The organism is Pseudomonas sp. GW821-FHT09C08, assembly GCF_059418125.1.
On record NZ_JBWKPG010000003.1, the window covers coordinates 338,608 to 393,522 of the forward strand.

At 61.6% G+C, this 54,915-nt stretch carries 53 protein-coding genes and 1 pseudogene (2 of these 54 cut by a window edge); 32 read left to right on the forward strand and 22 right to left on the reverse strand.

From position 1 onward, the window contains the following. The 3 genes in view from dapF to lptM are tightly spaced (at most 9 nt apart) and all read right to left on the reverse strand, a layout consistent with a single transcriptional unit that may run on beyond the window. Positions 1-707, reverse strand: partial view of a diaminopimelate epimerase gene (gene dapF, locus AC07OJ_RS12555; protein ID WP_495094603.1) — the 5' portion only. The gene continues 124 nt to the left of window position 1, outside the view; the window shows 707 of its 831 coding nt (coding positions 1-707); its start codon is at positions 705-707; the stop codon falls past the left edge of the window. 3 nt (positions 708-710) lie between these two features. Continuing rightward, positions 711-1,958, reverse strand: a complete 1,248-nt coding sequence (lysA, locus tag AC07OJ_RS12560) for a diaminopimelate decarboxylase (protein WP_106802309.1) — start codon at positions 1,956-1,958, stop codon at positions 711-713. 9 nt (positions 1,959-1,967) lie between these two features. Further along, positions 1,968-2,135: an LPS translocon maturation chaperone LptM gene (lptM, locus tag AC07OJ_RS12565; protein WP_017845169.1), complete on the reverse strand. Its 168-nt coding sequence runs from the start codon at positions 2,133-2,135 to the stop codon at positions 1,968-1,970. Between the two features lie 238 nt (positions 2,136-2,373). On the opposite strand from lptM, the gene cyaY reads away from it, so the two are divergent. The 3 genes from cyaY (at position 2,374) to rnk (ending at position 3,472) form a co-directional block, all read left to right on the forward strand. Beyond that, positions 2,374-2,706, forward strand: a complete 333-nt coding sequence (gene cyaY / locus AC07OJ_RS12570) for an iron donor protein CyaY (RefSeq protein ID WP_065902433.1) — start codon at positions 2,374-2,376, stop codon at positions 2,704-2,706. Between the two features lie 2 nt (positions 2,707-2,708). Beyond that, on the forward strand, positions 2,709-2,927 hold the full coding sequence (locus tag AC07OJ_RS12575) for a DUF1289 domain-containing protein (protein WP_120450485.1): 219 nt from the start codon (positions 2,709-2,711) through the stop codon (positions 2,925-2,927). A 131-nt stretch (positions 2,928-3,058) separates the two neighbouring features. Further along, positions 3,059-3,472 carry a nucleoside diphosphate kinase regulator gene (gene rnk / locus AC07OJ_RS12580; RefSeq protein ID WP_010207444.1) on the forward strand — a complete coding sequence of 138 codons (414 nt, stop codon included), beginning with the start codon at positions 3,059-3,061 and terminating at the stop codon, positions 3,470-3,472. Here rnk and AC07OJ_RS12585 read toward each other — a convergent pair. The 3 genes from AC07OJ_RS12585 to AC07OJ_RS12595 form a co-directional block, all read right to left on the reverse strand. After that, the gene (locus AC07OJ_RS12585; RefSeq protein WP_495094604.1) at positions 3,469-6,309 is read right to left on the reverse strand and encodes a class I adenylate cyclase; all 2,841 of its coding nucleotides are present in this window, start codon (positions 6,307-6,309) and stop codon (positions 3,469-3,471) included. The genes rnk and AC07OJ_RS12585 overlap by 4 nt on opposite strands. Positions 6,310-6,477: 168 nt before the next feature. Next, on the reverse strand, positions 6,478-6,732 hold the full coding sequence (locus tag AC07OJ_RS12590; protein WP_010207442.1) for a TIGR02647 family protein: 255 nt from the start codon (positions 6,730-6,732) through the stop codon (positions 6,478-6,480). Between the two features lie 185 nt (positions 6,733-6,917). Beyond that, positions 6,918-7,202 (reverse strand): hypothetical protein, encoded by a 285-nt coding sequence (locus AC07OJ_RS12595; protein WP_106802312.1) that lies wholly within the window; start codon positions 7,200-7,202, stop codon positions 6,918-6,920. Positions 7,203-7,328: 126 nt separating this feature from the next. Here AC07OJ_RS12595 and AC07OJ_RS12600 point away from each other — a divergent pair, with 126 nt between their 5' ends. Next, positions 7,329-7,988, forward strand: coding sequence for a glutathione S-transferase family protein (locus tag AC07OJ_RS12600; protein WP_120450476.1), 660 nt, complete (start codon positions 7,329-7,331; stop codon positions 7,986-7,988). A gap of 92 nt (positions 7,989-8,080) precedes the next feature. Here AC07OJ_RS12600 and argH read toward each other — a convergent pair whose 3' ends face one another. Beyond that, positions 8,081-9,475, reverse strand: a complete 1,395-nt coding sequence (argH, locus tag AC07OJ_RS12605) for an argininosuccinate lyase (protein ID WP_034110688.1) — start codon at positions 9,473-9,475, stop codon at positions 8,081-8,083. A gap of 389 nt (positions 9,476-9,864) precedes the next feature. On the opposite strand from argH, the pseudogene AC07OJ_RS12610 reads away from it, so the two are divergent. The 8 genes and pseudogenes from AC07OJ_RS12610 to AC07OJ_RS12645 all read left to right on the forward strand — a co-directional run. Next, positions 9,865-9,981: pseudogene (locus tag AC07OJ_RS12610) on the forward strand (sensor histidine kinase); the annotation flags it as partial. Beyond that, the gene (locus AC07OJ_RS12615) at positions 9,978-10,724 is read left to right on the forward strand and encodes a LytR/AlgR family response regulator transcription factor (RefSeq protein ID WP_065902423.1); all 747 of its coding nucleotides are present in this window, start codon (positions 9,978-9,980) and stop codon (positions 10,722-10,724) included. The pseudogene AC07OJ_RS12610 and the gene AC07OJ_RS12615, both read left to right, overlap by 4 nt. Before the next feature lie 138 nt (positions 10,725-10,862). Beyond that, entirely contained in the window at positions 10,863-11,804 is a 942-nt protein-coding gene (hemC, locus tag AC07OJ_RS12620; protein ID WP_262133662.1) for a hydroxymethylbilane synthase, read from the forward strand. Then, on the forward strand, positions 11,801-12,550 hold the full coding sequence (locus AC07OJ_RS12625) for a uroporphyrinogen-III synthase (protein ID WP_065902419.1): 750 nt from the start codon (positions 11,801-11,803) through the stop codon (positions 12,548-12,550). Before hemC ends, AC07OJ_RS12625 begins: the two co-directional genes overlap by 4 nt. A gap of 38 nt (positions 12,551-12,588) precedes the next feature. Next, positions 12,589-13,704: a uroporphyrinogen-III C-methyltransferase gene (locus AC07OJ_RS12630; protein WP_065902417.1), complete on the forward strand. Its 1,116-nt coding sequence runs from the start codon at positions 12,589-12,591 to the stop codon at positions 13,702-13,704. 5 nt (positions 13,705-13,709) lie between these two features. Continuing rightward, the gene (locus AC07OJ_RS12635) at positions 13,710-14,951 is read left to right on the forward strand and encodes a heme biosynthesis protein HemY (protein ID WP_213551300.1); all 1,242 of its coding nucleotides are present in this window, start codon (positions 13,710-13,712) and stop codon (positions 14,949-14,951) included. A 237-nt stretch (positions 14,952-15,188) separates the two neighbouring features. Beyond that, positions 15,189-15,710 (forward strand): disulfide bond formation protein B, encoded by a 522-nt coding sequence (locus tag AC07OJ_RS12640; RefSeq protein ID WP_065902411.1) that lies wholly within the window; start codon positions 15,189-15,191, stop codon positions 15,708-15,710. A gap of 210 nt (positions 15,711-15,920) precedes the next feature. Then, a complete protein-coding gene (locus tag AC07OJ_RS12645) occupies positions 15,921-16,379 on the forward strand; it encodes an Rsd/AlgQ family anti-sigma factor (RefSeq protein WP_065902409.1) in 459 nt (152 codons plus the stop codon). Between the two features lie 54 nt (positions 16,380-16,433). On the opposite strand, the gene AC07OJ_RS12650 is transcribed toward AC07OJ_RS12645, so the two are convergent. Then, entirely contained in the window at positions 16,434-17,111 is a 678-nt protein-coding gene (locus AC07OJ_RS12650; RefSeq protein ID WP_120450466.1) for an FKBP-type peptidyl-prolyl cis-trans isomerase, read from the reverse strand. A 193-nt stretch (positions 17,112-17,304) separates the two neighbouring features. Here AC07OJ_RS12650 and AC07OJ_RS12655 point away from each other — a divergent pair, with 193 nt between their 5' ends. After that, the gene (locus AC07OJ_RS12655) at positions 17,305-18,444 is read left to right on the forward strand and encodes an AlgP family protein (protein ID WP_495094605.1); all 1,140 of its coding nucleotides are present in this window, start codon (positions 17,305-17,307) and stop codon (positions 18,442-18,444) included. Here the strand turns inward: AC07OJ_RS12655 and AC07OJ_RS12660 are convergent. Further along, entirely contained in the window at positions 18,441-18,908 is a 468-nt protein-coding gene (locus AC07OJ_RS12660) for a TIGR02444 family protein (RefSeq protein WP_495094606.1), read from the reverse strand. The genes AC07OJ_RS12655 and AC07OJ_RS12660 overlap by 4 nt on opposite strands. Positions 18,909-18,958: 50 nt before the next feature. Here AC07OJ_RS12660 and AC07OJ_RS12665 point away from each other — a divergent pair, with 50 nt between their 5' ends. From AC07OJ_RS12665 to AC07OJ_RS12675, 3 genes are all read left to right on the forward strand, one after another. Then, on the forward strand, positions 18,959-20,869 hold the full coding sequence (locus AC07OJ_RS12665) for an ATP-binding cassette domain-containing protein (protein WP_065902402.1): 1,911 nt from the start codon (positions 18,959-18,961) through the stop codon (positions 20,867-20,869). Next, on the forward strand, positions 20,869-21,441 hold the full coding sequence (locus AC07OJ_RS12670; RefSeq protein ID WP_065902400.1) for a mechanosensitive ion channel family protein: 573 nt from the start codon (positions 20,869-20,871) through the stop codon (positions 21,439-21,441). The genes AC07OJ_RS12665 and AC07OJ_RS12670 overlap by 1 nt, the downstream gene beginning before the upstream one ends. Positions 21,442-21,531: 90 nt before the next feature. Continuing rightward, on the forward strand, positions 21,532-22,164 hold the full coding sequence (locus AC07OJ_RS12675; RefSeq protein WP_065902398.1) for a LysE family transporter: 633 nt from the start codon (positions 21,532-21,534) through the stop codon (positions 22,162-22,164). Between the two features lie 141 nt (positions 22,165-22,305). Here the strand turns inward: AC07OJ_RS12675 and AC07OJ_RS12680 are convergent, their stop codons facing one another. The 4 genes from AC07OJ_RS12680 to AC07OJ_RS12695 are packed head-to-tail and all read right to left on the reverse strand — an operon-like array spanning position 22,306 to position 25,449. Then, on the reverse strand, positions 22,306-23,049 hold the full coding sequence (locus AC07OJ_RS12680) for a penicillin-binding protein activator LpoB (RefSeq protein WP_495094607.1): 744 nt from the start codon (positions 23,047-23,049) through the stop codon (positions 22,306-22,308). Between the two features lie 3 nt (positions 23,050-23,052). Next, positions 23,053-23,640, reverse strand: coding sequence for a penicillin-binding protein activator LpoB (lpoB, locus tag AC07OJ_RS12685; RefSeq protein ID WP_015886479.1), 588 nt, complete (start codon positions 23,638-23,640; stop codon positions 23,053-23,055). 29 nt (positions 23,641-23,669) lie between these two features. Further along, positions 23,670-24,041 carry a YcfL family putative periplasmic lipoprotein gene (locus tag AC07OJ_RS12690; RefSeq protein ID WP_008439304.1) on the reverse strand — a complete coding sequence of 124 codons (372 nt, stop codon included), beginning with the start codon at positions 24,039-24,041 and terminating at the stop codon, positions 23,670-23,672. Positions 24,042-24,051: 10 nt separating this feature from the next. Next, the gene (locus tag AC07OJ_RS12695; RefSeq protein ID WP_065902394.1) at positions 24,052-25,449 is read right to left on the reverse strand and encodes a COG3014 family protein; all 1,398 of its coding nucleotides are present in this window, start codon (positions 25,447-25,449) and stop codon (positions 24,052-24,054) included. A gap of 268 nt (positions 25,450-25,717) precedes the next feature. On the opposite strand from AC07OJ_RS12695, the gene AC07OJ_RS12700 reads away from it, so the two are divergent. Next, positions 25,718-27,613 (forward strand): FTR1 family protein, encoded by a 1,896-nt coding sequence (locus AC07OJ_RS12700; RefSeq protein WP_106802321.1) that lies wholly within the window; start codon positions 25,718-25,720, stop codon positions 27,611-27,613. Positions 27,614-27,615: 2 nt separating this feature from the next. Continuing rightward, the gene (locus AC07OJ_RS12705; RefSeq protein WP_065902390.1) at positions 27,616-28,071 is read left to right on the forward strand and encodes a YaiI/YqxD family protein; all 456 of its coding nucleotides are present in this window, start codon (positions 27,616-27,618) and stop codon (positions 28,069-28,071) included. Between the two features lie 191 nt (positions 28,072-28,262). Here the strand turns inward: AC07OJ_RS12705 and elbB are convergent, their stop codons facing one another. After that, the gene (gene elbB, locus AC07OJ_RS12710; protein WP_495094608.1) at positions 28,263-28,928 is read right to left on the reverse strand and encodes an isoprenoid biosynthesis glyoxalase ElbB; all 666 of its coding nucleotides are present in this window, start codon (positions 28,926-28,928) and stop codon (positions 28,263-28,265) included. Between the two features lie 116 nt (positions 28,929-29,044). On the opposite strand from elbB, the gene AC07OJ_RS12715 reads away from it, so the two are divergent. Continuing rightward, the gene (locus AC07OJ_RS12715) at positions 29,045-30,280 is read left to right on the forward strand and encodes a sterol desaturase family protein (protein WP_106802323.1); all 1,236 of its coding nucleotides are present in this window, start codon (positions 29,045-29,047) and stop codon (positions 30,278-30,280) included. On the opposite strand, the gene AC07OJ_RS12720 is transcribed toward AC07OJ_RS12715, so the two are convergent. Continuing rightward, entirely contained in the window at positions 30,261-30,896 is a 636-nt protein-coding gene (locus AC07OJ_RS12720; protein ID WP_106802324.1) for a DedA family protein, read from the reverse strand. The genes AC07OJ_RS12715 and AC07OJ_RS12720 overlap by 20 nt on opposite strands. Positions 30,897-31,103: 207 nt before the next feature. Here AC07OJ_RS12720 and hemB point away from each other — a divergent pair, with 207 nt between their 5' ends. Continuing rightward, the gene (gene hemB, locus AC07OJ_RS12725) at positions 31,104-32,117 is read left to right on the forward strand and encodes a porphobilinogen synthase (RefSeq protein ID WP_065902384.1); all 1,014 of its coding nucleotides are present in this window, start codon (positions 31,104-31,106) and stop codon (positions 32,115-32,117) included. A gap of 18 nt (positions 32,118-32,135) precedes the next feature. Further along, a complete protein-coding gene (ppk1, locus tag AC07OJ_RS12730; RefSeq protein ID WP_065902381.1) occupies positions 32,136-34,358 on the forward strand; it encodes a polyphosphate kinase 1 in 2,223 nt (740 codons plus the stop codon). 438 nt (positions 34,359-34,796) lie between these two features. On the opposite strand, the gene ppx is transcribed toward ppk1, so the two are convergent. After that, on the reverse strand, positions 34,797-36,299 hold the full coding sequence (gene ppx, locus AC07OJ_RS12735; protein WP_213551290.1) for an exopolyphosphatase: 1,503 nt from the start codon (positions 36,297-36,299) through the stop codon (positions 34,797-34,799). A 447-nt stretch (positions 36,300-36,746) separates the two neighbouring features. On the opposite strand from ppx, the gene AC07OJ_RS12740 reads away from it, so the two are divergent. From AC07OJ_RS12740 to AC07OJ_RS12755, 4 genes are all read left to right on the forward strand, one after another. After that, positions 36,747-37,403, forward strand: coding sequence for a DUF1120 domain-containing protein (locus AC07OJ_RS12740; RefSeq protein ID WP_065902377.1), 657 nt, complete (start codon positions 36,747-36,749; stop codon positions 37,401-37,403). A 100-nt stretch (positions 37,404-37,503) separates the two neighbouring features. Beyond that, positions 37,504-38,220, forward strand: coding sequence for a fimbria/pilus chaperone family protein (locus tag AC07OJ_RS12745; protein WP_495094609.1), 717 nt, complete (start codon positions 37,504-37,506; stop codon positions 38,218-38,220). Between the two features lie 70 nt (positions 38,221-38,290). Then, positions 38,291-40,729: a fimbria/pilus outer membrane usher protein gene (locus tag AC07OJ_RS12750; protein WP_495094713.1), complete on the forward strand. Its 2,439-nt coding sequence runs from the start codon at positions 38,291-38,293 to the stop codon at positions 40,727-40,729. Next, on the forward strand, positions 40,719-41,252 hold the full coding sequence (locus tag AC07OJ_RS12755) for a DUF1120 domain-containing protein (RefSeq protein ID WP_495094610.1): 534 nt from the start codon (positions 40,719-40,721) through the stop codon (positions 41,250-41,252). Before AC07OJ_RS12750 ends, AC07OJ_RS12755 begins: the two co-directional genes overlap by 11 nt. Here AC07OJ_RS12755 and AC07OJ_RS12760 read toward each other — a convergent pair. Genes AC07OJ_RS12760 through AC07OJ_RS12775 form a run of 4 tightly spaced genes read right to left on the reverse strand, consistent with a single transcriptional unit; the run spans position 41,224 to position 44,063 of the window. Then, entirely contained in the window at positions 41,224-41,961 is a 738-nt protein-coding gene (locus AC07OJ_RS12760; protein WP_065938032.1) for an amino acid ABC transporter ATP-binding protein, read from the reverse strand. The two genes, AC07OJ_RS12755 and AC07OJ_RS12760, sit on opposite strands and share 29 nt — an antisense overlap. Further along, a complete protein-coding gene (locus AC07OJ_RS12765) occupies positions 41,948-42,598 on the reverse strand; it encodes an amino acid ABC transporter permease (protein ID WP_065902373.1) in 651 nt (216 codons plus the stop codon). Before AC07OJ_RS12765 ends, AC07OJ_RS12760 begins: the two co-directional genes overlap by 14 nt. Further along, positions 42,595-43,263, reverse strand: coding sequence for an amino acid ABC transporter permease (locus AC07OJ_RS12770; protein ID WP_495094611.1), 669 nt, complete (start codon positions 43,261-43,263; stop codon positions 42,595-42,597). Before AC07OJ_RS12770 ends, AC07OJ_RS12765 begins: the two co-directional genes overlap by 4 nt. Before the next feature lie 14 nt (positions 43,264-43,277). Next, positions 43,278-44,063 carry a transporter substrate-binding domain-containing protein gene (locus tag AC07OJ_RS12775; RefSeq protein ID WP_048729333.1) on the reverse strand — a complete coding sequence of 262 codons (786 nt, stop codon included), beginning with the start codon at positions 44,061-44,063 and terminating at the stop codon, positions 43,278-43,280. A 255-nt stretch (positions 44,064-44,318) separates the two neighbouring features. Between AC07OJ_RS12775 and AC07OJ_RS12780 the strand changes: the two genes are divergently transcribed. The 5 genes from AC07OJ_RS12780 (at position 44,319) to AC07OJ_RS12800 (ending at position 49,550) form a co-directional block, all read left to right on the forward strand. Beyond that, a complete protein-coding gene (locus AC07OJ_RS12780; RefSeq protein WP_065902368.1) occupies positions 44,319-45,014 on the forward strand; it encodes a FadR/GntR family transcriptional regulator in 696 nt (231 codons plus the stop codon). A gap of 121 nt (positions 45,015-45,135) precedes the next feature. Beyond that, positions 45,136-45,465, forward strand: coding sequence for a thioredoxin TrxA (gene trxA, locus AC07OJ_RS12785; RefSeq protein WP_015886460.1), 330 nt, complete (start codon positions 45,136-45,138; stop codon positions 45,463-45,465). Between the two features lie 234 nt (positions 45,466-45,699). After that, entirely contained in the window at positions 45,700-46,959 is a 1,260-nt protein-coding gene (rho, locus tag AC07OJ_RS12790; RefSeq protein ID WP_003176825.1) for a transcription termination factor Rho, read from the forward strand. Between the two features lie 156 nt (positions 46,960-47,115). Further along, entirely contained in the window at positions 47,116-48,582 is a 1,467-nt protein-coding gene (ubiD, locus tag AC07OJ_RS12795; RefSeq protein ID WP_065902367.1) for a 4-hydroxy-3-polyprenylbenzoate decarboxylase, read from the forward strand. Beyond that, the gene (locus AC07OJ_RS12800) at positions 48,582-49,550 is read left to right on the forward strand and encodes a CDP-6-deoxy-delta-3,4-glucoseen reductase (RefSeq protein WP_106802330.1); all 969 of its coding nucleotides are present in this window, start codon (positions 48,582-48,584) and stop codon (positions 49,548-49,550) included. Before ubiD ends, AC07OJ_RS12800 begins: the two co-directional genes overlap by 1 nt. A 499-nt stretch (positions 49,551-50,049) precedes the next feature. On the opposite strand, the gene AC07OJ_RS12805 is transcribed toward AC07OJ_RS12800, so the two are convergent. Next, positions 50,050-50,532, reverse strand: a complete 483-nt coding sequence (locus AC07OJ_RS12805) for a sn-glycerol-3-phosphate transporter (protein ID WP_065902364.1) — start codon at positions 50,530-50,532, stop codon at positions 50,050-50,052. A 328-nt stretch (positions 50,533-50,860) separates the two neighbouring features. On the opposite strand from AC07OJ_RS12805, the gene AC07OJ_RS12810 reads away from it, so the two are divergent. Both AC07OJ_RS12810 and AC07OJ_RS12815 read left to right on the forward strand, forming a co-directional pair. Further along, on the forward strand, positions 50,861-53,248 hold the full coding sequence (locus AC07OJ_RS12810) for a TonB-dependent receptor plug domain-containing protein (protein WP_495094612.1): 2,388 nt from the start codon (positions 50,861-50,863) through the stop codon (positions 53,246-53,248). A 27-nt stretch (positions 53,249-53,275) separates the two neighbouring features. Continuing rightward, complete coding sequence (locus tag AC07OJ_RS12815; RefSeq protein ID WP_065902362.1) at positions 53,276-53,929, forward strand: gamma-glutamylcyclotransferase; 654 nt, start codon at positions 53,276-53,278, stop codon at positions 53,927-53,929. Here AC07OJ_RS12815 and glpT read toward each other — a convergent pair. Beyond that, on the reverse strand, positions 53,926-54,915 hold the 3' portion of the coding sequence (gene glpT / locus AC07OJ_RS12820) for a glycerol-3-phosphate transporter (RefSeq protein ID WP_065902361.1). The gene runs 348 nt beyond the window's last position; only the last 990 of its 1,338 coding nucleotides appear in the window; its start codon lies off the right edge, out of view; it ends in the stop codon at positions 53,926-53,928. The two genes, AC07OJ_RS12815 and glpT, sit on opposite strands and share 4 nt — an antisense overlap.

Consider the following 54,915-nt stretch of genomic DNA (forward strand, 5'->3'; position numbering starts at 1 on the left):
ATCCACCCCTGGCTGATCGCGGCCACGGCAGCGGCGCAAGCACCGGTACCGCAGGCCTGGGTTTCGCCGGCGCCGCGTTCCCACACACGCAATTGCGCGCGGGTACGGTCGATCACCTGCAGGAAGCCCACGTTGACCCGTGCCGGAAAGCGCGGGTGGTGTTCGATCTTCGGCCCCAATTCATGCACGGGCGCGTTGTTGATATCGTTGACCCGCAGTACGGCATGGGGGTTGCCCATGGACACCGCGGCGATCTCGACAGTCTTGCCTTCCACGTCCAGCGCATAGCTGGTGGCCTGCTCGGTGGCCTGGAACGGAATGTCCGCCGGCACCAGGCGAGGGGCGCCCATGTTGACGCTGATCTGGCCGTCGCTGCGGATATCCAGCTCGATCACGCCGCTCTTGGTCTCGACGCGAATCTGCCGCTTGGCGGTCAGGCGCTTGTCCAGCACAAAGCGGGCGAAGCAGCGCGCACCGTTGCCGCACTGTTCCACTTCGGAACCGTCGGAGTTGAAGATCCGGTAACGGAAGTCCACCTCCGGGTTGCTCGGTGCCTCGACGATCAGCAATTGGTCGAAGCCAATCCCGGTATGCCGGTCGCCCCACTGTTTAGCGTGCTTGGGCAGGATGTGCGCGTGCTGGCTGACCAGGTCGAGGACCATGAAATCATTGCCCAGCCCGTGCATCTTGGTAAAACGCAGCAGCATGGCTTACTCCGGCAGCAGGCTTTCGCCAGCATACAACTCGGCTACCGTCTCGCGGCGACGCACTTCGAACGCTTGATCACCGTCCACCAGCACCTCGGCGGCACGGCCGCGGGTGTTGTAGTTGGAACTCATGACAAACCCGTAGGCACCGGCCGAATGCACGGCCAGCAAGTCGCCTTCCTCCAGTGCGAGCTGGCGGTCCTTGGCCAGGAAGTCGCCGGTCTCGCAGATCGGGCCGACGATGTCGTAGGTGCGCGGGGCGCTGTCGCGAGGTTTCACGGCAGTGACGTCCATCCAGGCCTGGTACAGCGCCGGGCGGATCAGGTCGTTCATCGCCGCGTCGACGATGGCGAAATCCTTGTGCTCGGTGTGCTTGAGGTACTCGACCTGGGTCAGCAGCACGCTGGCGTTGGCGACGATGTAGCGGCCCGGCTCGAACATCAGCGTCAGGTCGCGGCCTTCGGTGCGCTCGCGCACGGCCTGGATGTAGTCGGCAATCAGCGGCGGTTCTTCGTCGCGATAACGTACGCCGACACCACCACCCAGATCGATGTGGTGCAGGTAGATGCCGCACTCGCCCAGGCGATCGATCAACGCCAGCAGGCGGTCGAGGGCATCCAGGAACGGTGGCAGGGTGGTCAGTTGCGAACCGATGTGGCAATCGACACCCAATACTTCCAGGTTCGGCAGCTGGGCGGCGCGGATGTACACGTCCTCGGCGTCGGCAATGGCGATGCCGAACTTGTTCTCTTTGAGACCGGTGGAAATGTACGGGTGGGTGCCGGCGTCGACGTCCGGGTTGACGCGCAGGGAAATCGGCGCGCGAACGCCCATCTCGGCGGCCACGGTCTGCAGGCGCTCCAGCTCATCGGTGGATTCGACGTTGAAGCAGTGCACGCCCACTTCCAGGGCGCGGCGCATGTCTTCGCGGCTCTTGCCGACGCCGGAGAACACGATCTTGTCAGCCTGGCCGCCAGCGGCCAGTACTCGTTCCAGCTCGCCACGCGACACGATGTCGAAACCAGCACCCAGGCGCGCCAGGACATTCAGTACGCCGAGGTTGGAGTTGGCTTTCACCGCGTAGCACACCAGGTGCGGCACGCCGTTCAGCGGGTCGGTGAACGAGCGGTACTGCGCTTCGATGTGCGCGCGCGAGTACACGTAGGTCGGGGTACCAAAGCGCTCGGCAATCGCGGACAACGCCACGCCTTCCGCGAACAGCTCGCCGTCCCGGTAGTTAAAAGCGTCCATGATCTTCCCTTAGTAGGTGTCGTGCTTATGCGCTTTAGCGGGTTTTTGCGACGATTGCGCCTGTTCATTCGGATCTTTGCTGTCATCGGGCAGGTACAGCGGGCCTTTTTGACCACAGGCACTAACGAGGCAGGCGACCGCGACGAGCGCAGCAAGGGAAGAGATCAGGCGCTTCATGGCGAAATCCTTGAATATGCATTAATTGCGCCCGAGTATACCGACCACCCGCCAGCTTGCCTATGCGCTGGAATACCCGTCCAGCGGGGGTTTGCCGAGATAGTCGGGAAACGTCCTACGCTCTATGGGGATATTTCATTCCGTCGATCGTGATGAAATCGGTATCCTTTGCAATCGGCGAGGCTCGCCCGTATCGTGCGGCGCTTGAGCAAAACCAGACACTTTTGAGGTTGCCACAATGAGTTTGACCGAAGCCCGTTTTCACGACCTGGTGGATTCGACCCAGCAGGCACTGGAAGATATTTTCGACGACAGCGGCCTGGACGTGGACCTGGAAAACTCGGCCGGCGTGCTGACCGTCAAGTTCGAGAGCGGCCAGCAGTTGATCTTCAGCCGCCAGGAGCCGCTGCGTCAGCTGTGGCTGGCGGCGCGCTCCGGTGGCGTGCACTTCGACTACGAAGAAGAAAGCGGCAAATGGCAGTGTGACAAGAGTGAAGAGCTGTTGGGCGAGATGGTCGCGCGCCTGGTCCACGAATATACCGGCGCCGAGCTGGATTTCGACGAGATCTGACCGTGACCCAGCCTGCACCTGTCCGCCCGCCGAAGCCGCTGTTCAGTAATGTCAGCCCGGCGGTGCCGTCACCTTGTATCAGTTTGTGTCGTCTGGACGAGCATAAAGTCTGCCTTGGTTGCTTTCGCCACGTGGAAGACATCCGTGAATGGCGCTCCGCCGATGATGCCCGGCGCCGGGTGATCTGCTTGGATGCCGAGCAGCGCAGGGCGCGCGCCTGAGGTCGTCTTGTTTATTTGTGACGCTGTGGTAGTGTCCGGGTACGCCTCAACTCATCGAGGCCCGTGAGAACCCCGCCTTTTCCTGGCGGGGTTTTGCTTTTTTGTGCAGAAAAAAGGAGTCTGCCTGAATCATGACCACCGCACCGTCCATCATTCTTACCCGTCTTGACGTGCAGCGTCTGGAGCAACTGATCGACCGCTTGGGCGACGAGTCTCCCGGCGTCGAAGCGTTGCAAGCCGAACTCGACCGCGCCGAAGACGTGGTCGGTCACGATGAAGTGCCTGCGGGTGTCGTGACCATGAACTCCAGCGTGCATTGCCGTGAGCAAGGCAGCGGCAAGGACTACCACCTGACCCTGGTCTACCCCAAGGACGCCAACGCCGACGAAGGCAAGATCTCGATCCTGGCGCCGGTCGGCAGCGCGTTGCTCGGCCTGCAGGTGGGCCAGCATATCGACTGGCCAGCACCAGGCGGCAAGACGCTCAAGCTCGAATTGCTCAGCGTTGAAGGCCAGCCCAAGGATGGCGGCGCCTTTCCTCTCTAAATCTGGCTCAGCGCCGCATTGAGCGACAGCTCCAGCTCGGCCTTGTAGCGCAGGTACAAATTGCTCGGGCTCTGTACATCACCGAGCAGGCCCGACAGGTCCAGGTCGGTGATGTAGCAGCGGTAACGTTCGGCTTCCCGACGTTGCCCGACAATCTCCTGGGCGACCACTGCAAACAGCTGGTCGCCAAACTCCAGTTCGCAAAACTCCCGCTGATTGCAGTACAGGGTAATGCCCACTTGGCCGGGCGCCGCCTTGCCAATAATCGCCTGCACGTCATAAAACGGTTTGTTTGTCGGGTTTTGCGGTGCCGGCCGCGGCTCGATGCCGCGTGCGCGACTGCTGCCCGACGGCAACAGCTGGTAATAAAAGATTTGCACCTCGCCCAGCGGTTGTTGCGGGTCCAGCGGTGACAGCGCATCCCGGCGATAAATGATCGATTGCAGGAAGCGCTGCAACGGCGCCAACAAGCTCTGCTCATCATGGAACGGCAAGCGTTGCTGCCAGAGCGCGTTGAACTCATCCAGCACATACAGCTCGGCGAAACCTTCGTTGACCCGGTAGAACACCTGCACGCAATCGGCCATGCCCATCGGCAGCAACAAGGCCAGGTCGTGGTCTTCCAGGGCCATGGCGTCCAGGTGCAGCGGGCTGTAGCTGGCCAATTCTTCGCTGAGGTAGGCAATCAGCGCGTCCTGGGTCGCCAGCGACACATGGGTGGCCTGGCCCGGCGTCAATTCCATCACGTGATAGTGCTGCTGTACCTGGAGCAGGTAGCGGTGATTGCCCTGGCCGAGCAGCAGGTTCTGCGCGGTGTCGAAGATTTCTTCGACGCGCTGGGCAATGAACTGCGCACGGTTGTGACAGAAACAGCGCACCCGCAGCCGCGGCAGATGGTCGGCCGGCAGTTGGTTGAGGTAGTCGCGCAGGCAGTCGAGCAGCGCATGGGGGCCGTCGTAACGACTGACCATCACCTCGTTCCAGCTATTGAGCGTGACCTGGTCCAGGGTCAGCACCAGGTTGTCGCGCACCCCGGCATAACTCAGCGAGTCGGTACGCTCGGTGGTCATCAGGATATTCAGGTCGCGGTGATGCTTGAGCGGGTCGACGCCGACGTTGATCAGCAACAACACCTCCTCGGGCACCGCCGAGCGCAGCAGGCGTTCCTCATCGACGCTGGCCAGCGGCAGGGCGATGGTCTGTTGCAGGCTGCCGAGCAGGTTGAACAACTCGAACTCGGTCATGTCGCTGACGCCTGGATGCAGCGCCAGCCGGGTGCTGCTGTCGATCACGCCGTTGCGGTGACACCAGGTGAGCATTTCCAGCAGGTCACGGCTGCGCTTGATCGGCGCGAAGTGTTCCCATTCCAAGGCCGTGAGGTTGCCGTTGTACAAGCCCCAATGGTGCTGGCCCGGCTCCTTGCGATTGGGCGATTGCACCAGGGTGAGGGTATCTTCGGCCAGGTCCGGGGCGATGCCGGGGTTGATGAATTCGACCTTGCCGGCCTTGCGTTCGAAGGCGGCATACAGGCGCCGGCCCAGCACATTGAGGTCGCGCTTGTTGATCAGGCTGACGGTCTGTTCGGTGCGGGCGAACTGGGTCAGGAAGCGATAGCTGTAGTTCAGCTCGTTGACCAGGGCGCGGCGCTCGGACGCCACCTGGCGTACTTTCCACTGGCTGCGGCTGTCCAGCAGCGCCAGCTGGCGTTGGTCCCAGCCCCACTCATGCGCCAGGCGCTCCAGCAACAGCCGCTGCCAACTGGTCGCGCGCTGGCCGACGGTCAGCTTGCGGTTGACCTTCAGGTACAGCGCCCGCCGTACCAGTTCCAGGCGTTCCGGCTCATGACGAGCCTTGAGGTATTCCTCGATGCGACGGTAGACCACGATGTACGGGTCGAGCTCATCCAGGTCCATCTGGTTGGCGAACACCGCGCGCTTGAAGCGCAGGCTCAGGCACTGCACGTTCGGGTGCTCGCTGGCGTAAACCTCGGTCAGCAGCAGCTTGAGCACCGACTTGTAGGGTGACTCGATGCCCTTGAACAGCTGCCACAGCCCGGCGCCGATGAATTCGCCCGGGGGAATGTGCGCCAGGTGGCCGAGGTCGAGGGTTTCATCGGCGCGGATAAAGCGCTTGGAAATCAGCGTATGGGTGAACTCGGCATAGCGGGTTTCTTCGTACACCGGCACCAGCCACCAGATCGGCGTGCGCCCGGCCAGCCAGATGGCGGTACGGTAGAACTCGTCCAGCAACAGGTAATGCTGGGTGGTGCCGCAGTCGTCGGAGCTCAGTTGCGTGTCGCGCTCGCCGAGCATAAAGCGCGTCGGCTCGATCAGGAAGAAGTGCGCTTCGGCGCCCATGCTCAGGGCCCAGGCTTCCAGCAGCTGGCATTTTTTGCGCAGTTCGGCCAGCTCGGCTTCGCCGAGGTCCGGCGCATGGCACACCCACACGTCCATATCGCTCTGATCCGCCTGGGCCAGGGTGCCGAGGCTGCCCATCAGGAACAATCCATGAATCGGCCGTGGCGGGTTGCCATGGCGTGGCTTGTAGGAGAACGAGCGAGTCAGACGCTGGGCTTCGGTCAGGGCTTGGGCGTCGGGTTCGAAATTTGAGAGCCCCGCAGGCGTGCTGCCCGAGACATAGCCTGGCAGCAGCGGGTGATTGACGTGAAAGAACAGCGGCAACAGGGTCAACACGCTTTGCTGGCGTGGCGTCAGCCCCTCGACGGCGCGGGCCATGCGGCCTTCATTGAGGGCCATGAAACGCGCGCGCAGTTGGGCCAGTACCTTGCGGTCAATGCCTTCGTCCAGGTCGGGGCGGATTTCGTGGGTGCGGGTCATGTCGAATTCGTTGGCTCGCAGGGCCCAACGTGGGCGGCCGTGTCGGAGTTTACAGCCAGTAGCGTAGGAGGTTTAGAGGGAAATTGTTTTTGGCGCCAGAATTTTGTGGCGTCCACAGCAACGCCCCCGGAATCCGCAGAGCGCGGACTCCATGGGCGGTCTCAGGGATCAGGCAGCTTCTTTGGTGGTGGCAGTGGTGAGGATGGTCAGCAGCGTTTGAGCCTGCTCTGCAGCGTCCCGGCCAAGGCTGGTCAGGTAGCCCCCGTCTGGCTGGTCGATAAGTCCTTTCGCATGAAGGCGTTTGGCAGCGGCGATGGCAGTGGGAGCGGCGGTCTGGTGGACTTTCAGACCTTCCTTGGTGCTGTCCAAGGGGAAGAGTACAAGGATTTCCAGTTCGGCAACCAACTCAGGGGTATACGACATAAGGACTCCAGACTTTCTAAAATTTATTAGAGGCTAGCAGGGCATAAGGTGAACGCACTTTGCCGGGCTGTCCAGTAGGAGCAAGCGCGCTCGCGAAAAACCTGAGAGCGCCGCGTGTATTCACGCTGCTCGCGTTGGCGTTGACGATTTTCGCGCGCAGGCTGGCTCCTGCCAGGTCTGTGGACTTAGTTGTTTTCCGGAGGCAGCTCTGGGAGTGCCCGCAGCGCTGTTTCGTACCATTCGGTATCGAATGCGCGGTCTTCTTCGAGCATCTTGTCGATTTCCACGGCCAGCACATGGGCCATGAGATTCAGAATGTCGTCGCGCTCATAGCCCACCAGCGTCAGTTTGTTGAAGGTGGCTTTGGCGGCAGGCGGGTTGTCGCTTTCGATCTGGTTTTCGATGGCCTGGGTCAGCGTACTTTCGGTGAACTCTTCTTCGTCGCTGTCGATATCGGTCGGCTCGCTCATGGCAGGCTCCTGTAGGAAAGGGCGCCAGTCTACCCCCATTCAAGCGGTTGATGCTGCTGGCAAGGCCAGGCCCGGGGAGCTATAACGCTTGCAGCCAACCCCATTCCCGGCCTGGAGGCAATCGCAATGCTCAAGCTCTACGGATTCTCGGTCAGCAACTACTACAACATGGTCAAGCTGGCGTTGCTGGAGAAGGGGCTGCCTTTCGAAGAGGTGCCTTTTTACGCCGGGCAAACCCCTGAAGCCCTGGCGGTCAGCCCGCGCGGCAAGGTCCCGGTGCTGGGCGTCAAGCAGGGCTTTATCAACGAAACCAGCGTGATCCTCGAATACATCGAGCAAACCCAGGAAGGGCCTTCCCTGCTCCCGGCCGAGCCGTTCCAGCGCGCCCAAGTGCTGGCGCTGTGCCGAGAAATCGAGCTGTATATCGAATTGCCGGCTCGCGCCTGTTTCGCCGAAGCCTTTTTCGGCATGCCGGTGCCGGAGGCGATCAAGGAAAAATCCAAGGCGGAGTTGTTGCTCGGGGTTGGCTCATTAGGCCGGCACGGTAAATTCGCGCCGTTTGTGGCGGGGGAGAGCTTCACGATTGCGGATCTGTATTTCATGTACAGCGTGAACCTCGCCTGCGCGGTGGGCGAGAAGCTGTTTGGCCTGGATCTGCTGGCTGAGATGCCGAAAGCTAAAGCGTTGCTGGAACGTTTGCACGGGATGCCCAACGCGCAGAAGGTGGCGGCGGACAGGGAAGCGGCGATGCCGGCGTTCATGGCCATGGTGGCGGCGAAGAAATAGCGATTCTCACACTTGTAGGAGCCGGCTTGCCGGCGATGGCGGCCTCAAGATCAACTGCGATCTCAAGGACCTCATCGCCGGCAAGCGAGTGCTTAGCGGCTGGCGAGCAGGGCCTGGCCGCGCGCGACGGCAGCCTTCACCTGCGCCGGTGCAGTGCCGCCCACGTGGTTACGGGCATTCACCGACCCTTCCAGGGTCAGTACCGCGAACACGTCCTGCTCGATCTGGTCGCTGAATTGACGCAGCTCTTCCAGGCTCATTTCCGCCAGGTCCTTGCCGGTGTCCACGCCGTATTTCACGGCGTGGCCGACGATTTCGTGGCAGTCACGGAACGGCAGGCCACGGCGCACCAGGTAGTCCGCGAGGTCAGTCGCGGTGGAGAACCCGCGCAACGCCGCTTCACGCATGATCGCGTGCTTGGGCTTGATCGCCGGGATCATGTCGGCAAACGCGCGCAACGAGTCGCGCAGTGTATCGGCGGCGTCGAACAGCGGTTCCTTGTCTTCCTGGTTGTCCTTGTTGTAGGCCAGCGGCTGGCCTTTCATCAGGGTCAGCAGGCCCATCAGCGCGCCGAACACGCGGCCGCTTTTGCCGCGTACCAGCTCGGGCACGTCGGGGTTTTTCTTTTGCGGCATGATCGAGCTGCCGGTGCAGAAGCGGTCCGGCAGGTCGATGAACTGGAATTGCGCACTGGTCCACAGCACCAGCTCTTCGGAGAAGCGCGACAGGTGCATCATCGCGATGCTCGCGGCGGCGCAGAATTCGATGGCGAAGTCACGGTCCGACACACCGTCCAGGGAGTTGCCGCCCACGGCGTCAAAACCCAGCAGTTGCGCGGTGTATTCGCGGTCGATCGGGTAGGTGGTGCCGGCCAGTGCGGCGCTGCCCAACGGCATGCGGTTGGCGCGCTTGCGGCAATCCACCAGGCGCTCGTAGTCGCGGCTGAGCATCTCGAACCAGGCCAGCAGGTGATGGCCGAAGGTCACGGGCTGTGCGGTCTGCAGGTGGGTGAAGCCGGGCATGATGGTGTCCGATTCACGCTCGGCCTGCTCCAGCAGACCTTTTTGCAAGCGGGTGATTTCGGACAGGATCAGGTCGATTTCGTCACGCAGCCACAGGCGAATATCGGTAGCCACCTGATCGTTGCGGCTGCGGCCGGTGTGCAGCTTCTTGCCGGTCACACCGATGCGGTCGGTGAGGCGGGCCTCGATGTTCATGTGCACGTCTTCCAGGTCGACGCGCCAGTCGAACGTACCGGCTTCGATCTCGCCGCGAATCGTGGTCAGGCCGTCGATGATGCTGTCGCGCTCGGCGTCGGTCAGCACGCCGACCTTGGCCAGCATCGTCGCGTGGGCGATGGAGCCCATGATGTCGTGGCGGTACAGGCGCTGGTCGAAGGTGACGGAGGCGGTGAAGCGGGCGACGAAGGCGTCGACGGGTTCACTGAAGCGGCCGCCCCAGGACTGGTTGGTCTTGTCGGTGCTCATGGATTCGCTCGTGATCTGCTTAATAAAGAGGCATGGAAGTGTGCCAGCGATAATAACAGGGTTGCCCGTTGAGGCGGTGCTGCGGGTCGTCGGCATTTTTATTTGTTCAAAGCTGGCTAAGTGCCTTGCCGTCGAACGCGTCCGGGAAGAGACTGGGACAAGGCTTTATTGAAACGATATTTGACGATTGAGCAATGTCGTCTCAGTGAGCGTCTACAGTTGGACTGATAGTGTGTGAATGCACCAAAGTCGGGTGATGCGGTCATAGCCCAGACTAACCATTAAAAAGGGGGGTATTCGGATTGTGTATCAGCAAACCCTACGACAGTGCCCGCAGGCAGCAGGTCTTGGGCGCTATTGAACAGGTCCGGGTAAATATGGGTGCCGCTGTCGGGGCACTTTTTGCCGCTCGCGCTAGTCTTAGCGTGGATCGCTGTGACGCAAGTCACCGCACCTGTCTACGCTATCCTTGTGCGAGACTCACGCAGGAATCCAGCGCAATATGAATGTCCTGATCGTTGATGACGAACCCCAAGCCCGCGAGCGACTGAGCCGTTTGGTCAGTGAACTCGAGGGTTATACAGTCCTTGAGCCGAGCGCCACCAACGGGGAGGAGGCGTTGGCGTTGATCGACAGCCTCAAGCCCGATGTGGTGCTGCTCGATATCCGCCTGCCGGGCCTTGATGGCCTGCAAGTTGCCGCCCGCCTGAGTGAGCGAGAATCGCCACCTGCCGTGGTGCTGTGCGCGGCCCAGGAAGAGTTTTCCGCCGACACGCTCGAAGCCAGCGGTGTCAGCTTTCTCACCAAACCCGTGGCTGGCGAGGCGTTGCTCAAGGCGCTGAAAAAGGCCGAGCGGCCTAATCGTGTCCAGCTCGCCGCACTGACCCAGCCCGCCGCCCAAAGTGGTAACGGGCCACGCAGCCACATCAGCGCCCGTACACGCAAAGGCATCGAGCTGATTCCGCTGGGCGAGGTGGTCTATTTTATTGCCGATCACAAGTACGTGACCCTGCGCCACCAGGGCGGCGAAGTGCTGCTCGATGAACCGCTCAAGGCGCTCGAGGATGAATTCGGCGACCGCTTCGTGCGAATCCACCGCAACGCGCTGGTGGCCCGCGAGCGAATCGAACGCTTGCAGCGCACACCCCTGGGGCATTTCCAGTTGTTCCTCAAAGGGCTGAATGGCGATGCATTGATCGTCAGCCGACGCCATGTCGCCGGTGTGCGCAAGATGATGCAACAGCTTTAGCCTGGGGCCTGCGGCGATGCCTGTACCTCTTATCCCGGTGCGACGCGGCCAGGGAGGCCCCGCACTTGCTGATTCAAATCAAAGCGTATTTGCCTGAGCTGTTATTATCTGCCGTATCTATTCAGTACGGATTGATCCATGTCCTCTCGCGAAATCCGCATCGCCACCCGTAAAAGCGCCTTGGCCTTGTGGCAGGCCGAATACGTCAAAGCACGCCTTGAGCAGGCCCATGCCGGCCTCAAGGTGACCCTGGTGCCCATGGTCAGTCGCGGCGACAAGCTGCTGGACTCGCCGCTGTCGAAGATCGGCGGCAAGGGTCTGTTCGTCAAGGAACTGGAAACCGCGCTGCTGGAAAACGAAGCCGACATCGCCGTGCATTCGATGAAAGATGTGCCCATGGATTTCCCTGAAGGCCTGGGCCTGTTTTGCATCTGCGAGCGTGAAGACCCGCGCGACGCCTTTGTTTCCAACACCTACGCGTCGTTGGATGAGCTGCCGCTGGGCAGCATCGTCGGCACGTCCAGCCTGCGTCGCCAGGCACAGTTGCTCACTCGCCGCCCGGACCTGCAGATTCGTTTCCTGCGCGGCAACGTCAACACCCGCCTGGCCAAGCTGGATGCCGGCGAATATGACGCTATCATCCTCGCCGCGGCCGGCTTGATCCGCTTGGGTTTCGAAGACCGCATCACCTCGGCCATCAGTGTCGAGGACAGCCTGCCGGCCGGTGGGCAAGGCGCAGTGGGCATCGAATGCCGCACCGCCGATGCTGAAATTCACGCCTTGCTCAAACCCCTGGACCACCACGACACCGAAGTGCGCGTCACGGCCGAACGCGCCCTGAACAAGCACCTCAACGGCGGCTGCCAGGTGCCGATTGCCTGCTACGCCGTGCTCGAAGGCGACAATCTGTGGCTGCGTGGCCTGGTAGGCGATCCGGATGGCGGCACCCTGCTGACTGCCGAGGTGCGTGGTCCGCAGCGTGATGCCACGGCCCTGGGGATCCAGGTGGCGGAGGAGCTGCTGGACAAGGGCGCTGGCGCCATCCTGCAAAAAGTCTATGGCGAGGCCGGCCCGCAGTGACCGGATGGCGACTGCTGCTGACGCGGCCTGCCGAGGAATCAGCAGCCCTGGCTTCGGCATTATCAGACGCCGGAATCTTCAGCAGCAGCTTACCCTTGCTGGACATCGAGCCCTTTGCTGTTACCCCCGAGCAGCAGGCCGTGTTCCGCCATCTCGACCGTTACTGCGCAGTGATCGTGGTAAGCAAACCGGCCGCGCGCCTTGCCGTGCAACAGCTGACCCAAGCCTGGCCGCAGCTGCCATGGTTCAGCGTCGGCGGCGCCACCGCGCAGGTGTTGGCCGAGCACGGCCTAAACGTTGACTACCCCCAGTCTGGCGATGACAGCGAGGCCTTGCTTCAATTGCCTGCGTTGCGCGAGGCTATCGCGCGCCCGGATGCGCGGGTGTTGATCCTGCGCGGCGAGGGGGGGCGGGAGTTGCTGGCTGAGCGTTTGCGTGAGCAAGGTGCTAGTGTCGACTATCTGGAGTTGTATCGTCGTTTCTTGCCGGACTATCAGGCGGGAGTACTGATGCAACGCATCCAGTTGGAACGCCTGAACGGCCTGGTGGTCAGCAGTGGGCAGGGTTTCTTGCACTTGCAGGCCCTGGCTGGCGCCGATTGGTCTCAGGTGGCCCGGCTTCCGTTGTTCGTGCCCAGTCCGCGAGTCCAGGAGATGGCGCGGGCCGCAGGCGCAGAAAAAGTGGTGGATTGTCGCGGCGCGAGTGCCGCGGCTTTGTTAGTGGCGTTGGGCAGCTGTGTCTTGTGACGGCCGCCCCCACTCTCTGATACGCAAAGGACGGATACGTGAGCGAAACAGCCTTGCCTAAAGATGAAACCCAGCCCGCACTCGATGCGCCGGCTGAGTCACCGGTCACCGCGCCGCGCCGTGGCAATGGCCTGGCAATCGTCGCCCTGCTGCTGGGTGCTGCCGGCGTTGCCGCAGGCGGTTGGGGGATCGTGCAGGTCCGCGCCTTGCAAGCCAGCAGCCAGCAACAGCTGGGGCAGGTGCAGACCCTCGACGACCAGTCCCAGACCCTCAAGCAAAGCCAGCAGCAACTGGCGGCGCGCCTGGCCCAGTTGCCAGGTGCCGATGAGCTGGAGGAGCGTCGCCGTCTGGTCGCGCAACTGCAGGGTGACCAGCAACGCTTGAGTCAGCGGCTGGAAACCGTGCTGGGTGCCAGCCGCCAGGATTGGCGTTTGGCTGAGGCCGAGCATTTGATCCGCCTGGCGAGCCTGCGCCTGTCGGCCTTGCAGGACATCAACAGTGCCCAGTCGCTGGTGCAGGGCGCCGACGAGATCCTTCGCGAGCAAAGCGATCCGGGCTCGTATGCCGCTCGCGAGCAATTGGCCAAGAGCCTGGCCGCGCTGCGCAGCACTGAGCAGCCGGACCGCACCGGGCTGTACCTGCAATTGGCGGCCTTGCGTGACCAGGTCGTGCAACTGGCGGCCATCGCCCCTGAATATCAACTGACCGATCCCGCTTCCCAAGGACGCCCGACCACCGATACCGAGAGTCGTTGGAGCCAGTGGTGGGAGCAGATTTCGCGGTACTTCCGCATCGACTTCAACCCTGACGACAACATCCGTCCGTTGCTGGCCGGCCAAGGCCTGAACCAGGTACGCCTGGCCCTGAGCCTGGCCCTGGAGCAAGCACAGTGGGCCGCGCTCAATGGCGAGTCGGCGGTCTACAGCCGCTCGCTGGGCGAGGCGCGCAGCGTGCTGCAGGACAACTTCAACCAGGACAACCCGCAAAGCAAGGCGATGCTGGCACGTATCGCCGAGCTTGAGCCCAAGGCCGTCTCGGTGGTGACCCCGGACCTGGCCGCGAGCCTGGCCGCCGTGCAGGCGTACCTTGACCGTCGTCATCTGTCTGCCGACGAAGCCAAGGCGGCCGCGGGCACGCCGGCAACCCAGGAGTAGAGCCGATGAAGCGTTTCTATGTGATCCTGGTGCTGGCGATTGCGATCGCCCTGGCACTGGCCGTGGGCATTTCCAAGCACACCGGCTACGTGCTGATTACCTACCCGCATGTGCTGCATTACGAGTCGAGCCTGTGGGCCACCTTGGTGGCCGTATTTGCCATCGGCCTGGCGATCTACCTGATCCGCGTGTTGTTGAGCCTGGTGACCACCTCCGGTGGTCTGGTTAACCCGTGGTCGCGGCGTAACCGCAGCCGCCGCGTGCAGATTGCCATCGAACAAGGCCAGATGGACCTCGCCGAGGGCCGCTGGGCCAGCGCCGAGCGCCATTTGCACCGTGCCGCCGAAGCCGAGCGCCAGCCATTGCTGTATTACCTCGGCGCCGCTCGTGCCGCCAATGAGCAAGGCCGCTACGAAGAGGCTGACGGCTTGCTCGAACGTGCCCTGGAGCGTCAGCCCCAGGCCGAGCTGGCGGTTGCCTTGAGCCACGCGCAGCTGCAGCTGGACCGAGGCGATACGGAAGGCGCGTTGACCACCTTGCAAGCGATGCACGAACGTCACCCGCACAACGCGCAGGTATTGCGTCAATTGCAGCGCCTGCATCAGCAGCGGGGCGACTGGTCATCAGTGATCCGCCTGCTGCCGGAACTGCGCAAGGACAAGGTGCTGCCTGCCAGCGAGTTGGCCGAACTCGAGCGCCGCGCCTGGGGTGAAAACCTGAGCCTGGCTGCACAGCGCGAAGACCAGGGTGAAGCGGGCTTGCAGTCACTTGAGCGGGCCTGGCAACAACTCACCTCTGCGCAGCGGCAGGAGCCGCAATTGGTCCTGGCCTATGCCGAGCAGTTGCGTCAGTTGGGTGCCGACGCGAAGGCCGAAGAAGCGCTGCGTGGCGCGATCAAGCGCGGCTACGACAGTCACCTGATCCGCCTCTACGGCCTGTTGCGTGGCAGTGATCCCGCCCGCCAGTTGAAGTTTGCCGAAGGTTGGCTCAAGGACCATCCCGGCGATGCCAGCCTGCTGTTGACACTGGGCCGCTTGTGCCTGCAAAACAGCCTGTGGGGCAAGGCGCGTGACTACCTGGAGAGCAGCCTGCAGGTACAGCGCAATCCGGAAGCCTGTGCCGAACTGGCGCGGTTGCTGGCCCAACTGGGCGACACCGAGCGCAGCAACCAGCTGTTCCAGGAGGGGCTGGGCCTGCTGGATAGCCGGTTGCTGGCGTCACCGCTGCCGGTACCTGCGCGAGTTTGAAGTAGGATGTTATCCAAGGGTTGGCTCAGACAAATCTGATAGCCAACCCTTCAATGTCTCGCAAACGCGTTGGCTAGAGCCTTTATAGGCATGCTCCTACGTTCAATAGTTTGAAGTCTTCCATCCTCTGACGGGTTGTCCTTATCCTCTTGCGGAATCGTCTGCTCTAGCATGTATTGAAAGGGGTCGGGCCTTTCCTCTACCGTATTGACCTATATTTCGCGGTGCGGATAAAGCATGTCTTTGGCCCCTTCACGTTCCTTGTTTTTCCTTGCATTCCTGGCAGGTGGGCTGACGTTGGGTGCGTCCTTCTACCTGGAATTTGGCGCGTCGTTGCGGCCTTGTTTCCTGTGCCAGTTGCAAAGGGTCTTCCTGGCGGCCTTCACGCTGATCAACCTGGCCGCCGCGCTCTACAGCCCCAAGCGTTCTGCCATCTACCTGTACGGTCTGGCGAGCATGGGCTGCGCGTTACTCGGCGCCATCACTGCCGTGCGCCAGGTACTGTTGCAAAATGCCGCACCCGACCAGGCTGGCGACTGTTGGCCGAGCCTGCAATACATGATCGAAAACCTGTCGCTGTGGCAGGCATTGCAATCGGCCGTCAAAGGCACGGTTGATTGCGTTGATATCAACTGGACGTTGTTCGACCTGAGCCTCCCCGAGTGGAGCCTGCTGTTCTTCCTGGGCATGCTGATCCTGGGCGCTACGCAGTTTTCGCGGCTGATTTCGAGCCAGCGTTTGCGTCCTGCTCGGCACTGAAAGGCCGTCACACTTTGCAGAAGGGGATTAAACACTTGTATGAACTTTCTCTCCTGCGTACCTTGAAGCCACAGTCATGCGGGCATAATCTGGCCCGCACGCGTTAATGAAACCGTTTGTCAGATGTGGCCTTGTCCGGCTGCCGCTTTAATCCTTGAAGTGTTGCGCGGGCACCAGGCAGCAGCGCCCCTATAGGGAAGAGAGATCATCATGCTGGAAAGTTGTCAGAATGCTCAGGAACGCTGGGGTGGGGTGCACAAGCTGATCGACAGCTGGTTGAAGGCACGTCACGAACTGGTTCGGGCCTTTGATGCTCTCGGCGCCAAGCCCGAGGCACTGGCTGAGAACCGCGAACCGTTGCAGGATTTCTGCGCTGTGTTGGTGGACTACGTATCGGCTGGACATTTCGGTGTCTACGAGCAACTGACCAAAGAAGCGGAAGCTTTTGATGATCAGCGTGGTCTGGAATTAGCCGAGACCCTTTACCCACGTATCGATGTGATCACCGAAAAATTGCTCGCGTTCACCGACCTGTGTGATGCCGGTAATTGTGTCGCCGAAAAATTCAAGGAGCTGGGTGGCCTGCTCCATGAGCGTTTCGAATTGGAAGATTGCCTGATCGAAGTGCTGCACAACGCCCACAAGGAAGAGGCGGCCACCCAGGCCTGACCTTTGCTGGCGGGATAAAAAAACGGTGCGCATTGCGCACCGTTTTTTATTGGGTCAGTGACGAGTACCGAGCAATTCGATCTCGAACACCAGCGGCGTATACGGCGGGATCAACTCGCCGGCGCCGTCGGCGCCATAAGCCTGGGCTGACGGAATCACCAGGCGCCATTTCGCGCCCACTGGCATCTGTTGCAGCGCGCTGCTCCAGCCGCTGATCACGCTGTCGAGGCGAAACCATTGGGGCTGCGTGCTCTGATCGAACACAGTGCCGTCGGGAAGGCGTCCCACGTATTTCACTTGCACCTGATCACTGGCCAATGGCTTGTTGCCCGTGCCGGCAGTGAGCTCGGTAAGCAGGATGCCATCCGCCAGTTCGCGCACACCTTTTGCGGATTTTTCCTTGGCTAAAAATTGCTGTTCGGCGGCCATTGCTTTTTCACTCTGGGGTGCCTGCGCGTCGGCTTCGGTTTGCGCTTCGTGCTGGGCCAGAAGCTGCTCGATGCGCGCGTTATCCAGCGCCAGCGGTTTGCCTTGATAGGCCTGCTTGAGGCCGTCGATCAAGGCCTGGATCTGCAAGTCCGGAACCTCCTGGCGCAGGCGTTCGCCGAGGCTGGCACCCAGGCTGTAGGCGAGGTCGTGTTGATCCTGCGCGGTGGTTTTCGCCGGTGATTGCTCGCCCGCATTGGCCATCGAGATTGCCAGGCCAAGCACAAGAAAAAGGTAACGCGACATGAGCATTTCTCCCGCCGAAAGTGCGACGGATTATGCCAGTGTGGGAGCGTAAAAAGTGCCGCGCATTTTCGTTATATCGATAAGAATTTTCGTACGTTGCAACGCAAGGCAAACGATACTGTCAACATGCCCTAGCGGCGGTAAGAGCAGAGGGCTAGTATGAGCCGCACCCACGTCAGCCAGGAGGTAAACCATGTCGGCCAAACAGAAGCCTGTTAATACCCCGTTGCATTTACTCCAACAACTTTCGGGCAGCTTGCTCGAACACCTGGAAAGCGCCTGTTCCCAAGCGTTGGCCGATGCAGAAAAGCTGCTCGCCAAGCTGGAAAAACAACGCGGTAAAGCGCAAGAAAAGCTGCACAAATCCCGCACCAAACTGCAAGACGCCGCGACTGCCGGCAAGGCCAAGGCACAAGCCAAGGCCAAAGACGCTGTCAAAGAACTTGAGGACTTGCTGGACGCCCTCAAGGATCGCCAAGCTGAAACCCGCACTTACATTTCCCAACTCAAAAAAGATGCTCAGGAAAGCCTGAAACTGGCCCAGGGCGTTGGTCGTGTGAAGGAAGCCGTGGCTAAAGTGCTGGGCGCTCGTACCCCTGCAAAAGCCGTTGCCGCCAGCTCGGCGAAAAAGCCGGCAAGCAAGGCTGTTGCTGCGAAAGCACCTGCCAAGCCAGCTGCTAAAACTGCTGCTGCAAAACCAGCCGCCAAGCCAGCTGCTAAAACCGCTGCCGCGAAACCAGCCGCCAAGCCAGCTGCTAAAACCGCTGCTGCAAAACCAGCCGCCAAACCAGCTGCTAAAACCGCTGCTGCGAAACCAGCCGCCAAGCCAGCTGCTAAAACCGCTGCTGCAAAACCAGCCGCCAAGCCAGCTGCTAAAACCGCTGCTGCGAAACCAGCCGCCAAGCCAGCTGCCAAACCTGCTGCTGCAAAACCAGCCGCCAAGCCAGCTGCTAAAACCGCTGCTGCGAAACCAGCCGCCAAGCCAGCTGCCAAAACTGCTGCTGCAAAGCCAGCCGCTAAGCCAGCTGCTAAAACCGCTGCTGCAAAACCAGCCGCCAAGCCAGCTGCCAAACCTGCTGTTGCAAAACCGGCCGCCAAGCCAGTTGCCAAACCTGCTGCTGCAAAACCAGCGGCCAAGCCAGCCGCTAAACCTGCTGCTGCAAAGCCAGCCGCTAAGCCAGTTGCAAAACCCGCTGCAGCCAAGCCAGCTCCGGCAAAGCCAGCGACCCCGGCTGCACCTGCTGCTACCGCAGCGTCCAGCGCTCCAACCGCACCGACCAGCAGCACTCCTGCACCGGTAGCGCCAAGCACCACCCCAACCAGCGCTTCCTAAGCGCCGGTGGCCGCGACGCGCAGCTGCTGCAGCGCGTTGTGGTCAAGGTTGGCGGCATCCTCAGCCGCCAGTCCTTCAAGCCATCGCGGTTGCCCCGCCACGTCATCACCCGGCCATGCTTGCGCCAGCGCTTCCAGGCGCTTGAGCAGCGTGCGTTCGGCATCCAGTTCCAGGGCCTTGACCCTTTCGCGTAACGCCGCCACTGCCTCATCCTGCCGCGCCATGGCCCGCCATTGTGTGCGCACGTGCCTTAACGGTCCGACCACCTGTGCCTGCCAGGGCCCGGCAATCTGTTTCAGCGCCAGGATGCGTTCGGGTGTCGGCGCTACAGCGCGCCGTTCCAGCCACGCGCCGCAGAGCAACAGGCACACATCTGCACCTTGCGCCTGCATGCGCAGGCAAGCGGCTTCGCACCCTGGGCGGGCGTAAGTCGAGAGGGCAAAGCTCCACAGGTCAGCGCACATATTCACACCCAAGCCAGCGGCCAACGAAGCTGGTAGACTCCGCCGCCATTATGATCCGACTTCAAAGCCTAACATTACAGCGTGGCCCGCAACGTCTTCTTGAAGACGCCGAGCTGACCCTGCACGCCGGTCACAAAGCCGGCCTGATCGGTGCCAACGGCGCCGGCAAATCCACGTTGTTCGCCTTGTTGCTGGGTGAGCTGACCCCGGATTCCGGGGACTGCCTGCTGCCGGCTGACTGGCGCATCGCCCACATGCGCCAGGAGATCGACACCCTGGACCGCATCGCGATCGACTACGTGCTCGATGGCGACCTGCGCCTGCGCCAGGTGCAACATGACCTGGCCGAGGCCGAGAAAGCCCAGGACGGCGCGGCCCAGGCCCGCCTGCACTCGGAACTCGACAGCGCCGACGGCTACACGGCCGACGCCCGCGCCCGCAAGATGCTCGCCGGGCTGGGTTTCACCAACGAACAGATGGACCGCCCGGTCGCCGACTTCTCCGGCGGCTGGCGCATGCGCCTGAACCTGGCCCAGGCGCTGATGTGCCCCTCGGACCTGTTGCTGCTCGATGAACCGACCAACCACTTGGACCTCGATGCGATCCTGTGGCTGGAAGACTTCCTCAAGAGCTACCCAGGCACCTTGCTGCTGATTTCCCACGACCGGGATTTCCTCGATGCCGTGGTCGACAATATCGCCCACGTCGAACAGAAGAAAATCACCCTCTACCGGGGCGGCTACACTGCGTTTGAACGCGCGCGTGCCGAGCGCCTGGCCCAGCAGCAACAGGCCTACGAGAAGCAACAGGCGCAACGTGCGCACATGGAAAGCTACATCGCCCGGTTCAAGGCCCAGGCCACCAAGGCCCGCCAGGCCCAGAGCCGGATCAAGGCCCTGGAGCGCATGGAAGAGCTGTCGGCGGCCCACGTCGATTCGCCGTTCGATTTCGTGTTCCGTGAGTCGGTGAAAATCTCCAGCCCGCTGCTCGACCTTTCGGATGCACGCCTGGGTTATGGCGACAAAACCATCCTGGAGAAGGTCAAGCTGCAGCTCACGCCGGGTGCACGCATCGGTTTGCTCGGGCCTAACGGTGCGGGCAAGTCGACGCTGATCAAGAACCTGTCCGGCGAGTTGCAACCCCTGGCCGGGCGCCTGACCCGTGGCGAGAACCTGGTAGTGGGCTATTTCGCCCAGCATCAGTTGGACTCCCTCGACTCCAAGGCCAGCCCGTTGCTGCACCTGCAGCGCCTGGCGCCGACCGAGCGCGAGCAGACCCTGCGCGACTTCCTCGGCGGTTTCGACTTCCGTGGCGCGCGCATCGATGAGCCGGTGCTGAATTTCTCCGGCGGCGAAAAAGCCCGCCTGGCCCTGGCCTTGATCGCCTGGGATCGCCCGAACCTGCTGCTGCTCGACGAACCGACCAACCACCTGGACCTGGAAATGCGCCTGGCGCTGACCATGGCCTTGCAGGAGTTCAGCGGTGCGGTATTGGTGGTGTCTCACGATCGCCACTTGCTCAAGAGCACCACCGACAACTTCCTGCTGGTGGCGGATGGCAAAGTCGAAGAGTTCGACGGCGACCTGGACGACTACGCGCGCTGGCTGACGGATTACCGCCTGCGCAACGCGCCGGTCAGCAACACCCCGGTCAACCCGGACAAGACCGACAAGAAAGCCCAACGCCAGGCCGCTGCTGCGTTGCGCCAACAGTTGGCGCCGCACAAGCGTGAAGCCGACAAGCTGGAAGCCGAGTTGGGCAAGGTGCACGAGCGCCTGGCCAAGATCGAGACCAGCCTGGGCGACAGCGCCGTGTATGAGGCTGCGCGCAAGGATGAGCTGCGCGACCTGCTTGCCGAACAGGCCAAGCTCAAGGTGCGTGAAGGGCAGCTGGAGGAAACCTGGATGGAAGCCCTCGAGTTGCTGGAAACCCTGCAGGCGGAGCTGGAGGCGCTGTCCTGATGGAAGCGTTGCAGCTGCCGATACCGACGCAATGGGTCGAGCCCGTGTGGATCGGTGTGCAAATCCTGTTGATCCTGCTGGCCGGCTACCTCGCCCAGCGCTTTGTCGCCAAGGGGCTGACGCGCCTGGGCGAGCGCTACCCGCTGCCGCCGCAATTGCTGATGCCGCTGCGCGGCGGCTTGCGCTGGCTGATCATGGGCAGTGCGCTGATCTTCGTGCTGGGCCGCCTGGGAGTGTCTGCCACGGTGTTGTGGACCGCGCTGTCGGGGTTCGTGGCGGTGGCGGCGGTGGCGTTCTTCGCCATGTGGTCGGTGCTCTCCAACCTGCTGTGCGCGATTCTGATCTTCACCGTCGGGCCGTTTCGCCTCGGTGATATCGTCGAGCTGGTGGATACCGTCGACAAACCCGGCGTGAAGGGCCGGGTGGTGGCGATCAACCTGCTCTACACCACGCTGGTCGAAGTGGCAGAAGCCGGCACTGACAGCGCGATGGTGCAGGTCCCCAACAGCCTGTTCTTCCAGCGCTCGGTGCGGCGTTGGCCAGGGACTCACGTGTTCCCCGGCGATCGCTAGTATTCACATCTTGAAAAAAAATCTATAGCCAGCCTTTGGTCGGCGGAGTTAGCTTTAGGCATAACCGCTAACTCTTCCCTGAGGTGTGTAATGGCACTCGACACATGGCTGGCCTTTTTCGTGGCCAGTTGGATCATCTCCCTTTCCCCCGGCGCCGGTGCCATCGCGTCGATGTCCAGCGGCCTGCAATACGGTTTCCTGCGCGGCTATTGGAACGCCATCGGCCTGCAACTGGGCCTGGCGATGCAGATTGCCGTGGTAGCGGGTGGCCTGGGCGCGATTCTGGCGGCATCGTCTACCGCGTTTTATGCGATCAAATGGTTCGGCGTGGCCTACCTGGTGTACCTGGCCATCAAGCAATGGCGTGCCTTGCCCATGGACATGAGCGAGGACGCGACGATACGCCCGATCGGCAAGCCGATGGCGATGATGTTCCGTGGTTTCCTGGTCAACGCCAGCAACCCCAAGGCCTTGGTGTTCATGCTGGCGGTGCTGCCGCAGTTCGTGAACCCGCAGGCGCCGCTGCTGATCCAGTACCTGATCCTCGGCGCGACGATGATCAGCGTCGACATGATCGTGATGGCGGGCTACACCGGGTTGGCCTCGAAAGTGTTGCGTCTGTTGCGTACACCGAAGCAGCAGAAACGCATGAACCGCACGTTTGCCGGGTTGTTCGTGGGAGCGGCGGGTTTCCTCGCCAGCTTGCATCGCGCGACGGCGTAACTGACGAAACCGGTTAAAAAATGTGGGAGCGGGCTTGCTCGCGAATGCGCAGTGTCAGTCACCAGATGTATTGACTGATCCACCGCATTCGCGAGCAAGCCCGCTCCCACATTGGTTTTATGTCGGTAGCGGGATTTTCATTCAGCGCAGGATCTTCGGCGCTTCATCCCGTGGCAGGTTATTGCGCAATGCCGGCTGCCCAGGTTGTTCCTGATAACCACTACCCAGTTGTTCGGCCAGCTGCCGCGCAACATCCTCACCCAAGGCTTTCGACACCTCTTTAACCACGCGTGGTCGGTTCAGGCTGACGCGTACGTCACGGTTGTTGACCAGCTTGGTGTCCTGGCCTTCGCCCATGGCGGTGAACGCCGAGGTGATCTCGTAGGTGCGCGTGTTGATCAGGCTGAAATCCGCCACCAGCGTCAGGCCCAGCACCGCCGAGTAACTGTTGGTGTGGTCCAGGGCGTTGATGTCCTGGGTAAAGTCGATGTCCGACAGCGTGCCGAACAGCACATAGTCCGCGCCCTTGAAGTGACCGGCCTTGATGCGCTTGATCACGTCGTAGACGTCACCCTTGGCGTCAGCGGTGTAGGGCGTGCCCTGCACTAACTGGAACTGCCGGGACTTGAGGATCTCGCCCTTGATATCACCGCTGAACTTGCGCAGCTCGGTCTGCTCGATGTAGCTGGTACGGCTTTCGTACTCGCTGTAGTTCGAGGACCCGCTGGCGTGGTAAGCGCTGGCCTGGAAGTTGTTATTGGCCGACACCTGGTGAATGTATTCCTCGACCCGCGCCTCATAGGCCAGGTCGGTCACCGCGATCTTCGGGGCGGCCGAGGCGCCAAAGGCGCACAGCAGGCCGATCATGCCGATCCATGCACGCATTGCTTAGCGCTCCGTAGTCTTGCGGATTTCTTTTTCGTCCATCCATTCGGCCAGGCCGCTCTCGACGTCGATCAGCTGCAGGCTGAACTTGTAGAACACGTCCTTGTAGTCCGAGCTGCGCTTGACGATGGAGCTGATCGAGCCTTCCAGGCGGTACTTGGCGGCGACCATGTTGCCGGTCTTGCTCACGGTGGACTTCTTGTACAGGCCGCTCTGGTTCTGCAGCTTGAGCTGGTCGACCTGGCTTTGCATGTCGGTGTTGTCGCTGGCGAAGCGCGCGGTGCCGGTTTTCATCAGCTGGGTCTTGATCGACGTGGTGATCTCGCGGGTGTCGATGTATTCGCTGGTCTTGTTCTTCACGTCATACACCTGCACCACCGGGCGGCCCTGCAGGATGCCGGACTGGGCCAGGGAGCGAGTCATGCTTTCGGCGATCATCTGCAGGTCGGTGGAGCCGAACTCGTTGGTCACCAGTTCCACGGCCTTGGTGTCGCCGTAGCTGATGTTCTTGCCGCCCAGTACCGGCGAGGTGTTGGCGCAACCGCTGGCCAGGACGGCCACCACGGCGAGGATCGAGAAGCGTGCAAACATGGGGAAATCTCTCAAAAAGGGTGGACGGCTCAAGGGGTTTTGACTTCGAGACGGAAGTCAGCGGCCTGGGGCAAATTGGCGATGGCCGGCAGGAAGGTTGCCTGGTTGGCGTACAGGTTCAGCACTTTCCAGGTTTCTTCGTCGCCCACCGGGAAGCCATCGGCGCCCAGCCAGGCGAAGCGGTAATACATCATCTGGTTGCTGCTGGTGATGTTGCTCAACTGCACCTTGGCGGTGAGGAAGCCATTCTCGCGCGCGACGCGAATGGCGCCGACGGCGATGCCCTTGAACTTGCCCATCACCACGATTTTGCTCGCGGCGCTGCCAGGCTCCGGCGGCGGCGGGGTGGCGCAGCCGGCGAGCAGGACCAGCGCCAGGGCGCCGAGGATGAAATGACGCATAGCGTGCTCCTTAAGGTTGTTTGAGGGTGGCAATGGCCTGGGGCGGCGTGCTCGGCACCACATGGGCCGCAAGCCCGCCGGCGAACACCTGGTTGCCGACCACGCGCAGCGTGATCACCTGGTAACGCTGGTCGGCCTTGACCGTCACCAGCGTGCCGCCCAGGGCGTTGGGCAGGCTGACCTGGTGTTCGCCATGCTTGAGGCGCAGGCGAGTGACTTGGGTCATGTCCGGCAGGGTGCGCCAGGTGCGGGTATCGGCGCCTTCGGTCACGGCCGAGGCGATACCCAGCACCAGGCCCGCCATCGGGTTGGTCTTGTTCAGGTTGTTTTGCGCCACGCCACGGGTGACTGCCCGCACGGTGGTGCGCAGGATAATGCCGGGCATGTCATCGCGCAGCGCACGGCGGGACATGGCCGTGGTGCTGTTGAGCGCGGTGAGGTTCTGCTGCTGGCCGTCGATGCCGATCTGGGCGAAGGTGGCCGTGGAGGTGTCGGCCTTGATCACCGGGAACGACAGCGGGGTGATCACCAGGTTGCCATTGATCGGGATCGGCAGCGGCAAGCGAATCGAGTCGCGCGCGGGGGCCAGGCCGCTCTGGACCACGATCAGCACGTCGGTTTCGTCGGCGCCGACCTTGGATTTGTCCAGGTCCAGCAGGGCTTGTTCCAGCAGCTTGGTGTTGGGGCGCAGCTCGGCGGCCTTGCGATAGCCGGGCGCGGCCAGGTCTTTTTCACCCAGGGCTTCGTAGACGAAACCGGCCAGGTAATGGCTGAACGCACTCTGGTAGCTGTTTTTCAGGCCGACCACTTCCGGCGCGTCGAGGGACTCCACCGGGTAGCCGCGCAGGTCTTTCATCTGGGTGGTCACGCCTTCGCGCTGGGCTTCGTCCTCACGCTTGAGGTATTCCTTGTCGCGCAGGTCGGCGATCACGGCTTCGCGCTCGTGGGTCTTCTTGATTTCGGTGCGTGCGCCGTCGAAGTCGTTCAGGGCCAGCAGGTTCAGAGCCATCTGCGTGGTCAGCATGACCTTTTCGTAGTCATAGCCTTCGTAGCGACGCACCTTGTCGTTGACCAGGAAGCTGCCGAACTGGGAGAGGTACTTTTCGCTGTCGAACTTGACCGACTCTTCCCACTTGTAGACTTGCAGGTCGGCGCTGCGCCAGGCGGTCTGGCTGCCGGTGATGTCGCCCTTGGCCCGCAGCAACTCGCCTTTCTCGAAGAAATACAGCAGGTCCTTGTCGTCGCCGCTGTTGTTCTTTTCCAGCAGTGTCAGGGCGCCGTCGACGTTGCCAGTGGCCAATTGCTGGTTGGTGGCTTGCAGCTCGGTGTCGTAGCTGCGGAACATCGAACAACCGGACAGCAAGGTAACCGCCACGAGCGCGAGCGGAGGTAAGGCGCGAAATGCCATGCAACTTCTTCCCTGAAAGTCTTCAGCTGATGTGATGATTCCTCATAAAAACGAGGAACGAAATTCCCTTTCGCACTAACAGGGCGCGGCATTATAAGCGCCATTACTGGCAAAACAATGGCTTTTTGCTTTGAATGAGTCGACGCGGATGCCACTACTGCGCCGCTGAAATTTCCCGCCCTCGCAAACGACAAATCACTAACGCCTTGAGTCAAATCCTTTAAGGCTTAACAATGTGTTACTTCGTATTTCCCTTTGAGATTCATTCATGACTGCCCCCTTCCGTTTTCTCGCCTGGCTGCTGTTGCCGGCGTTGATGTCGTGCAGCTTCAACCTGTTGGCCGCGACTGCCGAGGGCGCCCCCCAGGCCCTGCATTTGCTGGACTACATTGGCGCCGACTACCCACCGACGGTGGAGGCGGGCAAGGTCATCGATGAGTCCGAATACAGTGAGCAGCTGGAATTTCTCGGCGTGTTGCAGGGCCTGGTCGCAGAGCTGCCGCAGCGCCCGGAACGCGCGGCGCTGGTAAAGGGTGTCGATGAACTCCTGGCCGCGGTAACCGCCCGCCAGGATGGCGGCGCAGTTGCACGCCAGGCGCGCCAGCTCGGTGCCCAGTTGGCGGTGGCGTATGAAGTCAGCCAGGCGCCGGCGATCACGCCCGACCCCACGCGCGGCGCACCGCTGTACGCGCAGCATTGCTCGGTGTGCCATGGCACGGCCGGCGCCGGTGATGGCCCGGCCAGCGTGGGCATGACGCCACCGCCGGCCAACCTGCGCGATGCCGCGCGCCTGGATCGCCTGAGCCTCTACGCGATCTACAACACCCTCGGCCTGGGCGTCGAAGGCACGGATATGCCGTCTTTCGCCGACCAATTGGATGATCGCCAGCGCTGGGACCTTGCGACCTACATCGCCGGCTTCACCGCCGATCCGGCTGCGGCGAAAACCGAGCAACCGTTCAACCTCGCCGACCTGGCCCGCCAGACCCCCAATGAAGTGCTGGCCGCCAACGGCCCAGCCGCTGCCGCGACCTTCCGCGCCCAGCGTGCACAGCCGCCGCAAGTCAAGCGGGGCCCGGCGCAGTTGCTCGACTACACCGCCGCGACCCTGGACAAGAGCCTCGCTGCCTTCCGCAACGGCGACCATGACCAGGCCTACGACCTGTCGGTAGCCGCGTACCTGGAAGGCTTCGAGCTGGTGGAGAGTTCGCTGGATAACGTCGACGCCAACGTGCGCAAGGACACCGAGAAGGCCCTGATGGCCTATCGGCAGTCGCTGCAGGACGGTTTGCCGATCGAGCAGGTGCAACAGCGCCTGGACGTGGCCAAGGGCAAGCTCACGGAGTCTGCCGGTCTGCTCGGCAGCGATGGCCTGAGTTGGTCGTTGAGCTACATCTCCGGTTTGCTGATCCTGCTGCGTGAAGGGCTGGAAGCGATTCTGGTGCTGGCCGCGATCCTCGCGTTCCTGCGTAACACCGGCCAGCAATCGGCGGTGCGCAGCGTCAACGTCGGTTGGGGCCTGGCGCTGTTGGCTGGCTTGGCCACCTGGGCGCTGGCCGCGTATGTGATTGACGTGAGCGGCGCCCAGCGTGAATTGCTTGAAGGCTGCACGGCGCTGTTTGCCAGCGTGATGGTGCTGTGGCTCGGCGTGTGGATGCACGACCGGCGCCACGCAGCGGCCTGGCAGGACTACATCAAGAGCAGCCTGGTCGGCGGTGGCGGGCGTTTCGGCTTCGCGATGCTGGCGTTCTTCTCGGTGTACCGCGAGCTGTTCGAAGTGATCCTGTTCTACGAAACCCTGTGGCTGCAGGCCGGCCCGGCTGGGCACAACGCCGTGCTGGCGGGTGGCGCCACGGCGCTGGTGCTGTTGGTGGGCCTGGCCTGGGTGATCCTGCGCGGCTCGGCCAAGTTGCCGCTGGCGCTGTTCTTCGGTATCAACGCGGCGCTGCTGTGCGCGCTGTCGGTGGTGTTTGCCGGGCACGGCGTGAAGGCGTTGCAGGAAGCGGGCATCTTCGGCACGCGGCCGGTGGCGTTCTTTGACTTTGACTGGCTGGGCATCCACGCCGATGCGTACTCGCTGGGTGCGCAGGCCGTGGCAATCCTGGCGATTGCGGTGCTGTACGGCCGCAGCCGCCTGGCCGAAAAGCGCCGAGTGGTGGCATAGGCATGCGCGTCTGGATCGATGCAGATGCCTGCCCGCGGGCGGCCAAGGACCAGGTGGTGAAGTTCGCTTTAAAGCGTCAGTTCGAGGTGGTGCTGGTGGCCGGGCAGAGCCAGATCAAGCCAAGCTTTGCTTGCGTGAAATTGATCGTGGTGCCCAGCGGCCCGGACGCGGCCGATGACTACCTGGTGGAGCACGCGGTGCCCGGTGAACTGGTGATCTGCAGCGACGTGCCCCTGGCCGACCGGTTGGTGAAAAAGGGCGTCACGGCTCTGGACCCGCGCGGCAAGGAGTTCAGCCCGGCAAACATGAGTGAACGCTTGGCGGTGCGGAACCTGTTCACTGATCTGCGCGAGCAAGGCCAGATGGGCGGCGGTCCACCGCCCCACGGGGAGAAGGACAAGCAGGCGTTTGCCAATGCGCTGGATCGCCTCCTGACGCGGCTGATGCGCCAGGCCTGACCTCCCTTGTGGGGAGCGGGCTTGTTTTCTGTGGCGAGCGGGCTTGCCCCGCGTTGGGTGGCGAAGCCGCCCTGAAACCAGTCACCCCGTTGTGTCTGAATGACCGCGGTGCCCCACTGGGGCCGCTGCGCGCCCCAACGCGGGGCAAGCCCGCTCGCCACGGACAACGAGCTGCTTGCCACAATCAACGGTCAGTCGTTCTCGTGCGTCAGCTCCAGCACGCGATCCACCAGTTTGTTGATGCCTGACGCCACTTCGCTGATGTTTTTGCCCAGCATGTACGCCGGTGTGCTCACCAGCTTGCGCGCCTTGTCCTCGACGATGTCTTCCACCGTGCATTCGTGATGGGTGGCGCCCATCTTGTCGAGGGCGGCGGCGGTGTCGGCGTCGTTACCGATGGTGCAGGTCACGCCAGGGCCGTAGATCTTCGCGGCCAGGGCAGGCGAGATGCAGATCAGCCCCACCGGCTTGCCCGCTTCGGCAAAGGCTTCGGCCAGCTCCAGCACCTGTGGGTTGACGCTGCAACCGGCGCCTTCGACGGCAAAGTTCGACAGGTTTTTCGCCGCGCCAAATCCGCCGGGCACGATCAACGCGTCGAACTCGTCGGCGTTGGCGTCGCGAATGTCCTTCACCTGGCCCCGGGCTATTCGGGCAGATTCCACCAGTACATTGCGTGATTCGGGCATCTCTTCACCGGTGAGGTGGTTGATCACATGCAGTTGCGCAATATCCGGGGCAAAACATTGGACCTGAGCGCCGCGCTGGTCCAGGCGCAGCAGGGTGATCACGCTTTCGTGGATCTCTGCGCCGTCATACACGCCGCAGCCGGAAAGGATCACTGCAATCTTTTTGCTCATGGGCATTTCTCCTGGGGTCTTGGCGTTAAATGTCTACTAATTTGTCATCTGTTGCCAATGGGATCTCGCGCCGCTGCACCTAATCTTGATGTAACAAAAATAGACCGGACCAGACCATGGACTTCGTGCCTTACGCGGTACCGTTTTTCATTGCCTTGATCGTGGTGGAGCTGCTCGCCGATCGTTGGCGCGGGCAGCGCAACTACCGTGTGGCAGATGCCATCAACAGCCTCAGCACCGGCGTGCTGTCCACCACCACGGGCCTGCTCACCAAGGGCGTAGGGCTGTTGACCTACGCGTTTGCACTCAAGCACCTGGCCGTGATCGAGCTGTCGGCCCACAGCGTCTGGACCTGGGTATTCGCCTTCGTCTTCTACGACTTCTGCTACTACTGGCTGCACCGCTGCGGCCATGAGCGCAACATCCTCTGGGCCGCGCATTCGGTGCATCACCAGAGCGAGGACTACAACCTCACCACGGCCTTGCGCCAGACCAGCACCGGCTTTCTGCTGAGCTGGATCTTCTATCTCCCCCTGGCCGTGCTCGGCGTGCCGCTGGTGGTGTTTATCAGCGTGGCGTCGCTCAACCTGCTGTACCAATTCTGGGTGCACACCCGCCATGTGCCCAAGCTTGGCTGGTTCGAATGGTTCTTCGTCACGCCGTCCAATCATCGGGCCCACCATGCACAGAACGCTCTCTACATGGATCGCAACTACGGCGGGGTGTTCATTATTTGGGACCGGCTGTTCGGCAGCTTTCAGGAAGAGGACGACAACGAGCCGGTGATCTTTGGCGTCACCACACCCCTGGCCAGCTGGAATCCGCTGTGGGCCAACCTGCAGTTTTATGCACAGTTGTGGAGTGATGCGCGGCGCACCGAGAGCGTGTGGGACAAGCTGCGTATCTGGTTCATGCGCACCGGCTGGCGGCCGGCGGATGTGAAAGCGAAATATCCGTTGGCCAAGCCGGACCTCGCCCAGTTCCGCAAATTCGAGGTGCCGCTGGACGCGCGCCAACAGGTGTACGTCGCCCTGCAGTTTGCGGCGTATGTGGGCTTTGGCAGCTATCTGATGAATTTCGGCGAAGGGCTGCCCACGCAGGCGCTGGTGCTGGGCTGGGGCGCGATGGCGTTGGGACTCTTTACCCTGGGCGTTGCCTTGGAGAATCGCCCGTGGGCGCTGAAGGCTGAGCTGGTGCGCCTGGCGCTGAATGTGCCACTGGTGTGGCTGGCGCCGCTGGTCGGGCTATGGCCGGCCAGCAGCTTGGGCTGGCTGGGGCTGGCGAGTTACAGCCTGCTCAGCGTGATCGGCCTCTACTGCTGCAGAAGCCGGCTTACTCGACTGGTGTCTTAGGCGTCTCGACGGGGGCCGGCTCGGCGGCGAGCCGGGCCTTGGCATCCTCACACGCCTGGCGCGCAATCCGCGCGTTCTTGAAGCGGCGGCGTAGCCACAGGCCGAAGCCCAGCAGCAGCAAGGCGCCCAGCACCCACAACTCGTACTTCTTGACGCTGCCGAGCATGCCTTCCAGCACTGCGCCGAAGTGGTAGGCCGCAGCCCCCAGGGCGGCAGCCCAGATCGCGGCGCCGATGCCGTTGAGGATCAAGTAGCGCGCCGGCGGATAGCCCGACAGGCCGATCGCCACCGGCATCACCGTGCGCAACCCGTAGACAAAACGGAAGCTCAGCACCCAGATATCCGGATGCTTGCGGATATGCTCCAGGGCCTTGTCGCCCATCAATTGCCAGCGCGGCTTGCGCGCCAACAGTTTGCGGCCGTGCTTGCGTCCAAGGAAATACCACAACTGGTCGCCGGCGTAGCTGCCGCAGAAGGCAACCACGACCACCAGGTTGATATCCATGTATCCACGGAACGCCAGGAAGCCTGCGAGAACCAGGATGGTCTCGCCTTCGAAGAACGTGCCTAGGAAGAGGGCAAAGTAGCCGAAGTCATGCAGAAATTGTTGAAGCATGGTCTGGGTGCTGGCGAAATGAACGCGCAGCCTACGCCTTCGCGAACATTCATGAAAGTATCGAGATGTGTCACGAAGTGAACAATTCCTACATAAACGACGAATGCGACTACAGGTCGCATCGATAAGCACAACTGTCATTCCTTCGTCATAATGGCCGCTTATAACTGCAACGCTCGCCCGTAAACACGGGCTCAGGAGTCTGTCGTGAGCTTTACCCCTGCCAATCGCCTGTTCCCTGCCACCCGCCTGCGCCGCAATCGCCGTGATGATTTTTCTCGTCGTCTGGTTCGTGAAAACGTACTGACCACGAACGATCTGATCCTGCCGGTGTTTGTGCTGGACGGTGACAATCGTCGGGAAGCGGTGGCGTCGATGCCGGGTGTAGAGCGCTTGACCATTGATCAGTTGCTGATCGAGGCGCAGAACTGGGTTGAGCTGGGGATTCCGGCGCTGGCGCTGTTTCCGGTCACGCCGCCTGGGCTCAAGTCGCTGGATGCTGCCGAAGCCTGGAACCCGCAAGGCATCGCCCAGCGTGCCACCCGCGCCCTGCGCGAGCGTTTCCCGGAGTTGGGGGTGATCACCGACGTGGCGTTGGACCCGTTCACCACCCACGGCCAGGATGGCATTCTGGACGAAGACGGCTATGTTCAAAACGACATTACCGTCGACGCGCTGGTCAAGCAGGCCTTGTCCCACGCCGCAGCGGGCGCCCAGGTGGTGGCGCCGTCAGACATGATGGACGGTCGCATCCAGGCGATTCGCGAAGCCCTGGAACTGGCGGGCCACGTCAATGTGCGGATCATGGCCTACTCGGCCAAGTACGCCAGTGCCTATTACGGCCCGTTCCGCGATGCGGTGGGCTCGGCGCTGAACCTGGGCAAGGCCGACAAGGCCTCGTACCAGATGGACCCGGCCAATAGCCACGAAGCCCTGCATGAGGTGGCCGCTGACCTGGCCGAAGGTGCCGACATGGTGATGGTCAAGCCCGGGATGCCTTACCTGGACATCCTTTACCGGGTCAAAGAGGAATTCAAAGTGCCGACCTTTGTCTATCAGGTCAGCGGTGAATACGCCATGCACATGGCCGCGATCCAGAATGGCTGGTTGAGTGAAGGGGTGATCCTTGAATCCCTGACTGCCTTTAAACGTGCTGGCGCCGATGGCATCCTGACCTACTTCGCCGCCCGCGCTGCCCAATTGCTTAGAGAGCAACAATAGCCCTCACAGGAACACTCGATGAATACCGAAGGACTCTCCGAAGTTGCCGTAAAAGACGCTCACCCGGTGGTGGAACAAGTCACCGAGACCCCGCCGGAGCTGGAGCCGGCCGCGCCTGCCGTGGTGGCCGAGCCGCCTGTGCCGGCGCCGGTGGTCGCGGTGACCAACCTGGATGACAGCAGCCTGTACATCCACCGCGAGCTGTCACAACTGCAATTCAATATCCGCGTGCTGGAGCAGGCGCTGGATGAGTCCTACCCGTTGCTGGAACGGCTGAAATTCCTGCTGATCTTCTCCAGCAACCTGGACGAGTTCTTCGAAATTCGCGTCGCCGGCCTCAAGAAGCAGATCACCTTCGCCCGTGAACAAGCCGGCGCCGACGGCCTGCAGCCGCACCAGGCGCTGGCGCGCATCAGCGAGCTGGTGCACGGCCATGTGGACCGCCAGTACGCGATCCTCAACGACATCCTGCTGCCGGAACTGGAAAAACATCAGGTCCGCTTCATTCGTCGTCGTCACTGGACCACCAAGATCAAGACCTGGGTGCGCCGTTACTTCCGCGACGAAATCGCGCCGATCATCACCCCGATCGGCCTCGACCCGACGCACCCGTTCCCGTTGCTGGTGAACAAGAGCCTGAACTTCATCGTCGAGCTCGAAGGTATCGACGCCTTCGGTCGCGATTCGGGCCTGGCGATTATCCCGGCGCCGCGCTTGCTGCCACGGATCATCAAGGTACCGGAAGAGGTGGGTGGGCCTGGCGATAACTATGTATTCCTTTCGTCGATGATCCACGCTCACGCCGATGACCTGTTCCAGGGCATGAAGGTCAAGGGCTGCTACCAGTTCCGCCTGACCCGTAACGCCGACCTGGCGCTGGACTCCGAAGACGTCGAAGACTTGGCGCGTGCCCTGCGTGGCGAGCTGTTCTCGCGGCGCTACGGCGACGCGGTGCGCCTGGAAGTGGCCGATACTTGCCCCAAGCACCTGTCGGACTATCTGCTCAAGCAGTTCAACCTGGGCGAGACCGAGCTGTATCAAGTCAACGGTCCGGTAAACCTGACGCGCCTGTTCAGCATCACCGGCCTGGACAGCCATCCGGAGCTGCAATACACGCCGTTCACCCCGCAGATCCCGAAACTGCTGCAAAACAGCGAAAACATTTTCAGCGTGATCAGCAAGCAGGACATCCTGCTGCTGCACCCCTTCGAGTCCTTCACCCCGGTGGTCGACCTGCTGCGCCAGGCCGCCAAGGACCCGCATGTCTTGGCCGTACGCCAGACCCTGTACCGCTCCGGCGCCAACTCGGAGATTGTCGATGCGTTGGTCGACGCGGCGCGTAACGGCAAGGAAGTCACCGCGGTGATCGAGCTGCGTGCGCGGTTCGACGAAGAATCCAACCTGCAACTGGCCAGCCGCCTGCAGGCCGCCGGCGCGGTGGTGATCTACGGCGTGGTGGGCTTCAAGACCCACGCCAAGATGATGCTGATCCTGCGCCGTGAAGCCGGTGAGATCGTGCGCTACGCCCACTTGGGTACCGGCAACTATCACGCCGGCAACGCCAAGCTCTACACCGACTACAGCCTGCTGACCTCCGACGACGCCTTGTGCGAAGACGTCGGCAAGTTGTTCAGCCAGTTGATCGGCATGGGCAAGACGTTGCGCATGAAGAAGCTGCTGCACGCGCCGTTCACCCTCAAGAAGGGCATGCTCGACATGATTGCCCGCGAGACCCAGTTCGCCCTCGACGGCAAGCCGGCGCACATCATTGCCAAGTTCAACTCGCTGACCGATCCGAAGATCATCCGCGCGCTGTACAAGGCCAGCCAGTCCGGCGTGCGCATTGACCTGGTGGTGCGTGGCATGTGCTGCCTGCGCCCGGGCATCGCCGGCGTCTCGCACAACATCCATGTGCGCTCGATCATCGGCCGCTTCCTGGAGCACACCCGCGTGTTCTACTTCCTCAACGGCGGCGAGGAGCAGATGTTCCTCTCCAGCGCCGACTGGATGGAGCGCAACCTCGACAAGCGTGTGGAGACGTGTTTCCCGGTAGAAGGCAAGAAGCTGATCATGCGGGTCAAGAAGGAGCTGGAAAGCTACCTCACCGACAACACCCACAGCTGGAGCCTGCAATCGGATGGCCGCTACGTGCGCAACACGCCAACCGGCAACCAGAACCCGCGCAGCGCGCAGGCGACGTTGCTGGAGAAGTTGGGCAGCCCGATCCTCTCGGTGAATTGAGGCTTTACCTGGCAGCATGAAAAACGGCCCTTTAAGGGCCGTTTTTTTGTGCTGGGTGTAGCCCAATTATTGTGGCGAGCGGGCTTTTTTGTGGTGACCGGGCCTTTTGTGGGGAGTGGGCTCTTTGTGGGGAGTGGGCTGTTTGTGGTGAGTGGGCTGTTTGTGGGGAGTGGGCTGTTTGTGGTGAGCGGGCTTGCCCCGCGTTGGGTGGCGCAGCCGCCCCAAAACCTGCCAATGCGCTCTGACTGACGCTCCTCGGTGGCTTGATGGGTCGGGGCCGCTTCGCGCCCCAACGCGGGGCAAGCCCGCTCGCCACAAGAAGTTCGCTTGCCACCCACATAAGGCCTACTTGCCAAGACAACACGCCTGCCTACTCCAACAAGGCCCGCTCGGCACAGACAACAAGCCCTCATGCCACGCTAGCTGCCTGCTTCGAGGTCAGCGCAGGTTCAGGCTGAACCCCACCCGCGTCAGCCACTCCGCTTCCTGGGCGAAGTCCGCCTGGGTCAGTTGATTCTCGTCCAGCCAGCCTTTCGGGAACACCACGTCGAGGCTTTCGCCGTTGGCGCGCAGGGTCACCTGGGGCATTTCCTGGGTGCCGCGGATGTGGTGGAACAGGATCGCAAAGCGCAGCAGCACGCACAGGCGGATCAGCTTGATGCCTTCGTCGCCGAATTCGGCGAACTTGTCCTTGGGGATGTTGCGGCGATGGCCACGTACCAGCAGCGCGAGCATTTGCTGGTCCTCGCGGGAGAACCCGGCGAGGTCCGAGTGCTCGATGAGGTAGGCGCCATGTTTATGGTAATGGTAGTGGGCGATATCCAGGCCCACTTCATGCACCTTGGCCGCCCAACCCAGCAGCTCACGCCATACGCCCTCTTCGAGGTCCCAGTCTTCGGCCACCTGGTCGAATGCGTGCAAGGCTTTGCGCTCGACACGGGCGGCCTGCTCCAGGTCGACGTGATAACGCTCCATCAGCGAGCTGAGGGTACGCTCACGCACGTCCTCATGGTGGTGACGGCCCAGCAGGTCGTAGAGCACGCCTTCGCGCAAGGCGCCGTCGCAGTGGTCCATGCGTTGCAGCTCGAGGGCGTCGAAGATCGCTTCGAGAATCGCCAGGCCGGCCGGGAAAATGGCGCGACGGTCGGGCTTGATGCCGTCAAAGTCGATTTTCTCGGCATCGCCCAGTTTGAACAGCTTGCGCTTGAGCCACGCCAGGCCTTCGGCGTTGACTTCGCCGGTGCCATGGCCGCCGGCTTTCAAGGCCAGGCCGATGGCACGGATGGTGCCGGACGAACCGATGGCTTCATCCCAGGTCAGGCGATGCAGGGCGTGTTCGATGCTCATGATCTCCAGGCGCGCCGCCGTGTAGGCCTGGGCGTAGCGCGCCGGGGTGATCTTGCCGTCCTTGAAATAGCGTTGGGTAAAGCTGACGCAGCCCATCTGCAGGCTTTCGCGCAGCAGTGGTTCGAAGCGTTGGCCGATGATGAACTCGGTACTGCCGCCGCCGATGTCCGCGACCAGGCGCTTGCCCGGTGTGTCGGCCAGCGTGTGCGAGACACCCAGGTAGATCAGGCGCGCCTCTTCACGGCCGGAGATGACCTCCACCGGATGCCCGAGGATTTCCTCGGCGCGGCGGATGAATTCGCCGCGGTTGCGTGCTTCGCGCAGGGCGTTGGTGCCGACGATTCGTACGGCGCCCAGGGGCATGCCGTTGATCAGTTGGGCAAAACGCTTGAGGCAATCGAGCCCGCGCTGCATGGATTCTTCATTGAGCTGGCGCTCGTCGTCGATCCCGGCGGCCAGTTGCACTTTCTCGCCGAGCCGCTCAAGGATGCGGATTTCGCCGTTCTGGGCCTTGGCCACGACCATGTGAAAGCTGTTGGAGCCCAGGTCGATGGCGGCGATCAGGGACAGATTCTTGGCTTGGGATTGCGGCATGGTTTGGGGGTCTCGGTCGATAACCTTGCCATCGTGCCACGATCGACCGCCAACGCCAACGCGTAGTGCTGCGGGAATTTCTCTCAGGTCGTCTGTAGGCGATTACTGTAGGAAATGTAGTCAAACTTTCCGCACCACTGTTAGCACAGTCGTTGGAAGCTGTAGGAATATATAACTTCGTGCTTCTGGACGGCTGATCATGATTTCGCCTACAAATTAAACGTCAGGGTTCTATTCGTTAAGTGGTTCGGGACTACTGTTGCGGCGCGCTCAGACGACAGTTTGTTTATATCACTCCCACAGTAATCACGGTGTCGTCTTATTCTTTGTTCGGGCATCAAAGCGACAGACTGTCACTCGGCAATCTTGCCGTGGTGTTATTTATTTATGGCTTGTTTATTCAAGCGCAAATAAAGGCGCCTCCTAACTTTAGATGACAGGTCGATTATGAAAAAAATTGTTGGATTGACTCTTGGTATCGCGTGCCTGGCTGGCGCCCTCAATGTTCATGCGTCCACCAGTGCCGAGCTGATTGTCAGGGGCACTATCAAGCCCACCGCCTGCAACCTCAGCATGACCGGTGGCGGGATTATCAACTACGGCGATATTCCCTCGGGCACGTTGCAGCAGACCGCCTTCAACCCCCTGGCCGAACGAACCACGCCCCTGAGCGTCAGTTGTGGCAGCACACCCATGACGTTCGGACTGAGATTTGTCGACCTGCAGTCCGCCAGCAAGGTCTCGGGGATCCTCAATGCATTGGGTTCGGGTTATACCGAAACGCATAACTATGGCTTGGGCATGGTGTCTGGTCGCCGCACCGGCGGCTTTGCGGTCACCCTCAGGGACCTGAGGACAAGCACTGCGACGCTGTTTCCGATCATGCGTGTCGGTTCCGGTGGCTGGCAGAGCAGCGACGGTAAGGTCGCCCAATCGCCCTCTCAATACTCGTGGCGCAGCGGCACTGCGATTTCCCCGGCCTCGATTCCTCAACTGACCGGGACCATTGCGGTGCGCGCAGTGATCAACAGGGCGCAAGACCTGGACCTGAGTCGTGACATTACCCTTGATGGGCGCGCAACACTTGAGTTGAGTTACATCTAAGCGACTGAATGATAGCCGATCAGAAATGTGTGTATTTCTTGTCGGCTGTTTTATCCGGGCCTGATTATCAATCGCCAACTTATGTCGTGGGGAATACTGGGTGCTTAGTCTTTCAGTCATCAATAATACGCGGTTGTTTTGTGCAGGTTTGTTGTTGTGTTTTAACAGTGTTGCCCTCGCGGATGGCATGTTGCCGGAAACCACCGTCGTTGTGCTTTATGAAGCACAGGGCGAAGCAACGATAAATATCAAGAATACCGACCCTGGACCGGCGCTACTTCACTCGGTCGTGGAAAATGTGCCCGAAGACGTCGAGCCTCTGTTGATCGTGACGCCGCCCATCACACGCGTGGAGGCGGGTGAAACCCAGTTGGTACGTTTTATCGCCACATTGAAGGAACCCCTGAAGACCCAGCGATTGAAGCGGGTGTCTTTCGAGGGCATCCCCCAGGCACGCGGCCCAGGCGGTGCGACGATTGGTATCACCTTGCGGCAGAATTTACCGCTGATCCTGCACCCAAAGGATCTGCCTGTGCACGACACGCCCTGGGAACTGCTGAAGTGGAAACGTGCGGGCAAAAGTCTCACGGTCCACAACGACAGCGCCTACGTGGTACGCCTGGAGCCACAGGTGCAGTTGCTGCCCCAAGGGGGGCTCGCCACCTTGCCGCGCACCTATGTGTTGCCGGGGGAAGCGCTTGCGGTGCAGGTCGACGGCGCGCTGGAGGGCGTGACGGGCGTCGAGATCAGGCCGGCCACGCTCTACGGGTTTTCGGCGGATAGCTATCGGGCCCTGATCAATGCCGACGAGGGTTGATCGACCGATGAACAACCAGTCGAATAACAGGCGTGTGGCTTTTGTGTGGCCGCGCCGACCCACGCTATTGATGGGGATGGCGACGCTATGGGGGCTGCCCGGCTTCGCCCCGGCGCTGGAGTTGGGGGAGGGGTTCGACCTCGCGGCACTCACCACCCACGGTATCGACCCGAAGGTCTCCGACTACTTTCGCAGTGCCGCGCGCTTTCGCGAGGGCGTGCAGGTGGTGGGGCTGCAGGTCAATGGCAATCCGCTGGGGTTGGTGGATGCTCGGTTCGACGCCCAGGGGCAATTGTGTTTTACCAAGGGGCTGCTGGAAAAAGCCGGGTTGATCGAGCCTGGCCGCGTGCTTCACAAAGGCGCGACCGCGGACCGGTCTTGCCATGACTTCCTTGGCGCGTTCCCGACGACGATGGTGCGCCTGCGCCCCGGCAACGAGGAGATCGCGTTGGTGGTGCCCACCGGATCACTGCGTGAGCCGCAATGGGAGGCGGGGCAATTTGCCCGGGGTGGTGCGGCGGCGTTATTCAACTATGACGTACAGGGGTTCAACAGCTATTCGGACAGTGGACCCAATCGCTTCGTTTCGGCCTATACCGAGGCCGGCTTCAACCTCGGCGACTGGATTGTTCGCAGCCGCCAATTCTATGTATCCGACAACGGTGTGGCCCGCAACGAGCACCTGTACGCCTACGCCCAGCGGGACCTGAGTGCGTTGCAATCGACCTTCCAGGTGGGGCAACTCTCCAGCAACAACCCGCTGTTTGGTGGCCTGCAGTTATCCGGCGTGCAGTTTTCTCCCGATGGGCAATCGCGAGCGCCGGCCGGCAGTAACAATGCCGTGGTCGAGGGCTTGGCCCAAAGCCAGTCGCGTATTGAGGTGCGCCAGTCCGGCGTGTTGATTCACAGCACGCTGGTGCCCGAAGGCCCCTTTCGGCTTACCGGTTTGCCGTTGCTCAACAGCACCAGCGACCTGGAGGTCAGTGTCATCGATGTGCGGGGCGCCAAGCGCAGTTTCGTGGTGCCGGCGGCGTCGTTCGCAGGGAGTACGCCGGCGGCACCTGGGTATTATTTCTCGTTGGGCAAGGTGCGCAAGAATGCACATGAACAAGGCCCCACGCCGGTGGTCGCCATGGGCAGCGGCACGTGGGGCCTGGGACGCGATTCGTCCGCCGGCCTTGGCCTGTTGAGCACCGATGAATATTGGTCGGCAGGTGGCACCCTGGGCAGTGTGCTGTTCCAGCGGGTTTCCGTGGGGGCTCGCCATAACGTGTCTCGTGATAGCCGTGACGCGGTATCCGGGGCTCGCAGCAGCGTATCGGTGAGCAGCCCGGTCTACGCCAATGTGGACGTCAACCTCAGCGCGACCACGCAGACCCGTGGCTATCGCGAAGTCCATGAAGCGGGCCGCTCAGCCAGGGCCGATGACCTGGATGCGCGCTTCAAAAATCAGTACACGGCAGGTGTGAGCTGGGTCGACACCACCCTGGGAGCATTTTCCCTGGGCTATACCCGCAGTGCCCAGTTTGATGGGCAATCGGCCGACCATGTGTTTGCGTCGTGGAACAAATCGTTCCGGCACGCCGATGTCGCGTTGGTGGCCGACTCACAGGTGGGCGGCCGTCAGTCACGCCGTGACGGCACACGCGATGACAATCGTCGCGATGCGGCCCTGGACAATGACCTGTCCGTGCGGCTGCAGGTCAGCGTGCCGCTGGGCAGTGACCGTCGCGTGAACAGCTATATCAGTCGGCGTGGTGATCAATCCCGTGCCGGCACTGCGCTCAGTGAGCGGGTCAATGATTACGTCAATTACGAGGTGGGCGTCGAGCGTGACCTCAGTGCCCGCGAGCAGTCGATGCGCGGCCATGTGGAGTTGATGCCACGTTACACGCGGGTCGGCCTGGGCGTCAGCCAGGACCCGCTGGGCACTCTTTACAACGGGCAGTTACAGGGTGGCGTGGTGGCTCACGCCGGCGGGGTGACCTTCTCGCCGTATGCGGTGCAGGACACATTTGGCATTGCATCGGTGGGCAACATCGGCGCTGCGAAACTCGACACCCCGTACGGCCCGGTATGGACGGACTTCAGCGGACAGGCCGTGATCCCGGGCTTGCCCGCCTATACCGACAGCCGTATTGAAGTGCAGACCCAGTCCCTGCCAAAACGCGTTGATCTGAAAAACGGCACCCAAGTGCTGGCCGCCGGGCGAGGGTCGGTCAATACCGTGGCATTCGATGTGGTGAGCGTGCGCCGTGTACTGCTCACCGCCACTGATGAGCAAGGCCAAGCGCTGCCACAGGGCGCTGCGGTGTTCGACAAAAACAAGCGCTTCCTGACCAGTGTGGTGGGTGACGGCATGATCTTCCTGAATGACGTCAATGACTCGCTAGACCTCAGGGTTGCACTGCCGGACTCATCCTCTTGCCGGCTCAACGTTGTTCCCGAGGCCGAGGCCGACAATGACAAATTCTATGAGACAACCTCGGCGGTGTGCCATGTCCTTTAAATTCAACACCAAGTGTCTTGCCCTGTTCTGTACGGTGTTGATCGCTGAGGGTGTACAGGCTGAAAACTGCCGGCTGTCCGTCAGCCAGCCGCGTATCGACTATGGCGTCATCCGCAACGAGGCGCGTGCCGAAAGCCCCTCGCTCGCCCTCGGTAAGCGCAGGGTGCAGCTCAATGTGCTGTGTGTGGAGCCCTCGGCTATCGGCTTGAGATTTATCGGCGCAGCAGACGGGCAAGGGTATCTGTTTGGCCGGCAGGGGCGCTTTCGCCTGGCTCTCATGCAGGCCCAGGTGGATGGGCGCGTCGTCGAGTGGACGCTGGCACATCGGCCTGGTGAGACCGCCGACGGGCAGTTGTTGCCAGGCCAGGTCCTGGTGGCTCAGGCGGCCGGCAAGCGACTGACGGCTCAGGTCGAAATCGATACCGACCTGCCCACCAGCGCCCTGCAGGTACGCAGCCAGACAGTGCTGGAGGGGCAGGGCCGTTTCGAACTGGTCAGTCCGGCTGCTCCACTGAGCCGATGAAGTTGGCGAACTCAGGGGTTTGCGGGTTGGCGAACAGCACTTTGGGGTCGCCCACTTCATGCACCTTGCCCTGGTGCATGAACACCAGTTTGTCGCCCACTTCCCGGGCGAAGCGCATCTCGTGGGTCACCATGATCAGGGTCATGCCGTCCTTGGCCAGTTGGCGTACCACGCTGAGCACTTCATTGACCAACTCCGGATCGAGGGCCGAGGTGATTTCATCGCACAGCAGTACCTTGGGTGACATGGCCAGGGCGCGGGCGATGGCCACTCGCTGTTGCTGGCCGCCGGACAGGCGATCGGGGAAGGCATCGAATTTCTCGCCCAGCCCGACGCGCTCCAGCATCTGCCGGGCCAGTTGGGCCGCCTTGGCTTTCGGCACTTTCTGCACCACCTGCGGCGCGAGCATTACGTTTTCGCCAACCGTCAGGTGCGGAAACAGGTTGAACTGCTGGAACACCATCCCGACTTTCTGTCGCAGGCTGCGCAGATCGGCACGGGCGGCATCGAGGTACTCGCCATCGACTTCGATCACGCCGTCGTTGATGGATTCCAGGCCATTGAGTGTGCGCAGCAAGGTGGACTTGCCGGAGCCGCTGCGGCCGATGATCGCCACCACCTGGCCTTCTTCGACGGTCAGGTCGATGCCCTTGAGTACATGGTGATCGCCGTAATACTTATGCAGGGCGGAAATTCTAAGCAGAGGCATGCAGTCTCCTTTCCAGGTAGCGGGCACTGAGGGACAAGGGGTAGCAGAGCAGGAAGTAACCGAGCGCGACCAGGCCGTAGACCATGAATGGTTCGAAGGTGGCGTTGGCGAGCATGCCGCCGGTCTTGGTCAGCTCGGTGAAGCCAATGATCGAGGTCACCGCGGTGCCCTTGATGACTTGCACCGAGAAACCCACGGTCGGCGCCACGGCAATCCGCAGGGCTTGGGGCAGGATCACGTAGCGCAGTTGCTCCAGCGGGTTCAACGCCAGGCTGGCCGAGGCTTCCCATTGCCCGTGGGCGATGGAGTCGACGCAGCCGCGCCAGATTTCGGCGAGGTAGGCGCTGGTAAACAGCGTCAGGGCAATCGCGGCTGCCAGCCACGGCGAAATATCTACCCCGAGCAGGGCAATGCCAAAAAACACCAGGAACAGCTGCATCAACAGCGGCGTGCCCTGGAACAGTTCAATGTAGGTGCGGGCGACATTGCGCGGGAAGGCTTTGCGGCTGATGCGCATCGTCATCACCAACAAACCGATCACGCCGCCGCCGATAAACGCCACCAGCGATAGCAGCAACGTCCATTGCAAGCCGATGGCCAGGTTGCGCACGATGTCCCAGAAGGAGAAATCACTCATCGGCTGTTCCTCATCACAAACCGGCGGCCGATCCAGTTCAGCAACTGGCGAATCATCAGCGCCATGCACAGGTACACCAGGGTGGTCAGGGCATAGGTTTCGAACGCACGGAAATTGCGCGACTGGATAAAGTTGGCGGCAAAGCTCAACTCCTCGGTGGCGATCTGCGAACACACCGCCGAACCGAGCATCACGATGATGATCTGGCTGCTCAGGGCCGGCCACACCTTGCCCAGCGCCGGCAGCAGCACCACATGGCGGAACGCCTCGAAGCGCGTCATTGCCAGCGCCGCGGCGGCTTCCAGTTGCCCACGCGGGATGGCCTGGATGCCGGCGCGGATGATCTCGGTGAAGTAGGCCCCCAGGTTGATCACCATCGCCAGCACGGCGGCTTGCCATTCGGTGATCTTCAGCCCCAGGGACGGCAGGCCGAAGAAGATGAAAAACAACTGCACCAGGAACGGCGTGTTGCGGATCAACTCGACGTACACCCCGAAGAACCACGCAAACGGCTGGATCTTCCACGCCCGCACCACCGCGCCGACGGTGCCCAGGGCTACCCCCAGGATGGCGCCGATGGCGGTCAGCTCAAGGGTGAACAGCGCGCCGCGCAACAGCAGGTCGGTATTGGCCAGCACCGGCACAAAGTCGAATTGATAGGCCATCAATCAGCTCCGCTTCACAGATCGGCAGGCAGTGGCTCTTTGAGCCATTGCATTGCATTCTTTTCCAGGCTGCCGTCAGCTTTTGCCGCGACCAGGATCTGGTTGACCTTCTCCAGCAACGCCGGCTCGTTCTTGTTCACGCCGACGTACACCGGCGAATCCTTGAGTTTCACTTTCAGCGCCGGCACGCGTTTCGGGTTGCGCTCGCTGATCGCCACCATCACTACGTTGCCGCTGGCGATGAGGTCGACCTGGCCGGCCAAGTAGGCGGCGATGGTCGAGTTGTTGTCTTCGAAGCGCTTGATCGTGGCCTCTTTGGGCGCCACGGCGGTCAGCTCGATGTCTTCAATGGCGCCACGGGTCACGCTGATGGTCTTGCCCTTGAGGTCGTCGGTGGTGCTGATCGCCGCGTCAGGCGGGCCGAACACGGCGAGGTAGAACGGTGCATAGGCCCGGGAGAAGTCGATGACTTTTTCGCGCTCGGCGTTTTTACCCAGGCTGGAAATCACCAGGTCGACCTTGCCAGTGGTGAGGAACGGAATGCGGTTGGTGCTGTTGACCGGGGTCAGTTCCAGCTTGACCTTGAGCTGGTCGGCCAGCAGCTTGGCGGTGTCGATGTCCAGGCCGCGAGGCTTCATGTCCGGGCCGACCGAGCCGAAGGGCGGGAAGTCCTGGGGCACGGCGACCTTGAGGGTGCCACGGGCGACAATATCGTCCAGACCGTTGGCCTGGGCAGGTGCCTGGCTGAGCATCAGGCTGGCAAACAGGGCAGTGAGCAGGGCGCTGTAGCGCTTGGTCATGGCAACTCTCCGAGAAGGGCGAAGGAATTTTCTGATTTTGCTCAGTGCACAGCCCATGCCAGCCCTCTCGGAATCGTCTGAAGGGCCGGGATTTGTTGAGGTTGTGTGGTCTTACTGGTCTGAACAGTCAGAAGGCTTTTCGCACCTTTTTCGAGCGCCGGTAAAACCCCGCGAGCCCCTTTGGGGCGTGGCTTGCCGTGGCCTTCGAATAGCTTTACAACTAGCCGCTCTGATGACGAGAACCTTGAGTTTTTTATGAATTCCATCGCCCAAGCCGTACCGGAAGCGGCCCTGCAGGCCATCCGTAAACTGATCAAGGAGCAAGGCTTCGGGCCGGGCGACGCCCTGCCGTCCCAGCGCGACCTGGCGGTGCAGTTGGGGGTGAGTCGGGCGTCACTGCGCGAAGCGTTGTCGTCCCTCAGTGCCCTGGGGGTGGTCAGCGTGCAGCCAGGCAAGGGCGTGTTCGTGCAGGCGGCAGAAGAGGCACCGGGGTTTGCCTGGCCCTTCGCGGCGCAGGCCACGCCGTTGGATATCTTCCAGTTGCGCTACGCCCTCGAGGGGTTTGCGGCAGGGCTGGCGGCGATGACCTTGACCCTCGATGAGCTGGACAGCCTGGAGGATAACGTCGAGGCGATGCGCAAGGTGCTCAAGGCCGGTGACTTTGAAGCGGCGGCCCGGCTGGACTTCGAATTCCACCAGCGCATCCTCCTGGCCAGCGGCAATCAGGCGATGGTGAGCATCCTGAGTGCCAGCGCCGAGGTGTTCCTGGAGAGCCAGAAACTACCGTTCATCCGGCCGGAGCGGGCCATGGAGACCTGGCAGGAGCACCGCAGGATCCTGCGCGCCCTGGCCCGTCGCGCCAGTGCGGCGGCACAAAAAACCATGCAGGAACACGTGCGCAATGCGGCATTGCGCACTGGCATCGCCTTCGTGACGCCCGTCACGCCCTGAGTCGGGCCATACCCAAACTCATGCGCCATCATAGGAAGACTCAATCAGAGGCGGCTTCCTGAACGGGGGAAGGGCGGCTATGATGGGCAACGTTTTTTTTGCTTACAATCCGGAGACATCCATGAGCAACGATCTTATCAAGCACGTCACCGACGCGACCTTTGAGGCCGAAGTACTCAAGGCTGCTGGCCCGGTGCTGGTTGACTACTGGGCTGAATGGTGTGGCCCTTGCAAAATGATCGCTCCGGTCCTGGACGACATTGCAACCACCTACGAAGGCAAGTTGACCATTGCCAAGCTGAACATCGACGACAACCAGGAAACCCCGGCCAAGCATGGCGTGCGTGGTATCCCTACGTTGATGCTGTTCAAGAACGGCAACGTCGAGGCCACCAAGGTTGGCGCGCTGTCGAAGTCCCAGCTGCAAGCTTTCCTCGACGCGAACATCTAAACGTCGTCAAAAAAGCCCCGCAAATTGCGGGGCTTTTTCGTGAAACAGGGCTAGACGCTCCGAAACTCAGGTGGTACATTCGGCCCCGCACTGGTTTCTCCACTGCCCCCTGCAAGCCGTCGCCGACGCATTCCTTTTCGATTAGTACGCGATCCTGTCGCCTTCTCTGCGGCGCGGCCTCATTAAGCCAAAAGCTTAATTTCCCCCCTCCATAAATGATTACGTCATTCCTATATGAATCTGACTGAACTCAAGCAAAAGCCGATTACCGACCTGCTCCAATTGGCCGAAGAAATGGGCATAGAAAATATGGCCCGTTCGCGCAAGCAGGACGTGATTTTCTCCCTGCTCAAGAAGCACGCGAAAAGCGGCGAGGAAATCTCCGGTGATGGCGTGCTGGAGATTCTCCAGGACGGCTTCGGCTTCCTCCGCTCTGCAGACGCCTCCTATCTCGCCGGCCCAGACGATATCTACGTCTCGCCGAGCCAGATCCGTCGCTTCAACTTGCGCACCGGTGACACCATCGTTGGCAAGATCCGCCCTCCGAAGGAAGGCGAGCGTTATTTCGCCCTGCTCAAGGTCGACACGATCAACTTCGATCGCCCCGAGAACGCGAAAAACAAGATTCTCTTCGAGAACCTGACCCCGCTGTTCCCGACCGTGCGCATGAAGATGGAAGCCGGTAACGGTTCCACCGAAGACTTGACCGGTCGTGTGATCGACCTGTGCGCCCCGATCGGCAAGGGCCAGCGTGGCCTGATCGTCGCACCGCCGAAAGCCGGCAAGACCATCATGCTGCAGAACATTGCCGCGAACATCGCGCGTAACAATCCTGAAGTTCACCTGATCGTGCTGCTGATCGATGAGCGTCCGGAAGAAGTGACCGAAATGCAGCGCACCGTGCGCGGCGAAGTGGTTGCCTCCACGTTCGATGAGCCGCCAACCCGCCACGTGCAGGTTGCCGAAATGGTGATCGAAAAGGCCAAGCGCCTGGTCGAGCACAAGAAAGACGTGGTGATCCTGCTCGACTCCATCACCCGCCTGGCCCGTGCCTACAACACCGTGATCCCGAGCTCCGGCAAGGTATTGACCGGTGGTGTCGACGCCCACGCCCTGGAGAAACCGAAGCGTTTCTTCGGCGCCGCGCGCAACATCGAGGAAGGCGGTTCGCTCACCATCATCGCCACCGCACTGGTTGAAACCGGCTCGAAGATGGACGAAGTGATCTACGAAGAGTTCAAGGGTACCGGCAACATGGAACTGCCCCTGGACCGTCGCATCGCGGAAAAACGCGTCTTCCCGGCCATCAACATCAACCGCTCCGGTACCCGCCGCGAAGAGTTGCTGACTGCCGACGACGAACTGCAGCGCATGTGGATCCTGCGCAAGCTGCTGCACCCGATGGACGAAGTTGCCGCCATCGAGTTCCTGATCGACAAGCTGAAAACCACCAAGACCAACGACGAGTTCTTCCTGTCGATGAAGCGTAAGTAATACGACGTTTCAGGTCCGAAAAAATGGCGCCCTCAGGGGCGCCATTTTTTTTCGTGCGTTTTTTAAGCACCTTCGGCACGCAAATGCACCGCGATAAGCTGCCAGCCGCCGCCAGAGCAGGTAGGATGTACGCCTATTTTACGGGTGGCATGGTTAATGAAATTCAAGGATCTTCGGGATTTCGTGCAGCAACTTGAGCAGCGCGGAGAGTTGAAACGTATCCAGATGCCGATTTCGCCGGTGCTGGAAATGACTGAGATTTGCGACCGTACCCTGCGCAACAAGGGCCCGGCGCTGCTGTTCGAGAAGCCGACCGGTTTCGATATCCCGGTGCTCGGCAACCTGTTCGGCACCCCCGAGCGCGTGGCGTTTGGCATGGGCGCCGAGTCGGTCAGCGAACTGCGCGAGATCGGCAAGCTGCTGGCGTTCCTCAAGGAGCCTGAGCCACCCAAGGGCCTCAAGGATGCGTGGTCGAAGCTGCCGATCTTCCGCAAGATCATTGCCATGGCGCCCAAGGTGGTCAAGGACGCGGTGTGCCAGGAAGTGGTCATCGAAGGCGATGACGTCGACCTTGCCATGCTCCCCGTGCAAACCTGCTGGCCCGGCGACGTCGGCCCGCTGATCACCTGGGGCCTGACCGTCACCAAGGGCCCGAACAAGGATCGCCAGAACCTCGGCATCTATCGCCAGCAAGTGATCGGCCGCAACAAGGTGATCATGCGTTGGCTGAGCCACCGTGGCGGCGCCCTGGATTTCCGCGAGTGGTGCGAGAAGCACCCCGGCAAGCCGTTCCCGGTGTCCGTGGCCCTCGGCGCCGACCCGGCGACCATCCTCGGTGCCGTCACCCCGGTGCCGGACAGCCTTTCCGAGTACGCCTTCGCCGGCCTGTTGCGCGGTAACCGTACCGAACTGGTGAAGTGCCGCGGCAACGACCTGCAAGTGCCGGCCACCGCTGAAATCATCCTCGAAGGCGTGATTCACCCCGGCGAGATGGCCGATGAAGGCCCGTACGGCGACCACACCGGCTATTACAACGAAGTCGACAGCTTCCCGGTGTTCACCGTCGAGCGCATCACCCATCGGATCAAGCCGATCTACCACAGCACCTACACCGGCCGTCCGCCAGATGAGCCGGCGATTCTGGGTGTGGCGCTGAACGAAGTGTTCGTGCCGATCCTGCAAAAGCAATTCCCGGAAATCACCGACTTCTACCTGCCGCCGGAAGGCTGCTCGTATCGCATGGCCATCGTGACCATGAAGAAGTCGTACCCGGGCCATGCCAAGCGGGTCATGCTGGGTGTGTGGTCGTTTTTGCGACAGTTCATGTACACCAAGTTCGTTATCGTTACCGACGACGACATCAATGCCCGCGACTGGAACGACGTGATCTGGGCCATCACCACGCGCATGGACCCCAAGCGCGACACGGTGATGATCGACAACACGCCGATCGACTACCTCGACTTCGCCTCGCCGGTGTCGGGCCTGGGTTCGAAGATGGGCCTGGATGCCACGCATAAATGGCCGGGCGAAACCACCCGCGAGTGGGGTCGGGTCATCGTCAAGGATGAAGCCGTGACGGCGCGTGTCGATGCGATCTGGAAAGAATTGGGAATAGATTGATGCGTGTAACCCTGCAACCTTCCGGCGCGGTGCTGGAGCTGGTCCCCGGCGAGCGAATCCTCGAAGGCGCGCGTCGCCTGGGCTACGAGTGTCCCCAGGCGTGCCGCAATGGGGTATGCCACGTGTGTGCCGCGTTGCTGGTTGAGGGCCGGGTGCAACAAGGCGGTGAGGTGCGTGACCACGGTGAGTTCTACACCTGCATCGCCGAGCCGCTGGAAGATTGCATTGTATTGTGGGATGGCGTGCTGGCGCCGGGAGAGTTGCCGTTGCGCAAGTTGTCGTGCCAATTGAGTGAGTGTGTGGATGTCGGTGGCGATGTGTGGCGCGTGCGCTTGCGGGCTCCGGCCGGCAAGGCCGTGCGTTACCACGCCGGGCAATACCTGATGATCGAACGGGAGAACGGTGAGAAGTCGGCGTTTTCCCTGGCGTCGGCGCCTCACGCCGGGCGCGAGCTGGAGCTGCATGTGCTGGTCCGCGAAGACAGCGCGCGCAGCCTGCTGGAGCAACTGCAGCGCAACCAGATGGCGCGTATCGAACTGCCGTTCGGTGACACCCACCTGGCGGAGTTGCCGGACGGGCCGCTGGTGTTGATCGCCGCCGGCACCGGCATGGCGCAGATGCACAGCCTGATCGAGCACTGCCGCGCATCCGGCTTCAAGCACCCGGTGCACCTGTATTGGGGCGTGCGTCGACCGGAAGATTTCTACCAGATCGAGCATTGGGACCAGTGGCAGCAACTGCCCAACCTGTTCCTGCACAAGGTTGTCAGCGATCTGTGCGGCTGGGAAGGGCGCTGCGGCCTGCTGCATGAAGCCGTGTGCGAAGACATTGCCGACCTCAAGACGGTGCATGTCTACGCCAGCGGCTCACCGGCGATGATCTACGGCACCCTGGACGCGCTGGTCGACGCCGGCATGGATGCACACCAGATGCGCGCCGATGTGTTCGCCTACGCGCCTCGGCCCTGAGCCGAGCAAACATCACGGGTATTTGCCGATCAATTGCGGGAGCTGGCTTGCTCGCGAAGGCGCCAGATCAGCCAGCATCTTCAGCGACTGATCCACCGCTTTCGCGGGCAAGCCCGCTTCCACAGTTTTGATCGCTGTTCGGGCTTGGGATTCGAGGCGCCGGCATTTTGAGCGGTCGATACAACTCGGTTCCAACCTTGAAATACATCCCAAATGTGGGAGCGGGCTTGCTCGCGAAGGCGCCAGATCAGCCAGCATCTTTAGCGACTGACCCACCGCTTTCGCGGGCAAGCCCGCTCCCACAGTTTTGATTGCTGTTCGGGCTTGGGATTCGAGGCACCGGCATTTGAGTGGTCGATACAACTCGGTTCCAACCTTGAAATACAGTCCAAATGTGGGAGCTGGCTTGCCTGCGATAGCGGTGGGTCAGCGCAATATATGCTGACTGGCATACCGCAATCGCAAGCCCGCTCCCACATTGGTTCGCGCCGTGTGAGCTTCAGAAGCGCACGCCAGTCGTCACCATCGCCGCATTGAACCCCAACAGCACGAACTCTGCCGCCACCGGCCCGTAATGGGTGCCTACCGACGGAATGATCACCGGGGCCACGCCGAAACGGTTCAAGGGGATCTTGTCGCGGTACTCGCCGCGATAACCCTGGATCGCCCCGCCTGTCAGCTTCAAGTACACCGGATAGTCCGACATGTCATAGCGCTTGCCCGCGTAGGCGTAGTAGGAACGCTGGCGGAACGAATTGCGAAATGTCGCCCCGCCATACACAAAGCCTGACGCCTCATTGCGTTCCAGGCCGATCAGGTCCTGGTGGTTGTTGTGGTCCGGGTCGGGCGCAAAGTGTCGGGTGTAGACACTGGTCTGCGCGTACCAGAAACCTTTGTCGTCGTTGGCCGGCGGCGTCTCTCCCGCCAGCGCAGTGGTGGCCTGGGCGAGAAACAACAGGCCAGGCAATCGAAATGTCTTCATGGGTGCGACCTCGATAGTCGGTTTGATCGGCGGCTAGGTGGGTCGTGATGCGCGCGCTATTTTGACGGCAGGAGCCTTCCCAAGGCTGAACCCGGGCTGAAAGTAACGGGATTGCCACCCTCAATCCTGACGAGTGGGGCGCCGTGCTTATGCATTCGCTTATTCCTTAAAGGTATTTAATTTGTTACATAAATATCTTTAAGCTATATCTCAACGGACTACCGATTTTTCTTCCAATGACCAACAACTGACCGCTACCGCCCGCCAGCCGGATCGATCGTACGAACTCAGGACACTGACGTTCTGAATTTTGATTTAGGGGAGCGGTATGGGGAGCTACAAGAAACACGCGTTGTACACAGCGATTTTGTCGGCCAATTTGCTGACCGCTGTGGGATTCAATCCAGTCCTGGCGGCGCAAACGCCCGCCGCCGATGCACCCAAACTCGACACCGTCATCGTTACCGGTACCCGCGCCCAGGAGCGCACGGCCAGTGCGTCGCTGTCGCCTATCGATGTGATTTCCGGCGATAGCTTGCGCAGTACTGGCTCCGATGAGCTGGGGGCAGTGTTGGCGCGGCTGATTCCGTCGATCAACTTCCCGCGCCCAAGCCTGGTGGACGGCGCCGAGCTGGTTCGCCCGGCGCAGTTGCGCGGGTTGTCGCCGGACCAGGTGCTCGTGCTGGTCAACGGCAAGCGCCGCCACACCAGCGCGTTCGTCAACCTGGGCGGGGCGGTAGGCCGTGGTTCGGCACCGGCAGACCTCAATGCGATCCCGCTTTCGGCGGTGGACCACATTGAGGTGCTGCGCGACGGTGCTTCCTCGCGCTATGGCTCCGATGCCATTGCCGGGGTGATCAACGTGATCCTCAAGCACGCCGACCATGGCGGCTCGATCTCCAGCAAGTTTGGCGAGTACAAGAAAGGCGATGGTATCCAACGCAATATCAGCGGCAACACCGGCCTGGCAGTAGGGGACAACGGTTTCATCAACCTCTCGGCCGAAGGGGCGGACAACGATTACACCAACCGCGCCGGTAAAGACTTCCGACCCGCCAGCGTAGGCTCTACCACCTACGGCCAGCAGGTGTTTCGCCAGGGTGAACCGGCAACCAATGAAGGCAAGCTGGCGTTCAACTCCGAATATGCCTTCAACGATGGGCTGGAGTTCTACACCTTCGGTGGCTATAGCAAGCGGCGGGGCGAGACGGCGGCGTTCTATCGGGCGAGCAATGCCTCCAACAACATTCCGGCGCTCAACCCCAACGGCTACCTGCCGCTGATCAAGGGCAACCTGGAAGACACCTCGCTGGTAGTAGGCCTGCGCGGCCTGCTGGCCTATGACTGGCATTACGATTTGTCGGCCAACTATGGCAAGAACCAATACGAGCTGAGCACCGAAACTATCAACACCTCCCTGGGCCTGGCCACGCCGCGCAAGTTCGATAACGGCACGCTGAGCAACGATCAGAAACAAGTCAGCCTGGACCTGTCCCGTGAGTTCGATGTGGGCTGGCTGCCGTATCCGGTTTCGGTAGCGTTCGGCGGTGAATACCTGCACCAGGGCTACGAGATCGAGGCGGGTGAGCCGGCGTCCTACTACCAGACCGGCAGCTCCGGCCTGGGTGGATTCCGCGATGCCGATGCCGGCACCAGCTCGCGGCATAACTGGGCCCAGTACCTGGACCTGGAAACCAATTTCACCGAGAAACTCAGCGCTTCTGCGGCCGTGCGCCATGAGGACTACAGCGACTTCGGCTCCAATGTCAGCGGCTCGTTGTCGGCGCGTTATGACTTCACGCCGCAGGTGGCCTTGCGGGGCAGTGTCTCGAATGGCTTTCGCGCGCCGTCCCTGGCCCAGCAGAACTTTGCCTACACCTCGTCGCAGTTGATCGGCAGCACTATCCAGGAAGCGGGTACCTTTCCCGCCAACAGCCAGGTCGCCCGCCTGCTCGGCGCTGAAGACCTCAAGGCCGAGAAGTCGCGCAACTACAGCCTCGGCCTGGTGCTGGAGCCCGCCGATGACCTGACCGTGACGCTCGATGTCTACCGCATCGACATCCGCGATCGCATCAGCCTGTCGTCGAACCTCAACCTCAACCCGGCGGCCATTGCCTACCTGCAAGCCAATGGCGTCGGCAACATCAACTACACCAGTGCTCGCTATTTCACCAATGCCACCAACACCAGCACCGATGGCGTCGACCTGGTAGCCAACTATCGCTACCAGTTCGATAACGGCATCCGCTGGAACAGCACCGTAGGCTACAACTACAACCACACCAAGGTGACGGACGTGAAGGCCAACCCGGCGATTCTCGACAGCCTGGGCGTGAACCTGCTGCGTGTGGACCGTCGCGAGCGCATCGGTTTGCTCGGCGATACCACGCCGCAGCACAAGCTGAGCCTGGGTAACGACTTCACCTTCGGAAATTGGGCGTTGCACAGCAACCTGGTGCGCTATGGTGAATTCACCAGCTACCAGGCGGACAAGGTCAACGACCAGACCTTCAAGGCCGCCTGGGTGCTGGATTTGTCAGCGGACTACAAGCTGAAGAACTGGACGTTCACCCTGGGCGGCGACAACGTCACCGATAAATACCCGGAAAAGGTCAACGCCTTCGCCAGCAGTGGTGGCAATCTCGCCTATAGCACTTTTTCGCCGTACGGTTACAGCGGCGCGTTTTATTACGGTAAAGTTGCTTACAACTGGTAACACACAGGAGGCGTACCGCTTTTCGCCATGACCGCCATTGAATCCGATCTTTTGCAATTGGCTTACCCTCCGCGGCTCGATCTGGGGCCGCAACTCACTCACGAACAGTTGTTGAGCTCGATGCAGGCCACCATGGGTCGGCACAAGGGTGGGCCGGTCTGGCTATTTGCGTATGGTTCGCTGATCTGGCGCCCTGAATGCTCGTCCACCGAGCGGGTGCGGGCACGGGTCCACGGTTATCACCGGGGCCTGTACCTGTGGTCTCACGAACATCGGGGTACGCCGGAGTTGCCGGGGCTGGTGTTCGGGCTGGATCGCGGGGGTTCCTGCAGCGGATTTGCCTATCGGCTGCCGGAAGATCAGCTGGAAGCGTCGCTCTACGCCCTGTGGCGCCGCGAAATGCCCTATCCCTCGTACCGGCCACATTGGCTCAGTTGCCGTCTGGAAGATGGCAGCCAGGTGCAGGCGTTGGGGTTTGTGTTGGAGCGGCACTTGCCCAGCTACGCCGGCAACTTGCCCGACGAAGTGCTCAATCATGTGCTGGAAAGCGCTTGCGGGCGTTACGGCACGACTCGCGATTATGTCGAGCAGACCGTCAACGCCCTGCGTAGCCACGCCATGCCAGATAAAAACCTGGAGGCGCGGCTCAAGCGGTGTGCCAAGGATTGCTCAGGCGGTTAGCGCGCCGCGCTGACGCTGTTGGTGTGCCACAGCGTGGGGATCAGGAACGCGATAGCCAGCAGGCACGCGGCGATCAGCAACACAAAACCACCGTCCCACCCGAAATGGTCCACGGTGTAGCCCATGGCCGCACTCGCCGCTACCGAACCGCCCAGGTAACCGAACAGACCGGTGAAGCCCGCAGCCGTACCGGCGGCTTTCTTCGGTGCCAGTTCCAGCGCCTGCAGGCCGATCAGCATCACCGGGCCGTAGATCAGGAAGCCGATGGAAAACAGCGCGATCATGTCGATTACCGGGTTGCCTGGCGGGTTGAGCCAGTAGACCAGGGTCGCCACGGTCACCAACGCCATGAACACGATGCCGGTCAGGCCACGGTTGCCCCGGAAGATCTTGTCCGACATCCAGCCGCATAGCAGCGTGCCCGGAATACCCGCCCACTCGTAGAAGAAGTACGCCCAGGACGACTTGTCGACCGTGAAGTGCTTGGCTTCCTTGAGGTAAGTCGGCGCCCAGTCCAGCACGCCGTAGCGCAGCAGGTAGACGAACACGTTGGCGAACGCGATGTACCACAGCATTTTGTTGCGCAGCACGTATTTGACGAAGATTTCCTTGGCGCTGAATTCGTCTTCGTGGCTGGCGTCGTAGCCTTCCGGGTAATCATTCTTGTATTGCTCGATCGGCGGCAGGCCTACCGATTGCGGGGTGTCACGCATGGTGATGAAAGCAAAGGCCGCCACCAGCAACGCCACGGTGGCCGGGACGTAGAACGCTGCGTGCCAGTCGTTGAACCACGCCATGCCGAGCAGGAACAGCGGGCCGATCAGGCCGCCGCCGACGTTGTGCGCCACGTTCCACACGGAGACCACGCCGCCGCGTTCTTTCTGCGACCACCAGTGCACCATGGTCCGCCCGCTGGGCGGCCAGCCCATGCCCTGGGCCCAACCGTTGATGAACAGCAAAATGAACATCATCGTCACGCTGGACGT

Excerpts from the sequence above, each read along its gene's own strand:
- AC07OJ_RS12810 (WP_495094612.1), top strand. The coding sequence starts at position 50,861 with ATGGGGAGCTACAAGAAACACGCGTTGTACACAGCGATTTTGTCGGCC.
- trxA (WP_015886460.1), top strand. The coding sequence starts at position 45,136 with ATGAGCAACGATCTTATCAAGCACGTCACCGACGCGACCTTTGAGGCC.
- rho (WP_003176825.1), top strand. The coding sequence starts at position 45,700 with ATGAATCTGACTGAACTCAAGCAAAAGCCGATTACCGACCTGCTCCAA.
- ubiD (WP_065902367.1), top strand. The coding sequence starts at position 47,116 with ATGAAATTCAAGGATCTTCGGGATTTCGTGCAGCAACTTGAGCAGCGC.
- AC07OJ_RS12670 (WP_065902400.1), top strand. The coding sequence starts at position 20,869 with ATGGAAGCGTTGCAGCTGCCGATACCGACGCAATGGGTCGAGCCCGTG.
- AC07OJ_RS12680 (WP_495094607.1), bottom strand. The coding sequence starts at position 23,049 with ATGCGTGCATGGATCGGCATGATCGGCCTGCTGTGCGCCTTTGGCGCC.
- AC07OJ_RS12665 (WP_065902402.1), top strand. The coding sequence starts at position 18,959 with ATGATCCGACTTCAAAGCCTAACATTACAGCGTGGCCCGCAACGTCTT.
- AC07OJ_RS12750 (WP_495094713.1), top strand. The coding sequence starts at position 38,291 with ATGGGGATGGCGACGCTATGGGGGCTGCCCGGCTTCGCCCCGGCGCTG.
- AC07OJ_RS12770 (WP_495094611.1), bottom strand. The coding sequence starts at position 43,263 with ATGGCCTATCAATTCGACTTTGTGCCGGTGCTGGCCAATACCGACCTG.
- AC07OJ_RS12695 (WP_065902394.1), bottom strand. The coding sequence starts at position 25,449 with ATGGCATTTCGCGCCTTACCTCCGCTCGCGCTCGTGGCGGTTACCTTG.
- AC07OJ_RS12740 (WP_065902377.1), top strand. The coding sequence starts at position 36,747 with ATGAAAAAAATTGTTGGATTGACTCTTGGTATCGCGTGCCTGGCTGGC.
- AC07OJ_RS12650 (WP_120450466.1), bottom strand. The coding sequence starts at position 17,111 with ATGTCGCGTTACCTTTTTCTTGTGCTTGGCCTGGCAATCTCGATGGCC.
- AC07OJ_RS12805 (WP_065902364.1), bottom strand. The coding sequence starts at position 50,532 with ATGAAGACATTTCGATTGCCTGGCCTGTTGTTTCTCGCCCAGGCCACC.
- AC07OJ_RS12800 (WP_106802330.1), top strand. The coding sequence starts at position 48,582 with ATGCGTGTAACCCTGCAACCTTCCGGCGCGGTGCTGGAGCTGGTCCCC.
- AC07OJ_RS12655 (WP_495094605.1), top strand. The coding sequence starts at position 17,305 with ATGTCGGCCAAACAGAAGCCTGTTAATACCCCGTTGCATTTACTCCAA.
- AC07OJ_RS12715 (WP_106802323.1), top strand. The coding sequence starts at position 29,045 with ATGGACTTCGTGCCTTACGCGGTACCGTTTTTCATTGCCTTGATCGTG.
- AC07OJ_RS12765 (WP_065902373.1), bottom strand. The coding sequence starts at position 42,598 with ATGAGTGATTTCTCCTTCTGGGACATCGTGCGCAACCTGGCCATCGGC.
- AC07OJ_RS12645 (WP_065902409.1), top strand. The coding sequence starts at position 15,921 with ATGCTGGAAAGTTGTCAGAATGCTCAGGAACGCTGGGGTGGGGTGCAC.
- lysA (WP_106802309.1), bottom strand. The coding sequence starts at position 1,958 with ATGGACGCTTTTAACTACCGGGACGGCGAGCTGTTCGCGGAAGGCGTG.
- AC07OJ_RS12595 (WP_106802312.1), bottom strand. The coding sequence starts at position 7,202 with ATGAGCGAGCCGACCGATATCGACAGCGACGAAGAAGAGTTCACCGAA.
- argH (WP_034110688.1), bottom strand. The coding sequence starts at position 9,475 with ATGAGCACCGACAAGACCAACCAGTCCTGGGGCGGCCGCTTCAGTGAA.
- lptM (WP_017845169.1), bottom strand. The coding sequence starts at position 2,135 with ATGAAGCGCCTGATCTCTTCCCTTGCTGCGCTCGTCGCGGTCGCCTGC.
- AC07OJ_RS12720 (WP_106802324.1), bottom strand. The coding sequence starts at position 30,896 with ATGCTTCAACAATTTCTGCATGACTTCGGCTACTTTGCCCTCTTCCTA.
- AC07OJ_RS12585 (WP_495094604.1), bottom strand. The coding sequence starts at position 6,309 with ATGACCCGCACCCACGAAATCCGCCCCGACCTGGACGAAGGCATTGAC.
- AC07OJ_RS12700 (WP_106802321.1), top strand. The coding sequence starts at position 25,718 with ATGACTGCCCCCTTCCGTTTTCTCGCCTGGCTGCTGTTGCCGGCGTTG.
- AC07OJ_RS12815 (WP_065902362.1), top strand. The coding sequence starts at position 53,276 with ATGACCGCCATTGAATCCGATCTTTTGCAATTGGCTTACCCTCCGCGG.
- AC07OJ_RS12590 (WP_010207442.1), bottom strand. The coding sequence starts at position 6,732 with ATGTCGTATACCCCTGAGTTGGTTGCCGAACTGGAAATCCTTGTACTC.
- AC07OJ_RS12755 (WP_495094610.1), top strand. The coding sequence starts at position 40,719 with ATGTCCTTTAAATTCAACACCAAGTGTCTTGCCCTGTTCTGTACGGTG.
- AC07OJ_RS12600 (WP_120450476.1), top strand. The coding sequence starts at position 7,329 with ATGCTCAAGCTCTACGGATTCTCGGTCAGCAACTACTACAACATGGTC.
- AC07OJ_RS12690 (WP_008439304.1), bottom strand. The coding sequence starts at position 24,041 with ATGCGTCATTTCATCCTCGGCGCCCTGGCGCTGGTCCTGCTCGCCGGC.
- AC07OJ_RS12635 (WP_213551300.1), top strand. The coding sequence starts at position 13,710 with ATGAAGCGTTTCTATGTGATCCTGGTGCTGGCGATTGCGATCGCCCTG.
- lpoB (WP_015886479.1), bottom strand. The coding sequence starts at position 23,640 with ATGTTTGCACGCTTCTCGATCCTCGCCGTGGTGGCCGTCCTGGCCAGC.
- elbB (WP_495094608.1), bottom strand. The coding sequence starts at position 28,928 with ATGAGCAAAAAGATTGCAGTGATCCTTTCCGGCTGCGGCGTGTATGAC.
- cyaY (WP_065902433.1), top strand. The coding sequence starts at position 2,374 with ATGAGTTTGACCGAAGCCCGTTTTCACGACCTGGTGGATTCGACCCAG.
- ppk1 (WP_065902381.1), top strand. The coding sequence starts at position 32,136 with ATGAATACCGAAGGACTCTCCGAAGTTGCCGTAAAAGACGCTCACCCG.
- AC07OJ_RS12615 (WP_065902423.1), top strand. The coding sequence starts at position 9,978 with ATGAATGTCCTGATCGTTGATGACGAACCCCAAGCCCGCGAGCGACTG.
- AC07OJ_RS12705 (WP_065902390.1), top strand. The coding sequence starts at position 27,616 with ATGCGCGTCTGGATCGATGCAGATGCCTGCCCGCGGGCGGCCAAGGAC.
- AC07OJ_RS12660 (WP_495094606.1), bottom strand. The coding sequence starts at position 18,908 with ATGTGCGCTGACCTGTGGAGCTTTGCCCTCTCGACTTACGCCCGCCCA.
- ppx (WP_213551290.1), bottom strand. The coding sequence starts at position 36,299 with ATGCCGCAATCCCAAGCCAAGAATCTGTCCCTGATCGCCGCCATCGAC.
- hemC (WP_262133662.1), top strand. The coding sequence starts at position 10,863 with ATGTCCTCTCGCGAAATCCGCATCGCCACCCGTAAAAGCGCCTTGGCC.
- AC07OJ_RS12640 (WP_065902411.1), top strand. The coding sequence starts at position 15,189 with ATGTCTTTGGCCCCTTCACGTTCCTTGTTTTTCCTTGCATTCCTGGCA.
- AC07OJ_RS12775 (WP_048729333.1), bottom strand. The coding sequence starts at position 44,063 with ATGACCAAGCGCTACAGCGCCCTGCTCACTGCCCTGTTTGCCAGCCTG.
- AC07OJ_RS12760 (WP_065938032.1), bottom strand. The coding sequence starts at position 41,961 with ATGCCTCTGCTTAGAATTTCCGCCCTGCATAAGTATTACGGCGATCAC.
- AC07OJ_RS12780 (WP_065902368.1), top strand. The coding sequence starts at position 44,319 with ATGAATTCCATCGCCCAAGCCGTACCGGAAGCGGCCCTGCAGGCCATC.
- rnk (WP_010207444.1), top strand. The coding sequence starts at position 3,059 with ATGACCACCGCACCGTCCATCATTCTTACCCGTCTTGACGTGCAGCGT.
- AC07OJ_RS12675 (WP_065902398.1), top strand. The coding sequence starts at position 21,532 with ATGGCACTCGACACATGGCTGGCCTTTTTCGTGGCCAGTTGGATCATC.